The 57671-nt window shown below is 41.5% G+C and carries 58 protein-coding genes (1 of these 58 running past the window's edge); 43 read left to right on the top strand and 15 right to left on the bottom strand.

Translation table 11 applies throughout. The features are described from left to right. From HHO50_RS19965 to HHO50_RS19850, 24 genes are all read left to right on the top strand, one after another. Window positions 1-149, top strand: partial view of a hypothetical protein gene (locus HHO50_RS19965; RefSeq protein ID WP_181308845.1) — the 3' portion only. 37 nt of this gene lie to the left of the window's left edge; the window shows 149 of its 186 coding nt (coding positions 38-186); its start codon lies beyond the left edge, outside the window; it ends in the stop codon at window positions 147-149. Between the two features lie 12 nt (window positions 150-161). After that, window positions 162-707, top strand: a complete 546-nt coding sequence (locus HHO50_RS19960) for a hypothetical protein (protein ID WP_181308843.1) — start codon at window positions 162-164, stop codon at window positions 705-707. Between the two features lie 304 nt (window positions 708-1011). After that, the gene (locus HHO50_RS19955; RefSeq protein WP_255478836.1) at window positions 1012-1533 is read left to right on the top strand and encodes a JAB domain-containing protein; all 522 of its coding nucleotides are present in this window, start codon (window positions 1012-1014) and stop codon (window positions 1531-1533) included. A gap of 118 nt (window positions 1534-1651) precedes the next feature. Next, the gene (locus HHO50_RS19950; RefSeq protein ID WP_181308840.1) at window positions 1652-1852 is read left to right on the top strand and encodes a hypothetical protein; all 201 of its coding nucleotides are present in this window, start codon (window positions 1652-1654) and stop codon (window positions 1850-1852) included. After that, window positions 1849-2091 carry a hypothetical protein gene (locus tag HHO50_RS19945; protein ID WP_181308838.1) on the top strand — a complete coding sequence of 81 codons (243 nt, stop codon included), beginning with the start codon at window positions 1849-1851 and terminating at the stop codon, window positions 2089-2091. Before HHO50_RS19950 ends, HHO50_RS19945 begins: the two co-directional genes overlap by 4 nt. A gap of 198 nt (window positions 2092-2289) precedes the next feature. Next, the gene (locus HHO50_RS19940; protein ID WP_181308836.1) at window positions 2290-2577 is read left to right on the top strand and encodes a hypothetical protein; all 288 of its coding nucleotides are present in this window, start codon (window positions 2290-2292) and stop codon (window positions 2575-2577) included. 743 nt (window positions 2578-3320) lie between these two features. Next, window positions 3321-3794 carry a plasmid mobilization relaxosome protein MobC gene (locus HHO50_RS19935; protein WP_181308834.1) on the top strand — a complete coding sequence of 158 codons (474 nt, stop codon included), beginning with the start codon at window positions 3321-3323 and terminating at the stop codon, window positions 3792-3794. A 48-nt stretch (window positions 3795-3842) separates the two neighbouring features. After that, a complete protein-coding gene (locus tag HHO50_RS19930; RefSeq protein WP_181308832.1) occupies window positions 3843-5426 on the top strand; it encodes a relaxase/mobilization nuclease domain-containing protein in 1584 nt (527 codons plus the stop codon). 22 nt (window positions 5427-5448) lie between these two features. After that, window positions 5449-6084 (top strand): ParA family protein, encoded by a 636-nt coding sequence (locus HHO50_RS19925; protein WP_181308831.1) that lies wholly within the window; start codon window positions 5449-5451, stop codon window positions 6082-6084. 142 nt (window positions 6085-6226) lie between these two features. Next, on the top strand, window positions 6227-6715 hold the full coding sequence (locus HHO50_RS19920) for a hypothetical protein (RefSeq protein WP_181308830.1): 489 nt from the start codon (window positions 6227-6229) through the stop codon (window positions 6713-6715). Window positions 6716-6789: 74 nt separating this feature from the next. Next, window positions 6790-7293, top strand: coding sequence for a hypothetical protein (locus HHO50_RS19915; protein ID WP_181308828.1), 504 nt, complete (start codon window positions 6790-6792; stop codon window positions 7291-7293). Between the two features lie 54 nt (window positions 7294-7347). Next, entirely contained in the window at window positions 7348-7650 is a 303-nt protein-coding gene (locus tag HHO50_RS19910) for a DUF4134 domain-containing protein (RefSeq protein WP_181308827.1), read from the top strand. Further along, on the top strand, window positions 7650-7949 hold the full coding sequence (locus HHO50_RS19905) for a DUF4133 domain-containing protein (protein ID WP_181308826.1): 300 nt from the start codon (window positions 7650-7652) through the stop codon (window positions 7947-7949). Before HHO50_RS19910 ends, HHO50_RS19905 begins: the two co-directional genes overlap by 1 nt. Window positions 7950-7992: 43 nt before the next feature. Next, a complete protein-coding gene (locus HHO50_RS19900) occupies window positions 7993-10437 on the top strand; it encodes a TraG family conjugative transposon ATPase (RefSeq protein ID WP_181308824.1) in 2445 nt (814 codons plus the stop codon). Further along, entirely contained in the window at window positions 10412-11080 is a 669-nt protein-coding gene (locus HHO50_RS19895; protein ID WP_181308823.1) for a plasmid transfer protein, read from the top strand. Before HHO50_RS19900 ends, HHO50_RS19895 begins: the two co-directional genes overlap by 26 nt. Window positions 11081-11086: 6 nt before the next feature. Further along, window positions 11087-11716 carry a hypothetical protein gene (locus HHO50_RS19890; RefSeq protein WP_181308821.1) on the top strand — a complete coding sequence of 210 codons (630 nt, stop codon included), beginning with the start codon at window positions 11087-11089 and terminating at the stop codon, window positions 11714-11716. A gap of 3 nt (window positions 11717-11719) precedes the next feature. After that, on the top strand, window positions 11720-12715 hold the full coding sequence (locus HHO50_RS19885; RefSeq protein WP_181308819.1) for a plasmid transfer protein: 996 nt from the start codon (window positions 11720-11722) through the stop codon (window positions 12713-12715). A 27-nt stretch (window positions 12716-12742) separates the two neighbouring features. Further along, the gene (gene traK, locus HHO50_RS19880; RefSeq protein WP_181308818.1) at window positions 12743-13351 is read left to right on the top strand and encodes a conjugative transposon protein TraK; all 609 of its coding nucleotides are present in this window, start codon (window positions 12743-12745) and stop codon (window positions 13349-13351) included. Beyond that, on the top strand, window positions 13329-13715 hold the full coding sequence (locus HHO50_RS19875; RefSeq protein WP_181308816.1) for a hypothetical protein: 387 nt from the start codon (window positions 13329-13331) through the stop codon (window positions 13713-13715). Before traK ends, HHO50_RS19875 begins: the two co-directional genes overlap by 23 nt. Then, window positions 13702-14892 carry a conjugative transposon protein TraM gene (gene traM, locus HHO50_RS19870; RefSeq protein WP_181308813.1) on the top strand — a complete coding sequence of 397 codons (1191 nt, stop codon included), beginning with the start codon at window positions 13702-13704 and terminating at the stop codon, window positions 14890-14892. Before HHO50_RS19875 ends, traM begins: the two co-directional genes overlap by 14 nt. A 2-nt stretch (window positions 14893-14894) precedes the next feature. Continuing rightward, window positions 14895-15695, top strand: a complete 801-nt coding sequence (traN, locus tag HHO50_RS19865; RefSeq protein WP_181308812.1) for a conjugative transposon protein TraN — start codon at window positions 14895-14897, stop codon at window positions 15693-15695. After that, window positions 15692-16156 (top strand): hypothetical protein, encoded by a 465-nt coding sequence (locus HHO50_RS19860; protein ID WP_181308810.1) that lies wholly within the window; start codon window positions 15692-15694, stop codon window positions 16154-16156. The genes traN and HHO50_RS19860 overlap by 4 nt, the downstream gene beginning before the upstream one ends. 225 nt (window positions 16157-16381) lie before the next feature. Further along, complete coding sequence (locus HHO50_RS19855; protein WP_181308808.1) at window positions 16382-18349, top strand: type IV secretory system conjugative DNA transfer family protein; 1968 nt, start codon at window positions 16382-16384, stop codon at window positions 18347-18349. Further along, window positions 18346-18696, top strand: coding sequence for a helix-turn-helix domain-containing protein (locus HHO50_RS19850; protein ID WP_181308806.1), 351 nt, complete (start codon window positions 18346-18348; stop codon window positions 18694-18696). Before HHO50_RS19855 ends, HHO50_RS19850 begins: the two co-directional genes overlap by 4 nt. On the opposite strand, the gene HHO50_RS19845 is transcribed toward HHO50_RS19850, so the two are convergent. Then, window positions 18693-19334 (bottom strand): M23 family metallopeptidase, encoded by a 642-nt coding sequence (locus tag HHO50_RS19845; protein ID WP_181308803.1) that lies wholly within the window; start codon window positions 19332-19334, stop codon window positions 18693-18695. The two genes, HHO50_RS19850 and HHO50_RS19845, sit on opposite strands and share 4 nt — an antisense overlap. A 150-nt stretch (window positions 19335-19484) precedes the next feature. Between HHO50_RS19845 and HHO50_RS19840 the strand changes: the two genes are divergently transcribed. The 12 genes from HHO50_RS19840 to HHO50_RS19785 all read left to right on the top strand — a co-directional run bounded on the left by HHO50_RS19840 (window position 19485) and on the right by HHO50_RS19785 (window position 34288). After that, a complete protein-coding gene (locus HHO50_RS19840; protein WP_181308801.1) occupies window positions 19485-20561 on the top strand; it encodes a DUF4099 domain-containing protein in 1077 nt (358 codons plus the stop codon). Between the two features lie 17 nt (window positions 20562-20578). Next, window positions 20579-21679: a DUF3991 domain-containing protein gene (locus HHO50_RS19835; protein WP_181308799.1), complete on the top strand. Its 1101-nt coding sequence runs from the start codon at window positions 20579-20581 to the stop codon at window positions 21677-21679. After that, entirely contained in the window at window positions 21676-22140 is a 465-nt protein-coding gene (locus tag HHO50_RS19830; RefSeq protein WP_181308797.1) for a PH domain-containing protein, read from the top strand. Before HHO50_RS19835 ends, HHO50_RS19830 begins: the two co-directional genes overlap by 4 nt. A 50-nt stretch (window positions 22141-22190) precedes the next feature. After that, the gene (locus HHO50_RS19825) at window positions 22191-22643 is read left to right on the top strand and encodes a hypothetical protein (RefSeq protein WP_181308796.1); all 453 of its coding nucleotides are present in this window, start codon (window positions 22191-22193) and stop codon (window positions 22641-22643) included. Between the two features lie 1185 nt (window positions 22644-23828). Next, window positions 23829-24095: a hypothetical protein gene (locus HHO50_RS19820; RefSeq protein ID WP_181308793.1), complete on the top strand. Its 267-nt coding sequence runs from the start codon at window positions 23829-23831 to the stop codon at window positions 24093-24095. 11 nt (window positions 24096-24106) lie between these two features. After that, complete coding sequence (locus HHO50_RS19815) at window positions 24107-24553, top strand: hypothetical protein (protein WP_181308791.1); 447 nt, start codon at window positions 24107-24109, stop codon at window positions 24551-24553. Window positions 24554-24618: 65 nt separating this feature from the next. Next, the gene (locus tag HHO50_RS19810) at window positions 24619-24933 is read left to right on the top strand and encodes a helix-turn-helix domain-containing protein (RefSeq protein WP_181308789.1); all 315 of its coding nucleotides are present in this window, start codon (window positions 24619-24621) and stop codon (window positions 24931-24933) included. A gap of 488 nt (window positions 24934-25421) precedes the next feature. Then, the gene (locus HHO50_RS19805; RefSeq protein ID WP_181308787.1) at window positions 25422-26333 is read left to right on the top strand and encodes a DUF4007 family protein; all 912 of its coding nucleotides are present in this window, start codon (window positions 25422-25424) and stop codon (window positions 26331-26333) included. Beyond that, window positions 26323-29544: a hypothetical protein gene (locus tag HHO50_RS19800; protein ID WP_181308785.1), complete on the top strand. Its 3222-nt coding sequence runs from the start codon at window positions 26323-26325 to the stop codon at window positions 29542-29544. The genes HHO50_RS19805 and HHO50_RS19800 overlap by 11 nt, the downstream gene beginning before the upstream one ends. Then, complete coding sequence (locus HHO50_RS19795) at window positions 29541-30647, top strand: phosphoadenosine phosphosulfate reductase family protein (RefSeq protein ID WP_181308783.1); 1107 nt, start codon at window positions 29541-29543, stop codon at window positions 30645-30647. Before HHO50_RS19800 ends, HHO50_RS19795 begins: the two co-directional genes overlap by 4 nt. 150 nt (window positions 30648-30797) lie before the next feature. Next, window positions 30798-33140: a sensor histidine kinase gene (locus tag HHO50_RS19790; RefSeq protein ID WP_181308781.1), complete on the top strand. Its 2343-nt coding sequence runs from the start codon at window positions 30798-30800 to the stop codon at window positions 33138-33140. 5 nt (window positions 33141-33145) lie between these two features. Further along, the gene (locus tag HHO50_RS19785) at window positions 33146-34288 is read left to right on the top strand and encodes a hypothetical protein (protein ID WP_181308778.1); all 1143 of its coding nucleotides are present in this window, start codon (window positions 33146-33148) and stop codon (window positions 34286-34288) included. A gap of 398 nt (window positions 34289-34686) precedes the next feature. Here the strand turns inward: HHO50_RS19785 and HHO50_RS19780 are convergent, their stop codons facing one another. From HHO50_RS19780 to HHO50_RS19765, 4 genes are read right to left on the bottom strand one after another with little or no spacing between them, the layout of a single operon-like run. After that, window positions 34687-35172: a hypothetical protein gene (locus HHO50_RS19780; RefSeq protein ID WP_181308776.1), complete on the bottom strand. Its 486-nt coding sequence runs from the start codon at window positions 35170-35172 to the stop codon at window positions 34687-34689. Window positions 35173-35175: 3 nt separating this feature from the next. Next, entirely contained in the window at window positions 35176-37296 is a 2121-nt protein-coding gene (locus HHO50_RS19775; RefSeq protein ID WP_181308774.1) for an AAA family ATPase, read from the bottom strand. Window position 37297: 1 nt separating this feature from the next. Further along, window positions 37298-37531: a hypothetical protein gene (locus HHO50_RS19770; RefSeq protein WP_181308772.1), complete on the bottom strand. Its 234-nt coding sequence runs from the start codon at window positions 37529-37531 to the stop codon at window positions 37298-37300. A 3-nt stretch (window positions 37532-37534) separates the two neighbouring features. After that, a complete protein-coding gene (locus HHO50_RS19765; protein ID WP_181308771.1) occupies window positions 37535-39784 on the bottom strand; it encodes a DEAD/DEAH box helicase family protein in 2250 nt (749 codons plus the stop codon). 336 nt (window positions 39785-40120) lie between these two features. On the opposite strand from HHO50_RS19765, the gene HHO50_RS19760 reads away from it, so the two are divergent. Continuing rightward, window positions 40121-41689: an RNA-binding domain-containing protein gene (locus tag HHO50_RS19760; protein ID WP_181308769.1), complete on the top strand. Its 1569-nt coding sequence runs from the start codon at window positions 40121-40123 to the stop codon at window positions 41687-41689. Between the two features lie 876 nt (window positions 41690-42565). Here the strand turns inward: HHO50_RS19760 and HHO50_RS19755 are convergent. The 4 genes from HHO50_RS19755 to HHO50_RS19740 all read right to left on the bottom strand — a co-directional run bounded on the left by HHO50_RS19755 (window position 42566) and on the right by HHO50_RS19740 (window position 47279). Continuing rightward, window positions 42566-43462 (bottom strand): hypothetical protein, encoded by an 897-nt coding sequence (locus HHO50_RS19755; RefSeq protein ID WP_181308767.1) that lies wholly within the window; start codon window positions 43460-43462, stop codon window positions 42566-42568. Between the two features lie 125 nt (window positions 43463-43587). Beyond that, window positions 43588-45459: a PD-(D/E)XK nuclease family protein gene (locus tag HHO50_RS19750; protein ID WP_181308765.1), complete on the bottom strand. Its 1872-nt coding sequence runs from the start codon at window positions 45457-45459 to the stop codon at window positions 43588-43590. Between the two features lie 37 nt (window positions 45460-45496). Then, window positions 45497-46549, bottom strand: coding sequence for a hypothetical protein (locus tag HHO50_RS19745; protein WP_181308763.1), 1053 nt, complete (start codon window positions 46547-46549; stop codon window positions 45497-45499). Window positions 46550-46553: 4 nt separating this feature from the next. After that, a complete protein-coding gene (locus tag HHO50_RS19740; RefSeq protein WP_181308761.1) occupies window positions 46554-47279 on the bottom strand; it encodes a hypothetical protein in 726 nt (241 codons plus the stop codon). 523 nt (window positions 47280-47802) lie between these two features. Between HHO50_RS19740 and HHO50_RS19735 the strand changes: the two genes are divergently transcribed. Together HHO50_RS19735 and HHO50_RS19730 are read left to right on the top strand one after the other, a co-directional pair. Then, window positions 47803-48372, top strand: a complete 570-nt coding sequence (locus HHO50_RS19735) for a recombinase family protein (RefSeq protein ID WP_181308759.1) — start codon at window positions 47803-47805, stop codon at window positions 48370-48372. Continuing rightward, on the top strand, window positions 48359-48601 hold the full coding sequence (locus HHO50_RS19730; RefSeq protein ID WP_370457654.1) for a WGR domain-containing protein: 243 nt from the start codon (window positions 48359-48361) through the stop codon (window positions 48599-48601). Before HHO50_RS19735 ends, HHO50_RS19730 begins: the two co-directional genes overlap by 14 nt. 243 nt (window positions 48602-48844) lie before the next feature. Here HHO50_RS19730 and HHO50_RS19725 read toward each other — a convergent pair whose 3' ends face one another. From HHO50_RS19725 to HHO50_RS19700, 6 genes are all read right to left on the bottom strand, one after another. Next, the gene (locus tag HHO50_RS19725) at window positions 48845-49168 is read right to left on the bottom strand and encodes a hypothetical protein (protein WP_181308755.1); all 324 of its coding nucleotides are present in this window, start codon (window positions 49166-49168) and stop codon (window positions 48845-48847) included. Window positions 49169-49493: 325 nt separating this feature from the next. Next, entirely contained in the window at window positions 49494-50132 is a 639-nt protein-coding gene (locus HHO50_RS19720; protein ID WP_181308753.1) for a YceI family protein, read from the bottom strand. A 220-nt stretch (window positions 50133-50352) separates the two neighbouring features. After that, entirely contained in the window at window positions 50353-51087 is a 735-nt protein-coding gene (locus HHO50_RS19715; RefSeq protein WP_181308751.1) for a cupin domain-containing protein, read from the bottom strand. A gap of 79 nt (window positions 51088-51166) precedes the next feature. Further along, a complete protein-coding gene (locus HHO50_RS19710; protein ID WP_181308749.1) occupies window positions 51167-51778 on the bottom strand; it encodes a YceI family protein in 612 nt (203 codons plus the stop codon). Between the two features lie 76 nt (window positions 51779-51854). Continuing rightward, on the bottom strand, window positions 51855-53186 hold the full coding sequence (locus tag HHO50_RS19705) for a hypothetical protein (protein ID WP_181308748.1): 1332 nt from the start codon (window positions 53184-53186) through the stop codon (window positions 51855-51857). Window positions 53187-53222: 36 nt separating this feature from the next. Then, a complete protein-coding gene (locus tag HHO50_RS19700) occupies window positions 53223-53837 on the bottom strand; it encodes a YceI family protein (protein WP_181308745.1) in 615 nt (204 codons plus the stop codon). A 166-nt stretch (window positions 53838-54003) separates the two neighbouring features. Between HHO50_RS19700 and HHO50_RS19695 the strand changes: the two genes are divergently transcribed. From HHO50_RS19695 to HHO50_RS19680, 4 genes are all read left to right on the top strand, one after another. Next, the gene (locus HHO50_RS19695; protein WP_181308743.1) at window positions 54004-55206 is read left to right on the top strand and encodes a PAS domain-containing sensor histidine kinase; all 1203 of its coding nucleotides are present in this window, start codon (window positions 54004-54006) and stop codon (window positions 55204-55206) included. After that, window positions 55203-56261 carry a response regulator gene (locus HHO50_RS19690; RefSeq protein ID WP_181308741.1) on the top strand — a complete coding sequence of 353 codons (1059 nt, stop codon included), beginning with the start codon at window positions 55203-55205 and terminating at the stop codon, window positions 56259-56261. Before HHO50_RS19695 ends, HHO50_RS19690 begins: the two co-directional genes overlap by 4 nt. A gap of 82 nt (window positions 56262-56343) precedes the next feature. Next, window positions 56344-56739 carry a lactate dehydrogenase gene (locus tag HHO50_RS19685; protein ID WP_181308739.1) on the top strand — a complete coding sequence of 132 codons (396 nt, stop codon included), beginning with the start codon at window positions 56344-56346 and terminating at the stop codon, window positions 56737-56739. A gap of 441 nt (window positions 56740-57180) precedes the next feature. Continuing rightward, window positions 57181-57387: a hypothetical protein gene (locus HHO50_RS19680; RefSeq protein WP_181308737.1), complete on the top strand. Its 207-nt coding sequence runs from the start codon at window positions 57181-57183 to the stop codon at window positions 57385-57387. The last annotated feature ends 284 nt before the right edge of the window (window positions 57388-57671 follow it).

The raw sequence follows: 57671 nt of genomic DNA, 5'->3' as shown, positions 1-57671 counted from the left end.
AGAAAATAAAAACTTCCCTTGATTTAACGGCCAGCTATTGGAGAAAAGCAGCCGAGAATGAAAACGAAGAAAACCACAGAACCCGTTTTTTAGAGCTTCATTCTGAATACTCAGCTTTGCGGGATGAAATAAAAACTTTCCTTAAATAAATTCTTCAGCCGATGGAAACTCTTAATAGAAAATGGAGCGCAGCAGCCAAAGAAAGAAACCGCAGGAAAAGAGCAGCCAGAAGAATTTACTCTAAGTTTCCCCTTCTGGCTGTTCCCCTGATGCGGGATTTAGAAGAAGGAGGAAACGGTGGTTTTCGCTATCTTGATTATTCCTATACACAGTTAGAAATAGACCTGAAGAGAAAAACCGCCGCGAAGAAAAGGAAAGGCAAAAACCCCTCCCCTACTTTTAAACAGTACCTGCTTAAAAAATGGCAAGGTGAAATTTTCTGGCAGTTAAGACAGAATGAACTTGTCCAGAATTTAATAAGCAAATACTATCTTCTTTTAAACAGCCCAGGAAGATACGTAAAGTTTAAAGTTACTTTCAAATGCAATTCTTATACTTTCAATTTTCCTGACAATGCCAACGAGGAAACAGCCAAGGCAATGCTTGATTTTGTGAACCAGCAAATAAAAGTTTGCAGCGACTTTCCGGAACTGGAAAAGGAAATCAATAATTATAGGAAGCGCCATTTTTCTAGTTTCGGAAATTAGAAAACCAGATCTAGCGACCCGCCAAAAGGCGGGTTTTCTTTTTTGCCATCATTCTTCAGGCCAGGAACACAAAGGCCAGCGCAGAGCCAACGCCACTACTTAAATTTCTGATAGCAAAGTTTAACCAGGTTAAACAGAGGCCAGCTCAATTCTGATAGCAAAAGCAGTAAGACTTTTTACAAAAGGGGAAAAAAAGAGTCTGTTTTTGTGGATAATTAAATATATACAAAACGTAACTTTTTAACTATAAAACGTATATATTTATATAAGTAATCAGTTAATCATCCACACAAAAAACAAGGCCATGACAATTTACAACGTACAGTCCGAAACCTCAAACGTAAATGAAAATGCCAACCAGTTAAATAGCTTGCAGGAAATTCTAAAAGCAATTCCGCAAATAAAACTAAGCTATAAGCTGGACCAGCCAGCCAGCAGTTTAATGCGGGTTACCTGTTCGGCAGACGTAGAAAAGGCATTTAGGGCCAGTTGGGATGAAGATAATATAGAGTTTGTGGAAGAGTTCAAAGTAATGTTTCTGAACAGAGGAAACCGCATTTTAGGTATTTGCGAAATTTCAAAAGGCGGCTATTCTGGAACAGTGGCAGACCCTAAGCTGATTTTGTCAGCAGCACTTTTAACGGCTTGCAGCGGTATTATATTGGCTCATAACCACCCAAGTGGCCAGCTAAAGCCAAGTGCAGCAGATTTAACCCTAACCAACAAAATGAAGCAGGGAGCCGAATTGTTGGATATGGTTTTACTTGACCATTTAATTTTGACAAAGGAGGGGCATTATTCTTTTGCTGATGAAGGGGATGTTTAACCATCCCCCACAAACCCAATATAGCGACCGCCTACGGCGGGGGGTTAGTGGAATAAGTTAGTGGAATAAAAGTGTTTTCTATATGGTTTTTGTATATTTTTAAAGATATAACGTAGTTATGAAAGATAACCCAACTCAGCCTGAAATAGAATTTCATATTACTGCTAATGGCTATGATTTGAAAACAGGCAAATATTCAATTCCTGAGTGCTATGTAAAGGCAACAGGTTATATAGAGGCAGCACAGATTCTATCTGCTTTTTTAGATAGTGGTGCTCATGCAGACAGAGTTAATCTAGTAAAGGAGGAACAGCTATGAACATTTATGATTTTAGATTTTTGAACCAGGAGGAAAGGGCCGAATGTGTTTACACAGAAGGTACTTTTCTTGCAACGAATCCCGAAAGAGGAAATTTGTATTTTGTGGGCGATTTCTACGCAGAGGTTCTGTATGATGGTGACAGGAACGAGATAAAAGAAGTAACCTGCTTTAAGTCAACTAACAGGCTTGCCCCCTACCTTGAACACATTGCAATTTTAAAAAGCGTGAACCCGTAATGCTTGCACTTCTTATTTTTGTCTGGCTTATGATTCTCAGCCTTGGAGCTGTTCTGTTCTGGCTGAACGGCTTGAAAAAGGACTAGTTTTTTTTCCCTTTTGTTGGAAGGTAAAACTATTAGTACTTCTTTTTTATATACATTTTGTATATATTTACTAAGGACTAAATTTTTAACACGCTTTTCTATAATCTGATATATGGCTAACGGTGAATTAACAAACTTAAAATTTGAAAAGGCTAAACAAATGCTAGAAAGCGGCCTTATTCCTGATTTTCAGACAATTTTCAGTATAGCCCCCCCTACTAGTATTGCTACAGCTACTAAGATTCATAACCTCAGACTGAAGGCTAAAATTGAAGACCCTAGTTTATTTAAAATGCGAGAACTGATGGACATTGCAGCAGTTTTAAATATAGATGATACTTTGCTATTTAAATTGGCCCTTGATACTATAAAAAGTAACGATTCTGCTGAGCCAGCATAAAGGAGCAAGTACAAGTTTTCTTAATTACAGGAACCCGCTAAACAGTGGGTTTTTTTGTTTCTTTTCTCTAAGCTTGTTTAACTACTTATTCCCTATTACTTGTTGTGTAATATATAATATTAATTAAGTATTATATAATATGTATTACTTTTTACATATTAAGTAATAAGTATTACCTAATATGGATTACTTATTACTTATTACTTATTACTTATTACTTATTACTTATTACTTATTACTTATTACTTAATACATATTACTTAATACATATAATTTACTAAATATTACTTACTGCATATTATGTAATATATTTTAAATATTAAATATTATATAATACATAACATTTAATACCTATCACTTACTAGATTTTATGTAATACATATTATATAATACGTATTAGATACTATATAACATATATTGCTTATTATACAGAAACAGTTTATATAATACGTAATACGTATTATATAAACTGTTTCTGTATATTCGCTTATGACAAGTTTGGTCTTTTGGAAACTTGTCATAAGCCCAATCCTCACATGAGGTAGTAACTCTTATTTATGGCAGTAAATCGGTTTACCCCTGTTCCTGTAAAAGCTGCACAAAACCAAAAAGGGGGCAAAGTGTAGGTTCGGGATTTGGTTTGCAAGAAGTGTTTTTGTCTGACAAAAACCTCTTGCCCTTAGCTTCTCGCTCCGCTTTGAAGCCAAGGGGTAAATTATTCGCGACTCATAATTTTGGAATAAATGGAAAGTGAAAAGACGGAAGGGAAACCAAAAGGAGGCAGGCCAAAGAGTGAAAAAAAGGAATGGAACCCCAAAGGAGGTAGGCCCAAGAAGGAGGCCAAAGAGAAAAAAGATTTCCGAATAACCCTAAGATTCACAGATGATGAATTCAAAGAGTTGGAGAAAAGGCTAAAGGATTCTGGCTATGATGAAATGAGTACCTATGCCAGATTGAAACTTCTATCAACAGAAAGTAACGCGGTGCATAACCCCAGACCCTTACTTTTAGCTATCAGTAAGCTAAATAGTGAGATACATAAAGTAGGTGTTAATATCAATCAGATTGCTAAGTATGTGAATTACCTAGATAGAAATAAAATGATTGACCCTAAGCTTTTGGGTGATTACAACACTCATTTTAAAAGGATGATGGATTTACAAAGTGAATTTTTACTAGCAATAAGAACTTACTTGCGTTCCAACAAGAAGAAGTAAGTAAGGATTTTTAATATTTAAGATTCGTTTTCTGCTTAATCAAAGGTTATGGTTGTAAAGATTCTTTCTAATTCTGCCAGTTTTAACGGGGTTGGTTACAATGAAGAGAAGGTCGATAGAGGTTCTGCCGAGCTGGTATCAATTAAGAACTTCGGTATTTATGAGGGGCTTTCTGGTGTAACTGTTCAGGACTACAAAGAATACCTAACCCAATATTCCAACGGTTCCGATGAAAAGGCCAGTAGGGTAAAAAATCCGCAGTTTCATGCGGTGATTTCTTGCGAGGGGAGAGAGTACGATACCAAACAGCTTACAGAGATAGCAGAGCAGTACCTAGATGAAATGGGTTATGGGGGTAACCCATTCCTAATTTACTTTCATTCGGACACGGCCAATAACCATGTGCATATAGTTTCCAGCCGAGTTAACGACCAGGGAAAGAAGATTAACGATTCTTTTGAGGGCAGACGTTCCCAGGCAGTGATTCAGAAAATTCTAGGTGCTGATTTGGCCTATGAGGTAAAGAGCCATGTAGATAAGGCCATGCGCTATAATTTCTCTTCCGAAGCCCAATTCAAGATGCTACTGGAAGCGCAGGGAGTAACGGTAAAGATGAAGGATGATTCATACAAATTCATTAAAAATGATACGGTGCTTCACCAAGAGGCCAAAACAAAGGTGGGGGCGAAAATAGAGCAGTACAAGGAGCCAGAAAAAAGGGCGAAGCAGCTTGCTCATATTTTCCAGAAGTACAAGCCAGCATTAGGGTTAGAGGAATTCTCTGATTTAATGAAAAGCAATTTTGGGGTAGAGCTGGTATTTCACAAGGCCCAGGGCAAAGACACACCTTATGGCTATACCATAGTTGACCACGCAAAAAAACAGGTGTTCAAGGGTTCGCAGGTGATGAAGCTTGCGGCTTTGCTTTCAGCAATACCGAGAGCTGATAGACTAAAGGCAGGGGGGGAGCTGATTACTCTTCTGGCTCAGGATGAAAAGCTAGGCTACAGGAATTTTAAAGGCCAGCTTTCAAAATTGGGATTTGACCTTGATAGTAAAGGAGAAATCAAGCTGAAGGGGGAGGAACAGGTAAGCTTCAGTATTTCCAAAGACCGCATGAAGCAGGTCCATTATAGCGACAGGTTTTCAGAGGCGCAGAAATTCAGGTTTTCAAGCAAAACCGAATCAGAGATAATTGCCAAGATTTTCTCAGTCAATAAGCACGATTTAGAGCCGCTTGATTATGGCCACTACGATACAGAGCATTCCAGAGAGCAGGAGCGGCAAATTATTTCAGACAAGCTAAATAGCCTGCTTGATGCTGGAAAGGATTTAGGGGAAATCGCTAAAGACAATAACTACTCCTATGCCAAGAAGGAGGGGGAAGCCTACCTAGTGGACAAAGGCGGGTATGCCATTTACAATATGGCATACCTTACAGACAAAGAGCTGGATTACAGCAAAGCCAAAGTTCACGACCTGGACAGGGAGTATTCACCCCATGAACACCAAGAGTTGGAGCAGAGTAGCGGAGGCTTCAGCCAGATGCTTGATATAGTAGAGTATATGCTACAGGCCAATTCAAGGGGAACTGAAGCTGACAACAAGCGGAAGCGGAAAATTAACCAATAATAGAAAACCAAACTTTTAATTTATGAACATACTAATTGCAAACCAAAAAGGAGGGGTAGGGAAGTCTACCATTACAACACTACTGGCAAATTATCTTGTGCTGGAAAAGAAGGAACAAATCCTGGTGATAGACCTTGATTTCCAGGACACGGTTTACCAGCGTTGGACGCGCAATAAAGAGGAGTATAAAAATGAGCCTCTTTATGAAGTAATGAAAATGGATATTGATGAATATGCCACTTATGCAAAAGGCATTGAGGAAATGAAATCAGATGCTCATTTGATTATGGATATGCCAGGAAGGTTAGACGATGATAAAATACTAGAAATCATCAAAGGGGCAGACCTAATCATTTGCCCTATAAATTATGAGCAATCAATATTTGAATCTACTTTCTTCTTTGCTGAAGTAGTTAAGGCAGTGGCGGCAAAGGCCAAGCTTGTTTTCCTGCCTACAAGGGTAATGAGCAGCATTAAATACGAAACAGAGCAATCCGTGATTGAGGCTCTGAGGCCTTTCGGAGAAGTGGCCCCAAAGATACCAGAAAGGGTTGCCCTGATGCGGATTGACTCATTTAGTATAAGCAGTGAAGCTATGCAGCTTATCAAAGGGCCGTTCGACTTCATATACCAGTCTATAACCCAACAGCCTGTTTGATTTGTGTATATACATTAATTAAGTAATCTTTATAAACATACCATATTTTGGATAGTAATATTACCTAAAAATTATTTTTCAAAATTTTGGTATATTTATTTTGTATTGATTTGTTTTTAATCTTATTAAAAGTATTTTTGTAATGGATGAACATAAAGAACCTAAAAGCTCTAAGAGTCTTTTAGCACAATTAAAGAATAAGCAGCAGCCAGTAGATAAACCTGCAGAGACTCCTTCAGATTCAAAGCAAGTAATAGCAGAACCTGAAACGCCACATGACACTACCCCAGGGGAGCCTAACCAAGTTGCTGAGCCAGCTCAACCAGCTCAGGAGGTAACAAAGGCAAAACCTACCAGGAAAAAACAGGCAACCGAACATGGTACGGTTGATGAATTTCCTTCTTTCACAGAGTTACATAAAATATTAAAGTCCGAAAAGGAATTTTTCACATTTAATAAGAGAACAGTCTACATTGACGATGACATTGCTGATGTGCTAGATTTATTAAGAAAGAAAGAAAAAATTAACTCTAACCTCTTAACAAGCTTTTTGCTTCAGCAATTCTTCATAAAAAATAAAGGATTGATTCAAGAATTGAGAGATAGGAAAGAAAACAGGTTCCTAGATTGAAAGATGTTCTTAGAGTGAAAGAGGTTCCTAGAGTGAAACAGTAATAATTTTATAGCCTTTTAAATTATTTCTTTATGGAGTGGGGTACTTTTTTCACCGTTGTTGTAACACTTTATCTAGTGTATTATGGATTCGTTTTTCTGCTGGATTTACTGACCAAAGGGAGGCCAGTAAGACTTTCAGGGGAAGGAATAGAGTACAATATGAGTAATCTGCTGGATGAAGAGGAAGTTTCCCAAGTTTTGGGTTCAAAGGCTTTTGAAGAACCTACAGTTACCGCCTATAATACACAAGCGCAGGCAGAAGAGGAATACCCCGAAGATTCAGAAGAGGAATACCCCGAAGAGGAATACCTCGAAGATTCAGAAGGGGAATATGCTGAGGAAGAGGAATATACCGATGAAGAGCTAGAGCCTGAAGAAGTAGTAAAAATGACTGTGATAGAAGAGCCAAAACCTGAAGAAGTAGTAGAAATGGCCGTGATGGGAGAGCCAATGCAGCCGAACAACTATCTTAAAATGATACGTGAACAGGCAATGCAGAATGCCCTTTCAACATCAAAAACCATTTTCAGCTAATAATTTTAATTCACTTTTACCTCTAACATTTTTCAATTCAAATCTTTCATTATTATGAAAAAGAAACTTTTATTATTCGCCCTCGCAGTAGTTGCAACTGCTTCAAACACATTTGCCCAGGGAGGCGGCGCAGGTGGTATTGATGCGGGAGCATCGGAACTAACTACTTACATTGACCCAATCGGAAATCTGATTTTAGTAATCGGGGCCATTGTCGGTTTAGTTGGAGGTATAAGGGTTTACATCAAATGGAATTCAGGTGACCAGGACGTGCAGAAGGCCATTATGGGCTGGATGGGTTCTTGCGTGTTCCTGATGGTCGTAGGAGTAATCATCAAGGCATTCTTCGGGGTGTAATGAAAGATTCCACTGACGGATACAATGTATATAGGGGGCTTCAAAAGCCCCTTATATTCAAATCCTTTAAGGGAAAATTTATTTATTGGGCAATGGGTTCTGTACTGGCTGCTTTCGTCGTAGGAATTTTGGTTTCTACGCTCGTTAAGCCAATTGCTGGTGTGGCTGCAATGATAGTCATTAGCTTAGGGGGGTTGCTCTTTACCAACCAGAAGCAGAAAAAGGGCTTACACAAGAAAAAAATATCACTAGGGACGTTCGTTGTTTCTCCAAAATTCAAACGCTCTTCCAAAGGTTAAGCTCCTTTTTCCCGCTGCTTCACTTTTTTTAATTTTCCAAGGTATGAAAGCAAAAGAATTTCGCAAGCCATTTATTGGCATAAAAGCCTATGCCTATGATATTCTGTTCCATGAGAAAAGCGACCATTCGGTAATAATAAAAATCAAGAATCCTGTACTTCAGTATTCAGCGGACATAGACGCTTACAGCGATTTTCATTATGTGATGGGTAACATTATAAAAATTCTAGGTTCTGGCTATACTCTTCAGAAACTAGATATTCTTGCGCTAAAGAAATTCAAAGGCAAAGAATCAGCGGATTACCTGGACCAAAAATACAACGAGAATTTTGAGGGCAGGGAGTACAGGGATATTAACACCTTCCTGACAATAACCAGGAATGTTAAACGCTCCAAATTCTTCACCTACGATGAAAAAGATTTTAAATCATTTGAGCGAAATGTAACAAAAGTTATTTCCCTGCTGGAAAGTAAATCATTCACCCCGCAGCCACTAAAGGAAAAGGAAATTACCAACCTGCTAAACAGGTTTGTGGCTTTCAACTTCTCAGATGCAACTTATACGCTCAACAACTTCTCAGCATCCGAGGAAAGCCTTAAAATCGGGAAACGCACAGTGAAGAGTATTTCACTGATTGACATAGACGAAATTGATTTTCCAGCAACCTTAAAGCCGCACGTTGAGGTGAATCTAGGTTTCTCCCTTCCAGTAGACTTGATGCACTTTTTGCACCACGTACCAGGAACAGACTGTATTGCCTACAACCAGACAATACAGATACCAGACCAGCGCCTAGAAATGGCTAAGCTTGCTGCTAAAAGAAAGCGCCACGTTTCCATGCCCGACCCTGCCAACGATTTAGCGGTAGAGGACATTGACAAGGTGATGGCTGATATTGCCAAGGATAACCAGTTGCTGGTACTTACCCACTTCAACATTATCATAGGCGCAGACGAGCAGGTAATTGACAGGGCCACGAACTACATAGAGAGCAGTCTGTTTTCCTTTGGTATAATACCATCTAAAAACGCATTCAACCAGCTAGAGCTGTTCAGGGCGGCCATCCCAGGCAACCAGGAAGAGTTGCAGCACTATGATAAGTTCCAGACTACTTCCGATGCAGCTATTTGCATGATGTTCAAGGAAAGTCTGCTTCAGGACGAGGTTTCTAACTTCCAGGTTTTTTTTTGTGACAGGCAAGGCATACCAGTAGCCATTGACCCAAGCGATATGCCAATAGAAACCCAGCGGATAAACAACAGAAACAAGTTTATCCTTGGGCCTTCAGGCAGTGGGAAGTCTTTTTTCACCAACCACCTTTTCAGGCAGTATGCCACGCAGAACACAGATATTATTCTGGTAGACACAGGCCACAGCTATTACGGAATCTGCAAATATTACGGGGGCCGCTACATTACCTACAGCGAGGAAAGACCTATCACAATGAACCCTTTCAGAATCGGAAGGGAGGAATACAACGAAGAGAAAAGGGAGTTCCTTAAGTCGCTGCTTTTTGTCTGCTGGAAAGGTACAGATGGGCAGGTGACACAAATTGAGGATAGCGTACTTTCCTCAGTAATCACTTCTTACTATGACTACTTTTTTACCAAAGTAAACGATACCCATTACCTTTCTTTCAACACCTTCTACGAATATTCGATTGACAAAATAGTAGAGATAACCCAAGCGGAAGCCATAGATTTTGACATTAAGAGCTACCGCTACATACTTAAAAAATTCTACAGAGGGGGAGATTATGCGGCTATCCTAAATAACCAGATGGATTCTACCCTTTTCAATGAAAAGTTTATAGTGTTCGAGATTGATGCCATCAAAGAACACAAGATACTTTTCCCAATTACCACCATCATTATAATGGACGTGTTTTTACAGAAAATGCGCCATAAGAAGAACCGCAAGGCCCTCATTATTGAAGAGGCATGGAAAGCGATTGCCTCACCTTTGATGGCAGGCTATATCCTGTATGTGTACAAGACAGTGCGGAAGTTTTGGGGTGAAGCAGTGGTAGTAACCCAGGAGCTTGATGATATTATAGGCAATGCAGTTGTGAAGAATTCCATCATAAACAACTCAGACACTATCTGCCTACTTGACCAGACCAAGTTCAAAGACAATTTCGGGGAAATAGCCAATCTCCTTTCCCTAAATGAAGTGGAGCAGAAAAAGATTTTCACCATTAACAACCTAACCAACAAAGAGGGGAGGGGCAAATTCAAGGAGGTTTACATTAAAAGAGGCTCAAAAGGCGAGGTCTACGGGGTAGAGGTTTCGATGCACGAATACCTAACATTCACCACCGAGCGGAAAGAGAAAGATGCCCTACAGGTCTACATTGACAAGTACCAGGACTACAGGGTAGCCCTTGACACATTTGTAGAGGATTTGCAAAAATCTGGAATGAAGCTTTTAGAATTTTCAAACTTAATTAATAAAAGAAGCCATGAAAAAATTTCTATGCTTAGTTAACCTGTTTGCGCTCCTGGCAACAGGGGCAAATGCCCAGCAGTTGGTTTTTGACCCTGCCGTACTGTCTGCCCTAGTGATAAACCACGAAGCGCAGCAGACAGTCCTAAAGGATATAAAACAAAGCGAGGGGGAGATTTCAAGCCTTCAGACTACCATAGCCTTTAAGATGGCTCAGATTCAGGAACTGGAATCTAAAATGTACAACTCCCTGAAAACGGTGCAGTCCATAGTAGGCCAGGGAAAGAACATCATCTACGCCTCAACAATAGCAAACGACATAGGGAAATACCAATCCCAAATGATAGACATAGCCAGGGGTGACCCTGAGCTGATGTTGATTGCCGCTAAAACCGAGCTTGCCCTAATCAACCGAACCGCAGACCTTTTTACTTATATCTATCAGGTTGCAGTCATAGGAACAGATATGAACCTGATGAACAATGCAGACCGATTGGCCCTTATTCGGCACGTTGTGGACGAGTTGCGGATTATGAGGGGATTGGCCTACTCAATTACCAGAAGAATGAGAACAGCAAAATATGCTGGCTTATGGAAGTCAATGTACCCAGGGCGAAAATACCCCAACCATAGCGGAGCTATTATTAATTCACTTCTGGACGAGTACAAAACAATGAAAAAATAAGAAGCCATGAAAACTAGAGCCTGTTTTGCCTTTCTATCAATTGCGCTCCTTCTTCCATTGGCCGAATCAAAAGCCCAGGTAACGCCAGTGGAAAGCAGGAATACAAAAAAGCAGCTAGAAAGAGAGGTTTTTGTAAGATGGAATAGAAGAGATTTTGACCCACGCTGGTACTTTATTCTATTCCACAATAGCTACAGAAGAGGCGAGGACAGAAGAAATATGCTTCAGCTTGCCCCAACGCTGGCATTTATAAAAGTAAATGAGGCAAAGGCCGAGGAACAGAAAGATGACGTGGATATAGTCTACGAGCAGGAAATGTTCAAGATGGCAGACCGCAGCCTGAATAAAAGCTATTACCTGCTTTATGAGAAAAAAATAAAAACGCTCAATACGGAGATTGATTTGGCCAATGCCGAGGCCATAGATACAGGGGTAGCAGTAGAACACATTCTGGCTCTGATGCAGGAAAAAGAAAGAATCAACGCAGATATAGATATAGCCAAAGATTCTTACATGGACGATGCCCTAAAGACAAAAGTGTTCAGAGTTTGCCTAGAGGATTTATCAAAGCTAAGGGGCTATTACCGCAGATTAATAAGCATCTATAAAACGAGCAACAAACACATTAAATACTAAAAGATGCGTGAATTAATAGACAAAGCGATTTTTGACCTCTTCCAAGGGCTGTTCCTGAGCATAACGGATTTAACAGGTGAATTTCTTGCAGATGCCCAGGCAATAGCTGCAATAGCCATGCTCCTATATTTTGCAATGCAGGCTTACGGTATGATGGCAGGGGATGAAACGCTAAGGATAATGCCCCTTTTGCGGCCATTCGCCTTGACTCTTATAATCGTACTTTGGAGCCCTTTTATTGAGGTTATAAATTTTCCACTTCAGGTTGTGAACGATTCTTCCAGGGCAATGTACGAAGGCCAAATAGACCAAGTGGAAGATATGCACGTGGAGCGGATGGCTTTAATTGATAGCGTGGCTAGGAAAATGTCAGATACCGTCGCAGATGCAGAGCAGGTAAACGGGGAGGCAACAGACAAAGCATGGTATGAGCAGATAGGGATAGACTTAGACCCATTGATTAATAAAATGAAGGGCTATTACCTGATGATTACGGCCAGGATAAATTTTGCCATGATGCGGCTGTTAGAGTTTATTGTCATAACGATTTTCCAAGTCTGTACTTACATCATATTCTTTCTTCAGATAATCTTTGCGGCAATACTCGTCATTTTGGGGCCTTTCAGTTTTGCCCTCAGCATTCTCCCAGGCTTCAGGGAATCTTATTTGACGTGGATAGGAAGGTATATCTCAGTAGGGCTATACTCCACGATTGGCTTTATAATTATGTCAATTTCATTTGTGCTGGTGAAATATGGCCTGCAACGGGAAATAGATATTCTCAGGGCTGTACTGGCAGACGAAGACCTGTTCATAGTGTACGTTTCCTCTTCTTCAGGTAACATAAGCTTTTTCATAGTGGCGCTGATAATAGGGGCATTGGCCATGCTTACAATTCCAGTAATCTCAACTTGGATTATCAACACCTCTGGCATAGGTCAGGCAATCGGTTCGATGGTAGGCGGCGGCATGAAAGCAGGCAGGAGCTTAGGGAAATAAACAATCCATATTCTAACCTAAAGGACAATGATAAATAAAATTGAAGATAAGATAAAACTGGCATTCGCCATAAGTGTAGGCAGCTTCATTACCTCACTTGTGGTTGTAGTGATAGTTTGCGTTTTCGCCTACTCCCTGATTAATGAGCAGCGCAAAAACCTGTATGTGATAGACCACAACGTGCCCGTACTGGTGCAGCAGACACAGCTAGGAACCAACAGGGAGGTAGAAATGGAGGCCCACGTTAACCTATACCACATGCTGTTTTTCACGCTTCCACCAGATGATGCCTATATAAAGAACAACCTTACAAAAGCCATGTACTTGGTGGATGAAACAGGTTTGGCCCAATACAACAACCTGAAGGAAAAAGGCTACTACAACTCTATTCTAGCCAGTTCTGCCCTTCTGACCATTCAGACAGACAGCGTACAGGTTGATTCCGAAAAGCGGTTCAGGTACTACGCCAAACAGCGCATTGAGCGCGAAACCTCAATCCTTACAAGGCAGCTTGTTACGGAAGGGGTTTTGCAGGACGTGCCACGCACTCAGAATAACCCACACGGCCTAATTATAAAAGGCTGGAGAACGGTGCTAAATAAAGATATAGAGAATGTGGAAAAGAAGAGATTTTAAGGAAGTGGTAGGGCAGTACTCTTCCAAAAAGGAAAAGGTAAAGCTGTACGCCAAGGACAACCCCAGGAAGGTGATAGCGGCAATGTTCCTCATTCTTCTGATTTCGGTTACAGCACTGCTTATAAGCAGGCTCTTTAACAGGAAGGGTTACGGTGCATCCATAGACAGGATTTTTTCAGAAGTGGACAGCGGCAACCAGCAAGTGCAACTGAGAAAGAAATCTACTACCGCTGAACTAGTGGAGTTGTACCAATTGAAAGGTAAGCTGAACCATATAAATCCCGACAGCATAATGACGAAAGACAGCCTGCTACTTAGGGAAATTGAATCCGACCTAAATAACATCATAGATGAAAAAGATTAATTTCAAACAGCCTAAATATGTGATTCCTGCAATCGTTCTCCCTTTTGCCTTTCTGTTCAATTACCTGTATCTGGACATGACCAAACCAGCGAGGGCCCAGGGCAAACAAATAACTCTGAACCAAAGCGAGGGAATCTTAACTGAACTGCCTGATGCTAACCTGAAGAAGCGCAAAATAAATGACAAATTCGGGGCTTCGGTTGAACAAAACAAGTACCGCACCGATGCCTCAGCAATCAGGGAGCTAGACCAGAACAGGGGAAATACAGCAGATTACGGCAGTGTTTACACCCCTGAAGAAAGGCGTATGCTGGATAGCATGAATGCGGCCATCCTTACTGATAAACCGCAAGGTGATTTTATGGCGAGGGTGAACACAAGGCAGCAGCAAGACCGCAGCCGCTACGTAGCTTCTTCACCAGCGGCCACTTCCAGACCAGCCCGACCAATCAAAGAAGAATCTGCCTATGAAAAGGAAATGCGTTTGTTCAAAGCGCAGATGAAATACATAGACAGTTTGGACAGGGCAGGAAGGGAACCCTCACCACAGAGCAGGCAAATGCTGGAAAAGGCAAGCCAGGCCATGAGCCAGCAGCAGCAGCCAAAGGTAGAAGAGGTAGAGCCTGAGGCAGTAAGGAAAAGCGCCAACCCCAATATTTCCTATTTCAACACCGTTACAGATGCCAAAACAGAGCAATTTATCAAAGCCATTCTGGATGAAGGCTTAACTGTCAGGGATGGGGGCAGAATAAGAATTCGGTTACTGGATGACATTTTCGTAAGCGATTTTGAAATTAAAAAAGGCAGCTATCTTTTTGGCATAGTAACAGGATTCACAGGCCAGAGGGTAGAAATCAGCATTAGCTCCCTTCTGTACGGCAACCAGATTATACCAGTGAACCTGAGCATTTATGACAACGATGGTATGTCAGGGCTATACGTTCCAGCTTCACAGTTCAGGGATTTTACCAAAGAGCTTGCCGCCCGAACCACACAAGGCCAATCCATGAGTTTTGAGCAAGACCCTTCCAATCAAAACGAAATGATGTTCAAAATGATGGACAGGATGGTTCAGACAACCACTAGGGCAGCGGGTAAAGCTTTCAAGGAGAATAAGGCAAAGCTGAAGTATAACACCACAGTTTATTTGATTGATAATAAAGCCAAAAGGAAATAATTATGAAAAAGTTACTTACTCTGTTTGTGCTCATGGCTGCAAACCTTACAGCCTTCAGCCAAACCAGCGATACCAGGAATGTTAAGGTTATTTATGTAAATGAGTTAGTCACTACCCATATAGTAAGCCCTGAGCCAATAAAGTATGTGGATATTTCCACAGATGATATTGCAGGAGACATACCAGTGGACAATATTTTCAGAATCAAACCGAAAAAGGCCAACCCTAAAACTGGAATGGTTACCATAGTAGGGGAGCGGTTTATGGTTCAGTACAAGTTACTCTATACTGAGAGCGCAACGGCCAATTACGAGGTACGGATTGACCCGACACAGGTAGACGAGTTTCTGAATCCCAGTGTTTCGATGAGCCTGCTGGATATGGATAAATTCAGCATGATGGCAGTACAGAATAAGCCAAGGGTAAATGCAGTTTCCACCAGAAACCAGAAAATGAGCATTACCCTGAATAACATTTATACCATTGGCGATTATTTCTTTGTCGATGTTTCCATGAGAAACGAAACCAACATCAAATATGAAATTGACCAAATCAAGTTCAAAATAGAGGATAAGAAAGTAGTAAAGGCAACTAACTTTCAGCAGATAGAAATAGAGCCAGTGCGACAGCTCTACAATATAAAAAGCTTTCAGAAAAAGTACAGAAACGTTTTTGTGTTCAAACGATTTACTTTCCCTGATGAAAAGGTTTTCAATATAGAAATAGCGGAAAGCCAGATTTCGGGCCGCACTATTTCCCTGAAAATTGATTACTCAGACGTTCTAAATGCTGATACCCTATGAAAAGATTAGCTTTTTTCTCCCTTTTGTTACTCTCAATTTTCTACGAAGCAAAAGCCCAGGAAGGATATACCAGACTAAGTTTGTCAGCAGGAATAATGCACAAGGAAGCCTACACAGGAACAGTTGCCTTGGAGTTCGGCAAAAGCTACCTTAAATATTTAGAAGTGTTTGCTGATGCCTATAAATCCCAAGTTACCAACACTGAGAACTATTTAGGGGGGGTGGCCTTTAAGCCAAATATTACCAGGGCAACCAACAGATACCTAAATTTTCGGGTAGGGGCAGGCGTAGGCTCCAATACAAATAATGTTATAGCGGGCTTGCAAGCAGGATTTGAGGCAGGGTATATTTTTAAAAATAACATCGTCCTGATGCTTCACCAAAAGAACGAAGGCATTATAGGTGCTAAGGACCACCCACTAAGAACAGGACTGCTTTTTGGTTTTAAATTTCCTCTTTAAAAAATGATAGCATAAAGCCAGCACTGCCGGCACAACAGACCCGCCTTATGCTATCGAAACTAAAAGCCCCGGTGCTGTGCCAGGTTAAAGTCTGCTATCATTTTCAGTCCTAACAGACCCGTTCTGCTGCTGAATTTGATAGCAGTTATTTTTTTAAACCCGCCAGAGCAGGAGGGGCCATCGTCTGACGAGCCTGCAAACTGATGGCAAAACAGTTTAAGACTTATGGAAGAATCTACCGAACTCAAAAAGCTTTACGCCTTTTTACAAGGCTTCATTTACTTTACCCTAGTATTAGAATTTGCTGTTTTCATATTCGGGGGTAGCAGTTTGCTTGAACCAGTTAGGCCAGCTATTATTAAAATTCAGCGCATAGCTGTATATGATAATATCTACTTCTCAAAAGCATTCACTTTCCTGCTGATACTTATAGTTTCCATCGGAACCAAGGCAAAGAAGAACCTTAACCATAGCCCTGCAAAGCATATTATCTTCCCGCTTTTTATGGGATTCGTTCTTTTTTTCGGCTCAAGTTTTTTCTATTTCTATCAGAGCGAAACTTACCTACTGGAAGAGCTGAGCCTTTTTGATGCCTTCTACATGGCTTTCTCAATTATAGGCGCAGTCTTTATCAATGTTGCACTCGATAACATTTCGAAGCATATTCAGTCTGGATTGATGAAAGACAAATTCAATGTTGAGAATGAGTCATTTGAGCAGAGCAAAGAGCTTAGGAATACGCCCTACAGCGTAAATATCCCAATGTTATATTACTACAGGAAACGGGTTAACAAAGGCTACCTTAACATTGAAAACCCCTTCCGAGCAACACTACTAATCGGAACCCCAGGTTCAGGTAAATCATTCTCAGTTGTCAATCCCTTCATTAAGCAGATGCTGGCAAAAGGCTTTACTTTGGCCCTCTATGATTTCAAGTTTCCAGATTTAGGGAAAATCGCATACTACCATTATCTGATTAATAAGAAGAAAGGCATACTGAAAGGCTTTAAATTCCATGTAATTAACTTCAACAGCGTAGAACATAGCAGAAGGTTTAACCCACTAAAGCCAGAGTATTTACCGACATTGGCCGATGCCACCGAAACAGCCGAGGCGCTGTTGCAGTCCTTAACCAAAAGTGACAAGGAGAGCGGGGCAGCGCAGTTCTTCACGCAGTCAGCGGTCAACTTTCTGGCAAGCTGTATTTTCTTCCTAAGCAGGTTTGAGGGGGGGAAGTATTCCACGTTCCCGCATGTGCTGGCATTTATCAATTTGAGTTACGAGGAAATTTTTAACATGCTCTTTACCGAGACACAGCTAATGAGCTTGCTTTCGCCGTTCAAATCAGCTTTCAAGAACAAAGCCTTTGACCAGTTGGAGGGGCAGATAGGAACGCTAAAAATCAACGTTGGCCGACTTGCCACCAGGGAAACATTTTGGGTGTTGAGCGGTGATGATTTCAACCTGAAGATAACAGACCCCAAAGACCCATCCATTCTGGTAATAGCTAACGACCCATCCACGCAGAGCATAAACAGTGCCTGTAATGCCCTTATCCTGAACCGCATGACTAAGCTAATCAACTCAAAGGGCAATTTGCCATGCGGGATGATAATTGACGAATCTCCGACCTTGTACGTGCATAAGGTGGAGAACCTGATAGCAACCGCCAGAAGTAACAAAATTGCTGTTCTTTTGGGCCTTCAGGAACTGCCGCAATTAAAACAGCAGTACGGAAGGGAAACAGCAGATACCATTTGCTCAGTTGCAGCGAACGTAATTTCAGGTTCAGTAAGGAACAAGGAAACATTAGATTGGCTTGAAAAACTATTCGGTAAGGTGCGGCAACAAAAAGAAGGGGTAAGCATTGACAGGAACAGAACTTCAGTGACAATGAATGAGGAAATGGGTTCCCTCATCCCGGCATCAAAAATTGCCACCTTGTCAGCAGGAGAGGTAGTAGCGCAAGTTGCTTTTGATAATAGTACCTTTGACGGCCAGCACACGAACAGTACTTACAACTGCAAAATTGACCTTGACATAAAATTGATAGCAGAAGAAGAGAAACAATATGTAAGCATGCCAATTTTTTATAATTTTGGTGCAGCTTCCACCAAGAATTCAATACTTGATGAAAACTTCGCCAGAATAAATAAGGAAATTGAATCACTAACTCAATCATTTTACGCATGAATCTAGTTCTAGTAGATTTAGGGGAAAGACTTCAGTTACTAAGAAGAAGCCTAGAATTATCGCAGAAGGATTTGGCCCAAACCCTAAGCGTGGGGCAGAACCAGATTTCACGCCTTGAAAATGGCTTAGGAGGGAGTATAGACCTGCTGCTACTGCTGATTAATTTCTACGATGAGCATTTTCAAATATGCAATCTCTTCAAAGAGCATTTTGAGATAGTGAAGAAAGGCGAGGATGAGAAAGAAACAGACACTTACAATTATATTGCCCTTGAAAGGCTGAAGTTTCTGAAAGACGAGGTAAACGAAAAGTTAGAAGGTATTATAAAGGTGATGGAGCATATCTAGTTACTGCCCAAACCAGCAGTTTTGTTTCTTGCCCTAAGTTCTACTGAGCGATATATTAAATCTAAAACAGGAGTAGGGTCTATAGCCTTACCCTTGTGCTTAACTGAAAAATGCAGATGTTCCCCCGTGCTTCTGCCAGTAGTGCCAGTAATGCCTATCACAGCACCAGCCGCTACTTCTTGTTTCTCCCGCACCAGGACAAATGAAAGATGGCCATAGATAGTTCTGTAATCGCCATGCTCTACCTCTATATAGTTCCCCAGGCTACGTGAGTATGCTACTTTCCTGATTTTCCCAGGCATAACCGCCATTACTGAGTTTGAATTGGCCTTAAAGTCTATACCCTGATGGAATTTGAGTTTTCCAGATATAGGGTCTATTCTATTCCCATAGTAAGAATTGATTATAGGATTCGATAAAGGCATTGAAACTAAAGCGATTACCTTCTTTGCAGCCTCATTCAATTCAACGGTATTTTCTGGCTCATAGCCAGGGATGAAACTTGAAGGTAGTTTAGCAACAGTGGCCGTGTCCATCTGAATCTGAGGCAATACCTTAATTTTCTTGATTGTGTTGAACTGGCCGTGAGCTGAGGTGCAAATACAAAAAAGAACTGCTGTAAATAAAGGATTTCTCATATATTTATGCTTTTTTTGTATAACATATACACAATAAGTATATTTTAGTATCTTCTAAGTAAGAACTTACTACAATATTAGTTAAAAATTATCTTAATTTTGTATATTGTCTAAGTTTTAATCAATTTTTCACCTTTAACAAATTTAGCTATGAGTTTTGATATCAAGGACTTACCCTATTCTCAGTTTGAGCAGATAGGAATGAGTAAGAAAGACGTTATCAACATGAAGGATGAAGATTTATCCAAAATGCTGAATGGTGGCAGAACAAGCCTAGTTCCATTGAGTATTCCGCTAGGAGAAGGGATGCAGCCTTTGCAGCAGGAGGTAAAGCTGAGCCTGAGCAGAAACCCCGATAACACCCTCTCCCTCGGAATACACCCCGTCTTAGCCAAAGCTGCAAATACTATCGGGGCAACCCCTGAGCAATGGGATAAGCTACTGAAGGGTGAGCCTATTGTGAAAGATACAAGAGCATTCAACGGCCAGATGGAACCTCACATTCACCAACTGGATAAAGACACAAAGGAAATGCTTACCACTAGGGTAGCTAATATACAAATACCTAACATAATAGCAGACAATGCCTTGACTGTCAGCCAGAAAGAAACATTAAAAAACGGGCAGGCAATAGAGCTGGACGATAAAGCGAACCAACGAGCAGTAACAGTACGCCTTGACCTGAACGAGCCTAAAGGATATTCGGTGCAGCTCTCCGAGCAGAAAATAAACCTACAGGCAGACCAGCAGTTAAAGAATACTGTTGGCCCCCATAATAAAGAGCAGCGGGAGCAGGCCAAAACATTAGTTGAAACACCGAATATCCAAGAAGGCCAAAAACTGGACAACAAATTAACTACCGCCTTCATCGTCAATTTCCACCCCAAAAACGAGCCTTCCCTAAAGGATAGCTATTTAGCCCTTAACAATAACGATATTTATCTAAGGGTGAGCCACTTGATAGAAAAGAATACAGTTAATGTTGAACGGTTTGATAGTTTAAATCAAAAAGAATTTCAAGCTATTCAGCAGAAGCCTAGAGACCACTATGAGGGGAAAGGTACTTTGGTTTTAGCCAGCGCCGGGAATGGTAAGGGGATTGAGATAAAAGACTCAAGCTTGAAAACCTACTTTGAGAAAGAGAATTCATTACGACCTTCTGCTGCTATTGCGATAGCAGAAACTCCTGTAATAAGCAATGAGCCATCGAGAGGATTCAAACGCTAACTTAAACCACGTGAGCTATGACTTTTCAAGAATTCAGGGAGAAAGTACCTATTTCACAAGTTGCGGAATCTTTGGGTTATGAAGTTGACCTGAAGAAAGGTCGTAAGACCTTGGAATACAACCATAAAGACGGTGATACAGTACTGATTGACCCTGTTAAACAGCTCTACTATAATCGGGATGGTACAACCGACAGGGGCGATGTTATCGAGTTCGTGAAAAACAGGCTAGAAAGGTTCAACGTCAGCTACCAGCATACTATTCAGGGGGTAAACAATGTCCTAAAGATGTTTGCCAACGAACCGCAGAATATCTCCACCCATTCCAGCGCACCAGCAGCCGCTAAGGAGTTCAACAGCGGCCGCTATCAGGCACAGGAGCCTTCTATTTTCAAGCTACACTACCTTATAAAAGGAAGAGGTCTTGACGTTGAAACTGTTCAGGATTTCAAACCTTTCATCAAATTGATAAAAGATACGGAGAAAGAAAAAGCCTATGATAATATTGGTTTCCCTTTGACACGGCCAGGGAATGATGCAGTTGTAGGATGGGATATCAGGAACTACGGTTTCAAAGGAGTGGCAGCGGGGAGCGATAGGCAGAATGGTATGTGGATTGCAGATTTCGCAGGGAATCCCGAAAGAACAAGTAAGGTATTCTTCGGGGAGAACCCGATAGACCTAATGAGCTTCTACCAGTTAAATAAGCATAAGATTGATTTCGAGAATGCAGCCTTAGTTTCATTTGGGGGAGGGATAGCCAAGAGCCAGCTTCAGTCAGCCTTGAAATATTGGGAAAAGTCTGAAAAACACACTGTTTTCGACAATGACTACCAAGGCAAAATGTATGATATAGCAGTAGCAGCAAGGCTAACCACAAAACAGGTAGACAGGCCAGAGAAAAAGTCTGATAGCCTACTATTCACGGTAGACGATAAAAAATTTGAGATTCCTGCCTCAAAATTAAGCCTATCAGCTTTTGAAGTAGCTTCAGGCGTAAGGTCTAACATCAAAGTTCATAAAGCCACAGGGGAGGCTAACGGTATTCCTTTCAAGGACTTCAACGACATTATCCATCCCAAAAATGAAGTAGTGAAATCTTATAAGGTGAAGATATGACAGAAAAGAGTATTGTTGTTCACCCAACAAGTGGCTATGCGCTGCTTCTAAACATTCAATACCTGCTGATAATACCGTTTGTTATTTTCGGAAGTACGCTGTTTCCTGATTTCATTGAATACATTCTAGCAATTGGAGTATTCGGTTTAAGTATTGTATTGTATAATTATTATTACCTTAGACAAACGGTTTATGAATTGACTAAATCACGACTTAAATACAGCAGGGGGATATTTACCCTTACAACAGATTTTATTGAGCTTTACAGGGTGAAAGATATAGTTCAAATGCAGCCTTTCCTTTTGCGTTTAATAGGGACTATGAATCTAACTATTCTATCCTCCGACAGGAGCCACCCACACCTAGTTTTAAAGGGAATTCCCTTGAGCAACTTGGCCGACACGTTAAGGGAAGTCGTAGAAATGGCACGAAAAGACAACAGGGTATTTGAAGTAGACTGATTATAGCTAACAGAGAGCATATTGATTTTTCAACCAAAAATGATTTGACCATGAAAAAAATCCCCCTATTAACTAGCATTCTTTTTTTGTTCCTGATGGTAACTGGTTGCGGTTCCAAAAAGAACGACCCTACGCCAACAGGTGCAGATAAAGCCACCTTCAAAGTTGAATACTCACAGTCGGGGGACTTCGATAAGTTCATTAAGATTATTACTATCGGAGGGGGTGATTTCGTGGAAACAGGCACTACGAAGGCCATGCCAACGGTACTTTCAGATTCCCACCTTTCAACCACTTCCATCTACTCATACGAAGCCAAAGATGTTGTAGAGCTGAATATAAAGACAAAAACTGGCTTCAGGGCGGCACTCGATGGTCCAGCGAGCATGACCATGAAGTTCACTATCTATAAAAACAACATCAAGATTGACGAGAAATCTTTCACTTATGATGAAAAAACCACCAACGGCGTAGATGAACATTTAAACTATAAGGCAAGGTGAAAGACAAACCATCCTAGAAAACCAATCAGATTCTTTTGATTGGTTTTTTTTGCCACCATTCTTCGGGCCAGTGATAGCGAAGCCAGTGGAGACCCGCTGCCAGTTCCTGCTTTTCTGATAGCAAACTTCAACCAGGTACGCACGTGGCCAGCTCGTTTTTGATAGCAGAATATAACCTAGTACAAAGCTGGAGCGTTTAGTTTAGGTGGCAAATTTGTAAAAAGACACGTATAAAATCTTTTACAAATTTAAATAATCAGATTATGGGAGCCTTAGCCGATATAACTTTTGTATGCATAGCAATAGGAGTAATATGTACGTTTATATTGAGCCTGAACGACCGCAGGGCATTTATGGAGAGGGAAACATACAAAGCTCTGAGTGCTGTTTCATTTATTTTCAACATGTCAGGATTTGTCCTATGTATGTTTGCTTTAGCGAATTAGAAGTATAGATGACTTTTTCCCTTAGTAGTTGAAAGCCTTGGTTCTATAATCAAGGCTTTTTTTATGTTAACTTTTCTATATTAGAAAGGGCAACTATTGTATAATATATAGTAATTAATACGTATTACATAATACTTGTTACCTAAATACTTATTATGCATTACTTATTAAATATTACGTAATAAATAATACATAATATTTGTATAAAATATACAAGGTTTGTATATTGTGCTATAGTCACAATAAAATGAACGTGGTTTTATAGACGAAATAGCCAACTCTGAGCATATCTACCCCAAACTCTTTCAACTGCTAAAAAAGAAGCCTAATTATTTCTTTTTTCAGCGATGCCAGAGCAATTGTCAGATATAAGTATCTGCGAATTTTGCGCAGATACTTGCAATAAGCATAATGCAAAGCTGGTAGATTCATGTTACAGAAGCTTAATTAGCCAGTTGTCAAAGTACATTCGGTCTGTCAAAATGAATAACCAGCTAATTTTTTTGGAATCGCCAAAAAGGGCAGTGAGTCTAACTGAAGAGATACTTATTAAACTCAAAGAGGATTATCCGAGGGCATTTAAAAAAAACATAAAAGGACTAAAAAGGATACGAAGTAAAGCAAACTGAACTTGAATTTCCTGAGCATAAACCACCATACCTATTACAAAATGCAGATTTTATAAAGCAAATGAATGATGCCAGTGGAAAAGCTAACAATCCCCTAATCTAATATTGATATGCAACAGGCTACTACTTTCCGTGCGGACGAAACCGTTTTTGACAAGATAACTGCTATTGCAGAATCTGTTCCTGACCCTTCAGTGAATGGCTATAATAAAACGCTTGTCTATTTAGTGAATAACTACCAGCCCACTAAAAAAAGGATGGAGGAAATGGAAAAAACTATTGTGGAATTACAGAAATTCAAGGCTAATGCTTTACAAGTAATGAAGCTTGAAAAACAACTTAACGATAGTAAGAAGATTCTACGAGAATCAATGTAACCCATAAACTTATGATAAAAGTAAAGCACCCGCTAGCCGATTGCAACCAAATACAGGAGGCCACAATTAAGCAACTGCCCCAGGAGCAGCAGCACTTTAACGAACTTCAGTACAGCTACGGAAACGCAGCCTACCGCTACCACCAGCTTGCCGAGCAGCACGAGCCTACCGATCAAGATTTTAAGGAGTGGCTAGATGGCTTGCCTGAGAATATTAGAAAGGATATGGAAGCAAAGGGTTTTGAAAGTTACCGCAATGTTTTAGGCTTCAGTAGGTATGTGAACGAAAAGAACGATTTAGGCATGGAAGAGTATGTGCGGGAGCTGATGGGCCAAGAAGAATACACAGCGTATAAAAATATGTTAGAGCCTAAAGCAACAAATGCTTATCCGAAAGAAGAAGATTCAAATAGTGAGTTCGATTCTCCTAATTCGGACAATGCCGAGTACAAGACCTAGAAAGGCATTTATGAATAGAAGATGAAACCTATCTATACAAATGCACTGATTATTTATAGACATCAATGGATTCAATAGATTTTCAAGCAATAATAGGGCAAAGGCTAGTTGAAGTACGAAAATCAATCAAGCCTAAATTATCCCAAGTTAAATTAGCTGAAGAAACTAATTTAAACCAAGGAAATATACAGCGCTTTGAAGCAGCAGGGCGGGGAACAGTAGAAAATCTACTGGTAATACTTAACTATTACCTAAAAAAAGATATTAACCTGAACTATATTTTAGCCGAAGATAATTCAATGTTTACTCCAAAGCTACGGCCAGAGGATAGGATAGACGATATTGAAAAATACTTTGACCCGCTATTATCAAATGAATAAAACAACACAGCCATGCCAGAACAGACAAATTTCACCATCACCACAAGCAAGGCGCTGAGCCTAGATAAGCTCCAGCTTTAGCAGCAAAGCCGCGGATGGGCCGGTAGAAAGAAGCAAAAATGCACTTAGACCAGAATCAGCCTTGTTAATCATAAACAGGAATATAGACTGATTAGTTTGATTATGTTATGCTTAATTTAGAATTCGTATCACTTAAAGCTATAGCTTCCCTTGACACGGAAACATGCCTGTTTATCCATGTATTACAGAGTCCTAAGTGGGGTAAGTTTGATTATACTTTTTTTGACACACCTTCAGATTCGAATCTGTAAGTTCTCAAAATCTCGTCGCCTTAAAGTGAATAAAGTAAATAATTATAACATAGGTATTTCAGATCTACTTTTAGTCAACATTTTATTTGGCATGGTTAGAAGTGTGCTTGAATCCCTATCTTTGGTATAGAGCAAAAACACTTTTTAGGTATACAAATGATAAGTGAGCACGAGCCACGTATTAAATATTCTTTTTCAGGCCATGAGTCCTTTCAGTGTAGGCAACTTTGGTTGAAGAAAGGATTTGACTACATAAAAGCAGGAGGGTCATTCCATAGCGAAAGCGCGGTGGTTGATTTAGGGGTAGGTAAGAACATGGTAGCTTCCATCCGATACTGGCTGAAAGCCTTCAATATTGTAGATAGCCAAGATGCCATAACTGATTTTGGTTCATTCTTACTAGGTGATGATGGTAAGGATCCCTTTCTAGAGGACAGCGCAAGCCTTTGGCTTCTGCATTACCAGTTGGTGAGTAAGGGAATGGCCTCTATTTACTTTCTGATATTCAATGAATTCAGAAAAGAGAAGATCCAATTCACCAAAGACACTTTTGTCAATTATATAAAGAGGAAAGCTGAGACAGAAAAAGGGTTAGGCTCCAACCTCAAAACTGTTGGTGATGATTTCGATGTATTCCGTAAGCTTTACTTATCCTCTAATGATGACGCTAAGAGCAGCATAGAAGATAGCTTTTCTGGAATATTGACTGAACTAGGGTTGCTGAAGTCAATGATGCAGATCAGGGAAGAAAATGGCAAAAAACTAAAACAGGACTTCTTTTACATTGACAATACAGAAAGATTGTCTCTGCCAGCAGAGGTGCTTCTGTATGCTATTTGCTTTAATCCTACTTACGGAGCTTCTATAAGTTTGCAGAGCTTGGAAAACGACATAAACAGTCCAGGAAATATCTTTGCCCTAAATAGAGCAGGTTTGGTGAGCAAAATCGAAGAAGCGGTTGAGCTATACCCTTTCATTACTTATACAGACCAAGCGGGTATCAAAGAATTGCAGTTTAAGAAGGAGATAGAGCCTTTAGAAATTCTCAAATTGTACTATGAAAAATAATTTCACCCCCTCCATAAATATCATTAGAGATACTGAGAAGGATTTCTTCTATATACCTACTCCTAACGCAAAGCGGGTGGTAGGGCAAATGGTGGATGATTTCAGAAAAGGTACTCGGGCATTTAATCTAATTGGATCTTACGGAACAGGCAAGTCCTCTTTTCTGCTTGCCCTAGAGCAGAGCTTAAGAGGTGTAAAACCCTATTTCAACGCTAAATTTTTACAGGAGCCCGATTTTGAAGTCATTAAGGTTGTTGGCTCCTATAACAGCATCATCGAAACCTTAGCAGCAACCTTACAAGTTGAGGCAAAAGAGAACCTGCCTGAGAATGTTCTATCTGAGATCTACAACAGATACCATGACTTAGGACAAAACGGATTACTGTTCATTGAAATAGATGAATTTGGTAAGTTATTAGAATACGCCGCCCAGAATAACCCTGAACAAGAGCTGTACTTTGTTCAGCAGTTGGCCGAGTTTGCTAACAATCCTGAGTACAACATTGTATTAGTAACCACCATACACCAAGGGTTTGAAAGCTACGCTTATGGGCTAACACCTGCCCAGCGGCAGGAGTGGACAAAGGTAAAAGGGCGCTTTAGAGAAATTACCTTCAATGAGCCGGTAGAACAGCTACTCTTTCTAGCTGCAGAACATATTGATGCTGCCACAAATTTTGAAGCACCAAAGGTAAAGGTTAAAGCAGCATATAAAATATTTGCTGGTACTAAAGCATTCCAGAATACGGCTTACAGTAATGAGATTAGTGAGAAGATATACCCGCTAGATCTCTTTGCTGCCAATGTTTTGACCTTGTCCTTACAACGATACGGACAGAACGAACGGTCTCTGTTTTCCTTTTTAGAGGCAACAGATCATACGAGTATTGCCCGGTTCAGAAAGACGGAATCCCCGTTTTACAACTTGGCCAATGTCTATGATTATCTAAATTTTAACTTCTACTCATTCCTCACCTCGAAATACAATCCAGACCTTACGGCTTGGGGGGCTATTAGAACTGCGCTAGAGCAAGTAGAAAACAGCTTTGAGACCAATTTAGAGGCCTATTCTAGAATAGTAAAAGCAATTGGACTTCTAAGCATCTATGCATCTGCTGGTTCAAGTCTGAATAAGAGCTTTTGGGTTGCTTACGCCACGCTTTGTTTAGGAATTCCAGAGGCTGAGGTATTGATCAATGACTTAGAATCCAAGTCAAAGCAAATTATCCGGTACCGAAACCACAGCAAACGGTATATTCTTTTTGAAGGAACAGATGTAGACATCGAAGGGGAGTTGATGAAAGCAGCTGACTCTGTAAACGAGATTACAGATGTCAAAACTGTCTTGGAAAAGTATTTAGATCAAGACCCAGTTCTAGCTAGATCATATTTTTACTGGAAAGGCACTCCACGGTACTTTAGTTACCAGATTAGAGAGAACCTTGATACGGATGTTCCGCAAGGGGAAATAGATGGCTTCATTAACTTGATCTTCAATGAAAGATTAAGTATCGATGAAGTTCAAGAAGCGTCAAAGGAACAGAAAGAGGCTATATTGTATGGGTACTTCAAGAACTCCAGAGAGATAAAAAGTCTCTTGTATGAGATTGAGAAAACAGAAAAGGTCTTACAAGAAAACAGAGAAGATAAAACTGCTAAAAGGGAGCTAGAGAATATTGTACTTCACCAGAAGAAATTGCTCCAACATTACATTGACAGAAATTTGTTTGGGGAGAAAAGTGAAGTAGTTTGGTTTTGGAATGGTGAAAAGCGGACTATCGCGGATCGAAAGGGATTTGTTGTGCTTTTGTCTTTGATTTGCCTTCAAGTATATGCGGATACACCAACCTTCAATAATGAACTGGTAAACAAGCACCGTATTTCAGGAGCAATCCATAGTGCCAAAAGGAATTATTTTAAAGCCTTGGCTAATCACTGGATGCAAGAAGACCTAGGCTTTCCATCAGATAAATTCCCGGCAGAGAAAACCATTTACATTACCTTACTAAAACAGAATGGTCTTTCTCCCTACATAGATGTAGTAGGACAGGACATTTCTGTTTCAGAAGTATCATCTTTTAAAGCACTGTGGAATTGCTCACTTAACTTCCTAAATAAAGCAAAGCAGGAAAAAACGAATCTCATTGAATTTGTAGAAGAGCTAAATAAACGGCCTATAAAGCTAAAACAAGGTCTAATTGGCTTCTGGGTCCCAACTTTCCTGTTCTTGAAACGGAATGATTTGGCTCTCTTTGGCGAGAATGGCTACATTCCTATCCTGAATGATGAAATCCTAGAACTTATCTCTAAAGAGCCAAAAGCTTTTTGGGTAAAGGCCTTTGACATTGAAGGCGTAAAATTAGATATCTTCAATAGTTATCGCTTGTTCTTAAACCAGGAGGTGAAGGAGAAAGTAGATAACCAGACTTTTATCCAGACCATCAAGCCGTTCTTAACTTTTTATAGAGATCTACCTGCATACGCTAAAAATACAAAGCGCTTAAGCAGAGAGGCATTGGCTATACGCACAGCAATTTCTAAATCGGAAGACCCAGAGAAAACCTTCTTTGATGATTTCCCAAGTGCGTTAGGCATTTCTTTTGGTCAGTTAAAAACGGATGCTATTAGTTTGAACGACTACATCACTACGTTACAAGATGCAATCAAGGAGGTAAGAACTAGCTATGATGGACTAGTAGATAGAGTTGAAGACTTTATTCAAGATGAGTTGCTATATGAACGGTATTCTTTTGAGGAGTATAAGAGCAAACTACAGCTACGCTACAGAGAGCTGAAGAAACATATGCTATTGCCGTACCAGAAGACTTTTATCCAACGTCTAGACTCTGTATTGGATGACCGTAAGGCATGGTTGAATTCAATAGGTCAAGCAGTTGTAGGCAAATCCTTGGAGAATCTGAAGGATGAAGAAGAGATTCTGCTGTATGAAAAGTTCAAGACGTTAATTTTAGACTTAGATAGCTTAACGGAGCTTTCTCAAACAGAGATTGATGAAGAGAAAGAAGAAGTTTTAGGATTTCAAATCGACTCTTTTGCAGCAGGAGTTACCCGAAGTATCCTTAGATTGCCTAAGGCTAAGAATGATGAGGTAGAAGTCATCAAGAAATCTATAGCAGAAGTGCTCTCAAAAGATAATAGCTTAAATATTGCGGCATTAGCCAAACTTTTAAAAGAAATAGTATCAAAATGAGTAATGTAAGGCATGTATTGGGCATTTCAGGAGGGAAAGACAGTGCCGCTTTAGCTATTTACCTAAAACAGAACTACCCTACGTTAGACATTGATTACTATACCACGGATACGGGGAAGGAATTAGATGAAACCTACCAACTCATAGAGAACCTAGAGGTTTTTCTAGGAAAGAAGATCACATTGTTGAAGGCAGCCGAAGGAAGCCACGTGGATTCCTTTGATCACTTTCTGAAAATGTACGGTGGCTATTTGCCTTCCTCCAACTCGCGCTGGTGTACTAAGAAGTTGAAGCTTGAGCCTTTTGAGAAGTATGTCGGCAATGACTTAGTAGTCTCTTATGTAGGGATAAGGGGAGATGAAGACCGAGAAGGATACATCTCTAAGAAATCTAACATACAATCTATATTCCCCTTTAGAAAGAACATCTTCAGTGAAGATGTAATCACCAAATTTATCAATAACAACAATCAAGAAAAGCTTATTGCTCTAACAGGTATTGTAGACCTTGGTAGAAGGAGGGACAAAGTTGTTGATATATTAGCTAAACCCATTGCTTTGAACTTTAACCAGCAAAGCAAAATGGACCAGCTCTTCAACCAAGGAATTAAGGAGACCAACCGGCTCATCTTTGAATTTCTTAAATCTACAGACTATCCGTTGGCTAAAGAGGAGGATTTTCCGCTCCTGGATAATGAAGAAGTTCTGGTAAGAGATGATATTTTTAGAATACTTGAGGAAAGTGGAGTAGGGGTGCCTGCTTACTATAAAAAAGTGGATTTTGAAGTTGAGAATAAGAAAGGTCAATATGCTAGAAGCCGTTCAGGTTGTTATTTCTGCTTCTTCCAACAGAAAATAGAATGGGTCTGGCTTTATGAACAACATCCTGAGCTATTTCAGAAAGCATTAGATTACGAAAAAGCAGGCTATAATTGGAATCAAGAAGAAACTTTATTAGAACTTGTCCAGTCAGAAAGAATAAAGCAAATTAAAGAAGACTATATTAAACGTCAAGAACGCAATCAGTCAAATATAAAATCACCTTTTCTTCTCGATATATTAGATGATTCAGAGGCAGAAGGATGTGCTGCTTGCTTTATTTAAACTATTCCTATCAATTAATTGGATATAATTAAATATTTATAAAAATATAAAGATAAACATCAAGTTGATAATGCAACAACTAATTTAACGCTAAAACTTAATAAAATTAAATTATACTATCTTAATCATCTGATCTAAATCCTGTTAAAAATGCCTGATATAAAAAAACATAAATTTACTTCTGGTGCTATGTCCATTATACAAATGGGCGAGGAGCAGATTGGTCATCCATCAACAGCAATTAACGAATTAGTTAAGAATAGTTATGATGCAGATGCAGATAAGTGTTGGGTGTATACTCAGTATGATAAAGACCCTATAAAGAACTTTCTAATCATTAAAGATAATGGATTAGGAATGGATTATGATACTTTATTTGGCAATTGGTTAATTACTTCAAGAAGTACAAAACGAGATGAAGATAAAGATCTAAGGAAAAGTGAAATATATGAACGAAGATTTTTAGGCTCTAAAGGGATTGGAAGATTAGCGGCAATGGCTCTTGGTCGTTATTTAACAGTAGTGACTAAAAGAAAAAATGAAAAGGAATTCAATTGGTTAAGGATTGATCGAGAAATATTTAGAATTGAAGGATTACTTGAAAGTGTTTCCTTTCCAGGCGGAAAAATATCTGATTTTAATTTATTGTTTTCTAATGAACAAATTTTATTAGAAAATGAGCTACAAAGAAATGGAAATTTAATTCACCTCCTATCATGCACGCCTTTCAAGGACTTTTCTGAAGGCACAATGATAGTTCTTCAAGATGTTGACAATTCAGTAAAAACAATAATTGAAGAAGAAATAAATTTCAGAGGTTTAGATGCAACAACTTTCTATAAGAGCTTAGTTGATTTAGTTACACCATTAAAATTAAATGAACAAATTCAGAATGATTTAATAAATGAGAATATCATTGAGGAGAGATTAAGAATTAGTAATGGGGCAGGTACATTTCAGCTTTATTATGGGATAAACTTTATTGAAAATCAAAAAAAGAAAGAAGTAGAATTTATTAATGTTGAGCCATCCGAAATAATCAAATTTTATGATTATAGAGTTTTCGGTAAAGTTACTGAAAGCTGTGATGTTATTGGTAAGTATATTTGTAAAAGATTAGAAACAGACACAAGAGAGGAACCTATTAGTTTAGAAGCAAAGTATGTACTATCAGATGAAGATCAAAGAGTACGAAATACACTAGAAGAAGCTGATATTCCAAATAAATACCAAGATGCTGATGTAGGGGAATTTTATTTTGATATACGTATTTATGATTTAGATGATGATTCAAAAGATAAAATGACTAAGTTACTGAAAGCTTCTGGAAGAAGAGAGGCAATGCAAGTAATGAATCAATATCTTGGATTAAAAGTATCAAAGAACGGGTTTGGAGTGAAGCCATATGGTGAAGAAGATAAAGATTGGCTGGGATTAGGCGCTCAACGGGTAAAGAGGCACATTATTAGTTTAGGACCAAACCAAATTTTAGGGTATACCTTTTTATACTCTCCTCAAAATGATGGCCTTAGCGAAAAAACGAATAGAGAGGGTTTTTTTGAAAACAAAGCATTTATAATCTTTAGAAAAATCATAAATTATATTTTATTAGATGCTGGCAGACGCCGCGCTAAATATAGACTTTTCCATGGCATGGGAAGAGGAAGGGCTATTAGTAAACTTCAACGCCCAGATTCAGAAAAATTCATACAGTATCTTTCTTCAAGAAGTCAGGATGAAGCTTTAAAGAAATTTGCTGAACAGTTCATAACTGAAACTAATTCAGCTCTAGATAATATGCAAGAGTCATTAACTCTTTCACAACGACTCGCAACTCTAGGGACAGGATTAGAATTAGTATACCACGAGCTGTCACAACCATTAAGTGCAATTGGAGGTTCGTTAGATTCTCTTAACAATAATATTAAAAAAATTGAAGATACTAAACTAAGAGGCATTTTGGAAAGTAGATCTTTGAATATTGAGTCAGCATTGTTGACAATTGAAGATCTTAAAGACTCATTGCAACCTGCAATTGGTAAATCCAAAGCATCTACATTTAAACCGATAGACACTTTTAAAAAGGTTCTTCATTTATTCAGAGATAAAATTGAAAAAGATAAAATACTAATAAATATAAATACCTCTCTTGATAAATATTCAATCAAGGACGTAGAATATCCATTTTGGATAGCATTTTTAAATATTATAAATAATGCTATGTATTGGTTAGATCATACTGACAAAGAGAAAATTATCAATATGCAATTGATTGATGAAAACTATTTCTCAATAAGTAATACTAGCCCGTTAATTACTGAAGAAGATATTGAAATAATATTTGAATATGGTATTACTGGGAAAAGAGAAAATAATGCCACTGGTTTAGGTCTTTCTTTCACAAGGACTATGTTAGACACTATTGGATGGGAAATTTGGGCTGATAACTTAACTTTTGGTCCTGTATTCTATATTAAAAAATCAAATTCTTAATTTATATGAGTGACCAAAATAACGGAGATGCCATCCTGATCCTTGAAGATGATGAAAAAGTTATAACGTCCTTAAACCAATTATTTGAGGATGTTGAATTTCCTATGGAATTAATTTTTTGTAGGACTTACAGTGAATATGAAGCTGTCACATCTAATCAGGATACAAAACATCGTATTAAATGTTTTATCATGGATTTATCAAATGATAAATCTGAAGATGACTCAAATACCTTTAAATCTGTTCAATATATCCTAGAAGAATATGAGAATAATAGAGTTCCTATTTTTATTCATAGTGCATACCTAAGCAAATTTGAAGAACTTGGAGATAAAGGTACTGTTTTTAAGATATTAAAAACCACACGTTCTCCTAATGAGATTGTTGGGTTAATTCAAAAAATGAGTGTATGTGGTTTTTTAAATATCTTTTCAAGGGGCGGGACTCTTGAAAACAAAATCATGAAGGAAATTCATAATTCATTTGTATGTCAGTTCAAACCAAAAGAGGTGCATGAAATTATAAACTCGATTGAAAAGGCAAATCCAAATAATATTATTGAAAGAACAACTGAAGTCTTCGAAAGAATTGGAATAAGATCAGTGTATCAAAACACTATTGGAATTAGAGAAAATAATGAAAGTGTAAAGGTTAATGCAATTGAACATTATTACAGAAGGAGTGAAGGTTATAAATTCTGGACAGGAGATATCTTTAAAAACAAAGAAAATAATTCATTGGTTTTTATTGCTACCCCAAGATGTAATATAGCTAACAAAAATTTCAACAACATACTAATCTGCTCAATTATAGATGTAAACCAAGAAGATGTAAGTGCGTTTCTTAAGCCTAAAGACGGCAGTAAAAAAATCAGTAATAAGATAACTGACAATTTAGTAGGTGAAAGACTTAGATTTTTACCAAGAACTCCTCAATTTAAAGGAGGATTTGTTGATTTTGTTGAAGTTCATACAATAAGTGCTGCTATATTGTTAGAGGAATTTGAATATGTAATTTCGTTAGTAGATGATTTAACAAATGATATAATAAGAAAATTAGCTTCCTATTTGTTGCGAGGTGGGATATCTGATACTCATTATGATGAAGCAATTTACTATTTTCAAGAAAATAGTGATGATAAGCCTTGAAGAAAAATTCACTGGCTTTACCTTGTACGTATTATTACTTATGTATGATCAATATTGAACAAGCATTTAATACTGAGAACAGAAGTGTTTTTGAATATTATCAACGATCAGGAGTAGGTTTTTATATTCAGCTCTATTAAAGAGAATAAAGCTGGGATAATTCTAATATTGAGCAAATTTTGGAAGATATTTAAGAATGAATTGAAGACATAATAAAAGACGATGAATCGGGAATTCGTTTCTTTGGTACTATAATTACTGTTACTGAAACTTGTAAAAACAAGCTTAAGGGTACAAGGGCTTTTTCCAAGCTCAATATAGAAGGTTTCGAATAAAATAAAAGAGTCAGAATTTTAATCCTGACTCTTTTATTTTATCTCAATTAGGCACTCAATTATTTATGCAGGAACTTTAACCCTTTCAAAAATCTCTCTAAAGTAATCATCTGCATTATTAAACCGACTTTCTAAACCAGGGGTACCACGTAGCTCTAATACATGCTTGGCTCCGCCCTCGGCATATTCACTAATTATGGTTAAGATATTTCGTGCATTTAGGATTTCAGCAGAAGTTTCTTCCTCGATTTTGCCAACTGCCATTAAAATAAGCGCATATGCAATGCTTTCTGAAGCGTTATAAATAACCTGGTACTCAAAAGAAGTTCGATTATCTAAGTTTGCTCCTACTTCACGCTTATCGTTCATAAACCCAATGATGGCCGCCCAAGCATAAACTTGCCAATAATTGGAGAAAAACTTGTCATCTGACCTAGTAATATTATAACCTTTCTCTTCTTTTCTACTAAACAAGTCTCTCACCTTCAAGACTTCCGGACCATACCAAACCTTTTTTTTATTGACGTCGGTTATTAATCTATCTTTCATTCCTTATTTAACTTTAGTCGTCACTGATCTTTTATTGGTTCTTGAGTTCGGACCGTTCTGGTCTATCAAGATATTTTCAATGCTGTAGAAATTTTTAATATCTGCCTTTTCAATAAGATCATTCAATTGGCTGTCAGTAAATTGAGAATAATCTTTTGACATGATGATAATCTGATCAAAAGATTTGCCAATATTAATCGTTAAATTAAAGGTATTGTCACTATCTAGGTCAGAAGAGGGGGCATCGGCAATCAAAGGATAAGACCGGTTCATTTTCTTAGCACTTAAGGAAAGAAATGAATTAGCCACAGAGAGCTTTTCAGCTACAATTTCCCCCGTGTTTAGATCTACCAATGGTTGTTCTGTTGCTACATCCACAATTCGCACACCATCTTTAAAAATAATTTTACCCTGTTGTTTGCCACCCAAATAAAGTGAGTAAAGCCTATTGCTTTCTGCCTCCAACTCATTTATTAAGTTAGTATAAGCTATGGTTTTTAATTTGTTGATTCCTGCAACAAACATCTTGATATAATTAGCAGCTACACTTTCTATTAAACTTGTATCACTTTTCTTGACAAAAGTATCCCGTATAGCTTTTTTCTCATTCAGCAAGGTTCTTTGACTGCTTAAATCAGAATTTACCCCATTTAAGTATCTATGTTTAGTTGCTAAATCTGCACGATGCGATTTTAATTTCTGTGTATTATTTTGGGCAATATTAGCTCCTTGCTCTAAATCTGCTCGCTGGTCAGAGCCAAGTTCCGTGAAAATATTATTAATCTGTTTCTTTAAACTATTGCGTTTGCTAATTAAACTGTCTATCTTTTTATTATTTTCAACTATTTCAGAATTTATTGAGGGTAGGTCTTTTAATAGCTGCCTTTTATATCTATTAAGTTCTGTATAATTGTCTTGAAGCATTTTATTTTGAGCACTTTTCTCAAAATCGTTCATTCTACGCTTTAAGGCAAAATAAGGCTCAGAATCTTCCTCGACGGTGCGTTCGCAAATATAACATACCTTGTCTTCTAGCATTCTTTCTACATACTCTGGGCCAGGCAAAGTAGTAGGGACCGGATTTTGGGTCTTATTTATTTCTTGAATCTCACTATTTAGTACGTTTAATTTGGATTCTGAGGCTTTTATAAGCTTATCACAACCATTCAACATCCATTTGTTTATTAACCTTTCTTTAGTGTTATTGTCAATATTTTCTATTTCGCTCTTTACAACAGTTAGGTCTGCTTCAAGCTTAGTTAATTTCATTTTATATTCCATAAAATGATCTAAACCTTCTAGCTTTTGCTCTACTTTAGTTATTTCATCCTCATAGTATTGTATATCGTTGGTATATAGCAGCACTCTTGATTCAAGTCCCTCTATTGTCCTTTCTATTGCTGCAATGTCAGCATAGATAACGTTTTCTTCTTTAGTAAGCTTATTTTGCCTGTTTAACTCTTTCTCAATTTTTTTGTTAATGCTTACTTCAGAAGCCTTAACCACTTTATCCATGAAATCATACTTTGGGAAATAAGAGATTTCATTGATAGCATGCTTTAGTGTAGAGTCGTTGCTGAAATCATAAATTAAATCCATGGTTTCACCTTGGTACCACATAAACTTTCTTATGCTTCTGGGAAAAATAAAGTCCAGGAGCATTTCGTGCTGGGCCCTATTCACAATATGGGTCTCACCGTCCTTGGTGTATTCAATCCTTAAATCAGCAGGTAGGTTGTTTACAATTATTTGTCCCTTCTTTTTAAAAGTTATATCTTTTGTGAAGGTGTAGCGAACTTTATCGTCTGTTGAGCTTGAATGACTTTGGTAATCCAAAGCATCTAGGGTTATCTCAACCGAAGTTGTAAACTCATCTCCTATGGGCAAATCATGGGCAAATTTGTCAGGATATATTCTAACGTTTTGGGCTATTTGCCATTTCTTTTTATTTGAATTTTCGTCAGAATATATTCTATCAAAGAAAACCCAGTAGATAGCATTAAAGAATTGGGATTTCCCGCCTCCATTCTTAGCTGAAATAATGTTTAACCCTTCTGTGAAATCAAAGACATTTTTGTCTAAGTAGCAGAAAAAGTTGGCTATAATAACTTGGCGGAGTATCATGTTAATGTTGTTTTGTTTTCAGAGTGTTCAATATATAATTTTCAAACTCACTTCTTGTCTTTTCAATATCTTGTTCAGTGGCCTCTAAAAATCGTTCTCCCGCTAATAGTTTTTCAAAAGCCCCCTTGATAATGCTGGCCTCTAATTTCCTTTTTTCCACTAACTGCTTTACCTCTTCATCCTCGAGAATATTGCTAAATTCTTCCCGGAGGCTATCATTTAAACTCTTTTTCATTGGTTAATATTTTTCTAATTCGTTGTTCATCATTTCATAAATATCAATATCATAGCTTTGGGCTAGGTCTTCTATCTCTCTCAAAATGTACATTTTGTTTTCAGCCAAGGCGGCAAAGTTTATCAATCTATTCAATTCACTTTTCAAGAGGTTCTTCTCTAACTTGTATTCTTTGGATTCGCCTTGAGTAATGTCAATAGGGGGCTTTACGACCATGTCATAAATATAAGCCATCTTTTTATCCTTATGGGTGCGGAGTACCCGGCCCCTGCGTTGGATGTATTGGCGCGGGTTTCCAGTACTGGAGCAAAAAATAGCATATTGAGTTCTTGGTACATCCACTCCCTCATCTAAGCACTTCATAGCTAAGATGGCGTCAAGTTCACCACGAGAGAACTGCCCTAGTATTTCATCTCGGTCAGTTGTTTCGCCTAAGAATTTGCGCAAACGCAAGTTGTAATCCTTGTGTAAGATTTCGGTATAGTTATCTATAATTCTATTGTCTTCCTCATTGAATTCTACTGTATCAATTTTTGCATATTGCGGCTCATTTCCTTCGGGAACATAAATGAAAGCGTATTTAAACTTATCAACCCCTATTTCATCTATAATTTCTGTCAAACAGTTTTCTTTCTTGGCAGCTTTATGAACTACATTTTTTCTTTGAATAAGCAAGTTATTAACAATGGGATTGTCCCGATACTTTCCTGTAGCTGGATCAATGTATTTGGTCAGTTTTTTGGTGATCTCCCGATAGGTCGCTAGCTCTTCAGAGGTTAATTCTATAAACTTAGGGTAATAATTGTAACGACATAAGATTTCATCTTCAATTGCTTTCTGCATATTATATACATAAGTATACTCAGGTGGGTGAGAATTGAAAAATTCACAGAGTTGGTTTTGGCCTTCCTGATCATATACTCTTTCGGGAGTGGCAGACAGGCCAATCCTTTTGTTGATTTCATGCGGTAAAATAGCTAATAGTTGAGAGGAACCAAAAGTATGGGCTTCATCTGCAATAAGGGTAATTTTAGGAAGATGTTTTCCAAAATATTGATTAAATAAGGTTTGAAATTTTTTCCCTCTAAATGAGGCGTAAGTAGCAATAATACAAAAATTACAGTCTGTGCCGTAAGTCATGTTATTGCCGTATTGCTTGAGCGCACTTTCCCAGCCTGCATGTTTACTAGAACATAGGGTTACAGTTTGAAAGTTAAACTTCTCATATGCTTCTTGTTGCCATTGATTAGCTAAGGCAATGGTAGGTACTAATACAATAAACTTGTATTCTCTACTTCTTTTGTATTCCTCCAAAATGCAGTTTAAGGAAGTAATGGTTTTGCCAGTACCAGTAGCCATGGCAAATAAGCCTTGGTATCCGTTATTAACCCAATTCTGGTAAGCTTGTAATTGGTAAGGCCGAGGACCTTGGGGAAATGGAAACTTTGGTTCTTGCTGTAATTGCTGCAAGGAAACTTCTAATTCCTCTAATTTTTGTTTTAAAGCATTGTTTTTAGATATGCTTTTTTTCTTTTTGGCCAGAAGCTGTGATTCCTGAATCAAAAGAGCGTCTAAGTCTTTATCACCAAATTGGTTGAAGATTATTCCTTCTATTTCTTCTATATTAATATAATCAACATACTCCTCCTGACCAGAAAACATTTTCTCAAAGTCTTTTATACTTTCTGAAATGAACTCAGACTCTGAAGTTGACACCCAGGAACGCCTTAAGGTAATTTCCTCAAGGTTTTCTAATAAGGCATTGGCAGTGAAGTTACAGGAACCTGTAAAATGAACCTGATTATCCCCATCACTGAAAACACCAGACTTGTAGTGAGAAATACCATTTTTATCTTTGGGTCGAATGGCAACAATATCTATTCGCTTCGTGCTAATGAGCCAAGCCAAACAGTTAAAGAAATGGCGGCCATAATCATCAAGTCCTTCTTTGATGGATAAGAAGTCATTAGGGGAAAATAGGGAAGGCTTTATATCTTTTTCTTGGGCTTTTAGAATGATTTCCTTGTCCCGCGCTGATAACACGTCATTGATTACTACCCTCATCTTCCCGCCTTTAGCAATGAAGTGAGCAAATCCTAGTGCAAGGACGTTTATAGCGGAGGAACTGAAATATCCTAATAGTAAATCAAAGGTCTTACTTTGGGGTAGAGCCTCTAAAAAGAAATTTATAGGTTCATACTCTTTGCCATTTTTGTAGATACAACCCTTAGCGTATTGTATTTGTGAAAGCATATTTTTTTAAACTTATTTTATATTATTTTAAGATTCAAAAATTATTACTCAAATTACTATATTCTACTTGAAATACTAAGGTGTGCTGCTAATTATTATAGCAGATCGTACATGTAACATACTTGAGATCAATGTAATCATCAATATGCTAAGATGTTGAGCTCCTCCCAAATTTAAGGGTGGTCAGTCACACCACACCAGCAGAAAAGTCTATTCTTTAACCAAGCAGAGTTGTCTGAAGAAAGAATTTAGTGAGCTGATGTTGTCCTATAATAGCAACATCTTCACACTTAATGTTGTCATTGCCGATTCGCAGTACTATATTACTTTTACCCAATGCCGCTACACATCCATATTGAAGACCTGCTACACCACCGATCAGTGGAGTCAGACCGAATCGAGTTCAAGGAAGGCTGGAATCCAGACTCCATCTACCGATCCATTTGCGCCTTTGCTAATGACTTTGAAAACACGGGCGGGGGTTATATCATCGTTGGTATAGTCGAGGTAAACGGAGTGGCCAAACGGCCTTTAAAGGGGCTCTCTGCTGCGGAGATCGCTGAAATTCAAAAGAAGATGATCGGCTTCAACAACCTGATCAGGCCCATTTACAGCCCAAAGGTCTTCATTGAAGAGGTGGACGGGCAGCAGATTCTGGCTATTTGGGTGCCTGGCGGCTCCAATCGTCCTTATGAGGTTCCGGAACAGATCACAGCCAGCCAGAAAAGGTACTTTTACTACATTCGGCGCTACGCTAACTCTGTGAAGGCAGATCAAGAGACGCAGCAGGAACTGATCAGCCTGGCCAACCAGGTGCCTTTCGATGACCGACCTAACACGCAGGCGAGCCTAGAGGACGTATCCATGGTGTTGGTGCAGGACCACCTGCGAAAGATGGGGAGTAGGCTGCTGGAGTGGACAGAGCAGCGGAGCAAGGCAGATGTGCTGGAGCAGATGCTGCTGGTGGAAGGCCCTGTAGAGCACCGCTTCCCACGCAACGTGGCGCTGATGATGTTCAATGAGCATCCGGAAAAGTTCTTCCCCGCTACATGGGTGGACGTGGTGTACTTTCCTAAGGGTGAAGGAGACCCAGAGTTCACAGAGTTTCCCAAGATCACGGGGCCAGTGCCTTCTATGATCCGCAAGACGCTGGAAGTGCTACAGATTAATTTTCTAAGGGAGAAGGTTATCAAGCAACCTGGAAAGGCAGAAGCCGTGCGTGTGTGGAACTATCCCTACGCTGCCCTGGAAGAGGCTGTGGCCAACGCCTTGTACCACCGAGACTACATGGTAAGGGAACAAGTGGAGATTCGAATTAGCCCCAACTCCATTGTCATTCTTAATTATGGTGGTCCAGATCGCTCTATTCGCCAGGAAGACCTTGATAATGGCCGTATCAGACCCCGGCGCTACCGCAACCGCCGCTTGGGCGATTTCCTAAAGGAACTGGACCTAACAGAGGGCAGAGCTACTGGTATCCCTACCATCAAGAGGGTACTGGAAAACAACGGTTCTTATGCGCCCACTTTTCGAACTGATAATGACCGTACCTTCTTTGAAGTAGAGATTTTCTGCCAACCAGCCTTTTTAGAAGATAGCTTAGTCGGGAGCGACCAAGTTAGCGACCAAGTTAGCGACCAAGCTGAAGAAGAGCTGGCAAAGAGCCTACAACTAGAGCATCTGAAGGTTCTACATTATACGCTGAAACCGGCTAAACGAAAAGAGATTCTGGTGGACGGGCTGGGCCTAGCCAACCACACAGACAACGTGAGACGCTATATCGATCCCTTATTAGAGAAAGGCTTATTAGACCGGACTATTAAGGACCGACCCAATAGCCCCTTACAGCAGTACATTACAACAGATAGGGGACGAGAGTTGCTAAAGAATATTGGCTTTGAATAATCTCGCTTAACATAATGCAAATTATAAGACAATTATAAACTACTTAAATTCAGTAGGTTATAAATTAAATTATGTTAAGTACCGGTCACGCATAACCGTCAGTGCCGTAAAATTAAGATGAATATTCTTAGTGAAAGGAAATTTCCTTTACCTGAGTACTCTCTGACGAAGCTAAAAAGCAGGCATTGCGGTTATGCAATGTGTGCGCCCAGCATGGCGCGAGTGTTATTTCCTATGAAATATACTCAGATTATCCAGAGGGTGCAAATCCCTTATCGGCAAGTTGGTGAAGCCGATAAGCAAGCTGCAAGGGCGTAATTCGTGAGGATTAGTCTGAAGGAAGCAGGACTGCAAAAACCTGAACTGACGAACAGAAACTGCATAAGAGGCAGGGAGTCGTGGGTGAGCAAGCACATCTTTGTGAAGCCCTTGGCCAACAAACGGCTCCGTGTAGATGCAGCAGGATTAGGTGGAAGGATAAGCGTCTTACCTGGGGAGGCCTTGGAATAGATTCGGTTTCTATGGGCCAAGGAGTCAGCAGAGGTCATAGTAATCGCCTGGAAACGAGCCGTAAGCGCTGCGGAGGCCTCACAGGGCGATGAAGGACTGAACGTTAAGCTGCCCGAAATCCGACAAGGAGGTTCAAATGTTCGAGTTTGCTAGCCTTATCCCAAATTAGGGCAAGGGCACAGCTGGTGTAAAGAGCGGCTGTGCTATCCTTAACGAACCGCCCTGTACGCGAACCGTACGCAGGGTGGTGTGAGAGGCGCACTCCGTCAGTTAACGCTGGCGGGGCCGTCTACTCGATTGTACGCCATTTTAGCCATTTTCCTTGTGGAAACTCAATAATACTTGTAATCATAGAACTTGAAGGGATTACACTTGTTCTTGCAATAATCTAAACACTGTATAACGACCATAATCATGAACATAAACAAGTCCAATTCGAAATTTTGTACTTAGTTCTCTGCCATAAATGTTTTTGTAATCAAAAGTGACAAGTAAAGTAGGAAACACTAAATCGCCATCCTTTAATCTACGGATAAGGTTTTGCAACTGGAATGCAGCCATCATTTGTGAAGGCACTACTGCCGAAGTTTCTTTGTCTTTTTCAATTACTCCAAGACGAAGTTTTTCCTTAGCTAGTATTTTAGAATATAAACTTTTGTAATGAAAATGCTCTTCTGCATCAATTGTCAAAACAATGAAGTCACGCCCATCTTCATCTGTTCTAATTGCACTTACAGTCGTCTTAATTTTTGGGTCATCAATATTAAGAGACTTTGCTAATTCCTCTAAGTTAATTTCGAAGGTTACAATAACATCTGTTGCAACACCAATACCTTTGTTAGATACTTTCAGATAAAATTGCTTATTCTGATAGTCAAACTGCCCTGCTGGTTCTTGCGGTTCAGTATAACCATAACAGTCTTTTTCTACACTTGGTCCAATGGCAGAAATGTCTGAAGAATAAAAGTAACCGTCGCCAATAACAAAAAAAGGTTTGACTGGATTGTGAACAGTCTCTTCGTGGTTTCGACTTTCAATTCTTCTAATGTTGATAGCTATCACTATTGTCACTATCAACGTTAGAAATGAAACGATTGGATTGAGAATTCCACCTATATAGTCTCCGAATGTTCCCCAATCAGAAGGGTTAGTCGAACGTGGAAGAGCATAAAAATCCTTAATATATAAATAAATTGGTGTCGCAATAGCTAAAATTGCAGTTAGAATACCTATCCCAATTATCCAACGATTCTGGTTTGACATTTTTAGTTAATAACTTTTCTGGCGGGACTGTCTCTTAAATGCCGCACAACGGTTAGGCTATGAGCAGTACTAAGCGAAAGCGAAGTATTGCTTATAGCTCAGCTCATGTTGGCATTTCGTCGTTTTTATAATGTCCTTAGAATGTATTCAGCTTTTTCCTTTTGATATGGCACTTCAACTTTATAGTATCGGTCATAATCAGGGTAGAGGACTACAAGATTCATTCTTGAAACTTTCAGGCCGTAATTCTTTTCAAGAATAAATCTGTATAAACTCTGCTGCAAACAATAACGGTTAAAGCTTGTGTCTGCTATGTCACTTAATTGGCCAACTCCACATTGCCATTGATTGTGGCAAATTGGCTCACCTGTAATTTGATTAACTACTTTTTTACTTCTCTTCCAATCGTATATTTCGTAACTGCCCCCATTTTTGCAAATCAAGTCAATTGTACCTGCAATATGGTTGTGTTCGTCAAATATCCTCCATTCACTTCGATATGGTTTAATTTCTTTATGATCAGCAATAAACTGTTCAAACAAATGAAATTCTTCAGTTCTCTTGTAATCTTGGTCTAGGAAATAATTTTCTATTTGCTCATGAAGGTGTGTGCCGTCTTGCGCTGCTTTTTCTCCTTTATCTTTCCACATTTTAGCAACTTCATTTGGTGTCATTCTCAATTCTGGAGCTTTTCTGGTTGCCCAATATTCAGCATCAAATTCGGGGAAAAACTTTGAAATTATAGTGCTTGCTGACGGCGCTGGGGTTTTATCTATAGTGTAAATATGTGGTTCAGGATAAAATTCTATTCTTTTATCTCTTTGGTGTGTATTAATAAGATTAAAACCAATTGATTTTCTTTTATCAGCAACACCTATTAAAGTTGGCTTAACTAATTTTTCTTCGTTTGATTCTTGCTCACTAAAGTCTCTCTCGATAGTTTCTTGCTTTTCTTCGATATGTTGAAACGTGTGGTTTAAATATTTTTCGCGATATTTTGCTTTCTCCCATTTTTGTGCCTGAACAACATCCCACATTTTTTCAGTCTTAATACTTTCATAATTATTGAGTGAAAGTGGTATATCGTATAATGGATTTACAGACTGAATCATTTCTGCAATAAATTTAATACATTCTTTCTCAGAGGAATGTACTTGAAGTTCTGAAAACCGTATTACAATCCAACCTCTGTCTACAAAGTAAATATCTCTCATCAGGTCGTCACCTTTACAATGAGTAGGTTGCCTTGTTAGTCCTGCGTAAGGTTCATCTATCTCAATGTCTATTCTTATACTGTTGTTTGATTTACCAATTATTGCAATATCCGGCTCAAATGGGCGGGTATCCTTTCCGGTATTTAGTCTAATACTCCCCGAAACAAGGAAGTCTCGTCCAAATATATTTTCAATTAAATTTTGAAAGCTTTCTTCCTTGAAGCCTCTTCGTTTAGTGTTTCCAAATCTGTAAGAGCGTACAACGGTGCCTTTTTTAGGGCACCGAAATATTGGATAGCTTTCTGTTTGGTCACTTTTTGATGAGGCGTAGTTTACGTAGCAGGTAGAATCTTTACCGACTTGCGTCTCAATTTTGGCTTCAGATAACTTTTCTTTTGGCTTCGGCTTTGGAGGAGCTACTTGAACTTTTGGGATGGGTGGAGTTAATAATGGTTTTTCCGCTAACTTCGAAGTGTTAGTTGAAAAATGTGCTTCAACTTTAGGCTTTTCTGATTCGCTTTTGTTTGTTTGGTAAGTTGATGGCCTTATTCCCTCAGTAACTATCTCTCTCTCTTCACCCTTGGCTTTATTTAAGTTTTCGTTATTGCGGCTATTAGGAATAGCTAATGGGGGATGATGAACCTCCCTTGTTGTTGAATTATTTTTTTTGAGTATACTTTTGAACACCAATATAAGTATTGCTAATATTAATGCAGCTCCAGCCCAAAATCTAATAGGGTGTATACTTTCAAAGTCAACAATTGCTTGGTAAAAATTTTCCATTATTTTCTTTTTTTACAATGAATGCCAACAGTTTTTTTTAATCCAGATGTTTTCTTGTTGCAGCCGTTAACACCATAGCAAAAAGTTCTGCATTATCAAATTGCATGAGATAGTAGCCGTTATTTTTCTGAAACCCCATTCCATTAGAATATGGCTCAAATGAAACCAAGCTATTGAAAGGTGCAACAAATCCTTTTCTTGTTGCTGAAAATACTAACCTTTTATTAGTAATAACTAATTGTCCAGGATATTTAATGGTGACTTCCTGCTTGATAGGTTTTGACTTTGCTTGCCCTACTCTATATGATAAGCCTTTTGCAATTCTTATACTTACTCCATGAGAATTAGTAGTATATCCTGTAAGTGTTTCTTTTGTCTCTAATAGACTGGCACTTGTTACAAAATGAGCTAGTTCGTTTTTCTGAAGAACAATTGGTGAGATGATTTCTGGAAGGATTCCATTCTCAATCTCCCAAAGTAGTTTATAGTAGGCTAAATCTTGGGTGGTTCTTTTACTTAAGGTGATTTCTTGTTGATTCAGTCCAAGAGCTGTCATTAATTTTTGTAATTCCTTTTCTTCAGTTTGACTTACACGTTTATCCGTTAATACTTCATTAATAGATTGATTATAAATTTTTAATGCATTATTCTTATTGATTTTATTAACTTCATCTTTGTCTAACTCAAGAAATTCAGCAAGATGAAATATTTCCTCACTTTCCTGTTTAGTTATTATCTTGTCACCATACTTAAGCTTAGATAATTTATCAACCGCTTCTTTGTTATAATGGTTTTTTACCCTTTGTAAGTCTACAGAAGATAACTTAAAGTAATTTTCAATTTCTTTAAATCTTTTTAGTTCATCTGCATTGATGTTTAAATCCTCTAAAGAATTCTTCAAATAATAGCTGTAAATTTTTTTACCAAGTGTTTTAAGTTGATTTTGAGAAAGAACTATGTTTTGTTCTGATGAATAAGATGTAATGTGTTTCTTCCAATTTTTACTACCGTCAATTTTAATTTTATTAAAAATGGTATTTACAGCAAACAATTGCTTAATAAAGTTTGAAATCTTAGTAACAATACCCATAAGTTTATTTGCTTTTAAGGCTAATCCCTGTTTTTAAAAATTCTTTTATTGTATCTTCCTTGCAATAATTATTTAAGTAGTAGCCTTTCTTAAATTTTGGCTCGTATAAGATTTTAGCTGTTTTATTCCCAATGAGCATTAGACCAAATCCATTTTTATTGCATAGAGAGTCAAGGATTTGGAGATGATTTTTCTTGAAATTTGATGTCACACTAGATAAAAGATTGTCTGTATATGTTGAATAAGCAATCCATTGTTCATTTGCGGGATATTGTTTTAACTGCTCTATCACGCTAATAATCTTATGATTATCTAAGTCAAGTTTGTCTAATAGCCAGAAAGCAAGTATAAAGAAAGCAGCAAAAGTCCCAAGCCCTATTATTGATAAATAGTACCATTGTAAGTTTAGTAAAATTGCCAAAGTAGTTATTGCCGAGAATGTTATAATGGCAGAAACAACTAAACTTTGGATTATTATTTTGTCATCACTTATTAGAGAGGTTAAGTCACCTAAGGTCTTGTGTGATTTTGCTTCAAGAGATACTGTAAAAATTTCCTTATTCTTGGTTTCGAAGCAAATTATTCCGTCAGCTCTTTTATTTCCTTTTTCTTTTCGTGTCCTTACTTCAATAGCGCTATAAATATTTTCGTTGCCTTCTTTTCTAAAGTAAAATTTTCTTAACTCTTCAACCGCTTTTAGCTGAATTGTCCTTTCTCTTAGTCTTGACATTGTTCCTTAAAAGTGGTGCTAACTAGTGTATAAACGGAATAACTCCGGTTATTGGCCATATGGAGGTAGGTAAACATCCATATATCTACCCGAAAACAGCTGATAATCGGAGCCGGACTGCCGAATATACTATATAGTCTGAGCAATATAAAGCGGCCTGATGAAAGTTTCCCCTCCCTGTGAAAGTTCCATAAGTGCCGACCGCAGTTCTAGCGCAACTTCCCTCCTCTTTTCTCCCTTATGTAAACCGGCCTTACCCGCCGATACTGGTGAGGCCGGTTCTCCGGCCAGGCCGGATGCCCCTTTACCGGCCAAAGTGTCATAGGTTGGGCCCCACAAGAGGCGGGTCTAATAAACCCTCGTTTTCTGGACACCTCCCCCTCCCCTGCCGACCGCACCCGTTTTAGGTCTAAACCTGTCCAGAAACTCGGTCTATCAATCAATGCCTAAAAAGTACAAAGTCTTTATCTTTTTTGACTACCTTAGTGGAGAATTAGGCTCTTCACCTTTTACTCACCCGACCATGCTCATCGGCTACGCCCGCGTCTCGACCATCGACCAGAACCTGGCCCTCCAGCAGGACGCCCTGGAGCGGGCCGGGTGCGGGAAGATCATCAGCGACACCGCCGGCGGCACCCGCTCCGAGCGGCCCGGCCTGACCAGGCTCAAGGAGCAGCTGCGCGAGGGCGACACGCTGGTCATCTGGCGGCTCGACCGGCTGGGCCGCTCCCTGCAGGACCTTATAAATTGGGCTCAGTACCTGGAGGCGAACGGCATCGCCCTGAGGAGCCTGCAGGAGGCCATCGACACCTCCACCCCCGCCGGCAGACTGGTCTTCCACATGTTCGGAGCCCTGGCCGAGTTCGAGCGGAACCTGATAAGGGAGCGGACCGAGGCCGGGCTGGCCGCCGCCCGAGCGCGCGGGCGCAAGGGGGGCCGGCCGCGCAGCCTGGGAAAGGACAAGCGCAAGCTGGTGGTGCAGCTCTATAACAGCAAGGAGCATACGCTGAGGCAGATCATGGAGCTGATGGGCATCAGCAAGCAGACCATCTACAACATCGTGGAGGAGGAGACGGGCCGTGCTTCCGGGTAGCACCGCCGCCTACCTCGAGCGCCACCGGCCGGAGGAGAACATGCGCCGCTACTACCGGCTGCACGTTACCCCCACCCTCTTCGGCGGATTCGCGCTGGTGCGGGAGTGGGGCCGGATCGGCAAGGGCGGGCAGCGTATGGAGGAATGGCACGGCACGCTGGAGCAGGCCTGCGGAGAACTGGAGCGCCTGGCCGGCAGGAAGCGGCGGAAGGGGTACTGCGACGCGTGACGGTTATCAGCGTCTCACTTACCCGTCCCGCATGCAGAAAACGCCTTTTGATTCGCGAGACGGCAAAACAGGACGTGACGCGGGCTGCCGTGACGTGTGCTGCCTAGGGTACTTCGGGTCTCAACATTGGGCCGTTTTATGGGGCAGCATGAGAAGCCCATTGTCGTAGCAGGCACTGCGAGGCTATCTGCTGCCGCTATCCCAAAGGTTGCGCAGCAGGAGGATTCCCCTTCAGATTCAATATCAATAATCCAGGTTTAGGATGATCTCCAGGCTGGCGTGCGCAGGGCCGCAGATATCCATCAAATTCCCCTTGCCGTTGCTGACAGCGGTGCCTCGTGCCGTGTAAGCCTCGGCCTCATAGATGGCTCGGCGGATATATTGCAGGGCTTGCTTGGTGGCCAGTTGCACGTGGGCCGAGTTGTCGGAGAACTGTAGGTGCTGGATAAGATCCAGTGCTTTCTCACACTGGGTTTTTATACCGTACAGCGCCTGTGGGTTGTCATGGGCATCACATTCCAGGCTATCCATTAAATCCTTTAGGGAAGAGAAGGTGTCGGTGTTCATTGGTTCTTGGGTTTGCCTCCGTAAGGCGGTGAGCCGCTGATAGTAAGGGATATAAACTGTAAACAGACCATTATTGCTCTCAGGGTTGCATCAACGCCACAAGAATCGCCCGGTATTCACACCGTCTGAGCCGGCGTAAGATTCTGTCGGGTTCCCAGGCCCAGATGCCCCATTCTCTCAGGCTGTTTCCTGAGGATCGGCAGAACCGCCGCAACCTGAGCGGAAACATGCACCCGTACCCGGTCTTTCGATGACCGGAAAACTCAGCAGGGACCCGGGCCCTGACTAACCCTTGCCAGCCAGTGAAGGCGAACCTGACAGTTGTCTAGCGGGCCTCCAGCGTAATCTGCGCTTTAGGGCTGTAGGTGAGGGCTATCGCAACTTCGATGTCATTTCCGGCTTGCATGACGCCTCCCATAAAGCTGGGCTTTTTGATGTAGAAATCAGAGAAACTGAGGGCTTTGGTACCTTTCAGGGTAATGCTTCCGTCTGCGTTCACCCTCGCCGCCAGGTCCAGCGAAACTGGTTGGGTGACGCCTTTGATGGTGAGGCCTCCGGTGGCCCGGACCAGGTATGGGTTTGTCTGGCCAGGTTTAACCACGGCACTGTCCAGCGTAAAGCGGATGTCAGGGAATTTCCCGGACTTCAGCGCTTTGTACGCCTTCCTGTCCATGGCTCGCAAGCCGCTTTTCAGGGTTTCCGCCCCCAGCGTGAACTTCAACGAGGAGACGGAGCGCAACTGGTTCATATCGTCGAAGGCAAACAGCCCCTGGCTTTCCGCGGCGGTGGAGGTCATACTCCACTCCTGCAGGTCGGAGGTGCCGGTCACTTTCACGGTTCCTGCGTCTGTGGGGCTGGTGCTGTACAAGGACTGGGCGACCAGGCCCTGCGGCAGCGCCAACACCGCCAGTAAAGAGCAAAGGAAAAGGGCGGTACTACGGGAGAAGAGACGGTTGGCTTCCATAAGGCTGGGCTTGATGATGCACAAATGTAGCGTATCCTCCCGAGGCACTTCTTGACCTCCGTTATCCCGAAATCTGATCCTCGTCAGGAATGGGAAAGCCTACCCATCCACCCGTTTCACCCGGGATATGCCACATACCGCTCTAAAACCCATTTACCCAAGTATATTTTAGGCACATTCACCGGCAAATAGGCCAGAAACGACCTTCCAATCGGTGGATTTATTTCCTGAAAAGGGTAAGCAGGAAAACCGATTCCACCAGAGCCTCCACCCGGTGCGGTACCCCGGCGGGCAGTACCACCTGCTGGCCGGTGGTGAGTACAGTTGCATGCGGAAGAGCCTCAAACGTGAGCTGCCCTTCCAGCACCTGCACACTGATGGGACCGGGAGCGGTATGCGTTTTCATTTGGGCACCGGCGTGTAAGCCAATCAACACCACCCGCACCTCTTCTGATTTATACAAGGTAAGGGCATTCCGGTCAGAGGTGAGCCAGGCTTTTTCCTCTTTGATCTGGGCCAGAGAGCGGGTGAGATCCAGAGTTAGTAGAGGGGCATCCAGGTGGCGGGCACTATCTGGTCGCTGGGGCGTGGCTTCGGTTGGCTTGGTGGGTAGTTCAATAGGCGTTAGTTCTGGGTCTGAAAGGGCGGAAGGTCGCGGGTGCAGGGCCTGGAGCATGGTATCACTGGTGGCATCACTGTAAATACCGTAACCGTTGACCAGCGTGCCCTTAAGACCATGTTTTTCAGAAGAGATGGCGTACACCACGGCCTCGTCCCCCGGATCGGAAATCCCCTCGAACCTAAAATGGCGGTCCACCAGAAAATCCTCCGGATGAAGTTCCAGGCGGCTGCCCTGGCAAACCAGGCAATGGTCGGTGAGGTTGAAATCAGTGGTGTAGCCTTTATCCTTTAAATTCTGCAATACCTCTGAGACGGTGGTAAGGGTGTTTTCCATGTGGATTAAGTTTAAGGATGTAAAAAGAAAAGCCGTATCAGGCTTGTTTAATGAGAAAAGGACCTAACGCAGAACGGGGTTACCCTACCTCCTTCAGCTTGAGACGAAACGAGATCACCAGCTTCTGGTGCGTCTGTACCATGCCCTTGAATTTAGAAGGTGGCTTCAGGTTGAAATCAGAGAAGGTAACCTCCCGGCTACCAACCAAATGGATCACGTTCTGGGCGTCTACCCAGATCTGGTACTTCACCTCCACCCGTTTGCGGGCCCCGGCCAGCTCAATGTCCACCAGACCGGTGATATGGGCGGGGTTCTGACTAAGCGCGGGCAGTCTGTTCAACGAAAGGAAAGTAATGCCAAGCATGGGATACTGCCCGGCTTTCAGGGTTTTGCGCAGGTCACGGGTCATGACAGGGTTGTGGCAGTCAAAGTTCTGCAGGTTCAGCTGCAGACTGCCGGAGAGGGCCACGGCGCTGCCGTTCTCGGTCACGTGCAACGTATCCAAGCGGTCATAGGAGCTGATCTCACAGGCGAACTTATTCACGTTGGTGCTACCGTTCACCTGCAGGCTGCTGGTTCCGCTCACCGCCCACTGCGTGGTGCGGTTGGGTTTGCTGGCCGGTAGCCAGCCTATAAGAGCTAAAAGAGGCAGCAACAGCACACCTTGCAGAAAAAATGGGGAGATATGCATCTTACAAGGTTTTATAAGGAGAAAGGCCAGGCCGAAGAAATCCCCTAACCTGGCTTATTCTCAAGAATAGAAATGATTAGAAACCAACGGCGGCCTGTATGACATACCCGTTGAACTCGCCGCCGCTGCGGTAATCGGCGGCCGGGAAATTCATGTATTCCTGACGCACGTATTCGCCCTTGAGCAGGATGTTGCGGGTCAAAAACCAGCCGGCACCCAATGCCATGCGGTCAACCTTCACGTCATCGTTAAACACAATGGGGGCCGTGGTGACCGTGCCGGCTACGTTGGGCAGTTGGGCAGTCACTTTGTTGTAACGGGCACCCACAAAGAAGTTCTCCTGCGCCCCTATCCGGTAAACCACGTCCACGGCGTACTGGTGCACGTTCCGTTCCTGGGTTTCGTTTCGGGAGCGACCCTCGGCGGTTTCATAGGTGGCGAACACTTCCAGTTGCTTTGCTTTCACAAATCCGTTCACCTGCAGGGCGTCTACTTTCTTGCTGAAGCCGGGGTTCAGGCGACCAGAGAATGCGTTGGCCGCATAGGTGCCGCCTTCTTTTTCCATCACCATGAAATAGTTGGAACCGGTGCGGTCCCCGCCGTACAGCGTCTGCCCGCCCGAACTGTTGTTGGTGTAATAAGAGGCCGCCAGGCGCACGCGCAGTTCAGGCACCACTTCTTTGTCTATCCCGCCTTTGACGTAGAAAGACGGCGATTTGCGGATGTTGCCATCGGCAGCCGTGGGCACCAGTTCATCAATGTTGCCCTTGATCATGCCATTGGACACGCCCACCAACCCAAACAGTCCGTTTTTGCGCACCAGCACCTCGCCCCCAATCTCCGTGGAGAAAGCGTCCAGGATGTAGTTTTCGGCAAAAGGGTTGTAAAACGTGTGCCCTCCGTCTGAGCGCCGGAAATGCTGGTCTCCGTAGTTGATCTCCATGTGGCCTATCTTGACAGTAGTGATCTCCATGAGGTCGGCCCAGAACTGTCCTTTGAAGGGCAGTTTGTCGAACTGGATGTAGCCGCCTTTGACCCAGGTCTCATTGTGGTGCCTACTGGAAAGATAACTGGTCAGGTTCAGGCGGATGCCTTCGGCCAGCTGCACGTCCAGGAACAGGTTGGCGTTGGCGGTGTTGAAGCCCGGCGTAATTTTGTACAGCCCACCAGAGGCGTTGCGGTGCTTGAGCCCCTGGAACGACTGCGTGAAACCTGCCCCAATTTTCAGGCGGATGCCGTCAAAGGCCACGGTATCCGTCTTAGGGTCTTCAAACACATTGATGCCACTTTTGTCATAAGGCCGCAGGTTGGAAACCGGCCCGAATACCTGGCCCTGGGCGTTGGAGGAGGCGAGAAAGCAGCCAGCTGTGAGAAGGGAAGCGAAGGCGGTGGTAAAGATTGTTTTCATGATATGGGTATTAAAAAGAAGCTGCTGTAAGAGAGATTATTTCTGGTAAGTCTGGGCAAACCCGATGGTGAGGTCATTGCCCACTTTCATGGTGCCGGCCATATAACTGGGCGCCGCGATGCCATATTCAGAGAGTTTGATTTTCTCAGTGCCGGTGCAGGTGATGCTGTTGTCGGGGTTCACCACCACGTTCACATCCATAGAGATAATCTGGCGGGAACCGGCAATGGTCAGGTCGCCCAGGGCTTTCACCAGGTATCTGTTTTTGGAGAGCGTGGTCACATCTGTGGAGCGCAGGTTGTAGACAATCTTGGGGTGCTGGGTGGTTTTCATCACCTTGTAGGCCCGGTTATCCAAGGAAGAGTGCTTGCTTTTGAGGGTCTTGGAGTCAACCGTCAATTGGAAGGCATTGATGGAGGTAAGGACGTTTTTCGCATCGAATTTGAAAGTGCCTTTGCTTTGCATGGTAGAGGAAACCATTTCCCAGTCATGCACATTGGAACTGCCCATCACTTTCAGGAAAACCTTGGCTTTGGGTTGCAAGCTATAGGTGGCCTGGGCTTGAACCTGCTGCGGAACAATAAACAGGGCCAGGGCGATGAACAGAGCCGAGAAAAAGAATGGACGGGTGAGGGAATGCGTTGTTTTCATAACCGATTGGTTTTATTTGATACAAAGGTAGGGGCACGTAAGAACGCGGTACCTGATGCGGGTTAGCCTATAACTTGATGCTCGTCAAGCTTTGCGAAGCCGCCAGGAACTACCCGCGGGATAATAAATCGCACGATGTCAAGGGCTTTCGTGTTATTGGGCTACTATGGCTTCAACTGGCTCAGACAACACCGCATTAGTACAAGCCATCATCCAGAACGCGATTGACGGGATCATCACCATTGATGAGGGCGGCATCATCGAGAGCATCAATCCGGCGGCCTGCCATTTATTCGGGTTTTCCTCCGAGGAAGTGATTGGCAGGAACATCTGCATTCTGATGCCCTCCCCAGACAGGGACCGGCACGACCAGTACCTGGCGCGCTACCAGCAGACGCGGGTGCCCCACATGATCGGCATTGGGCGCGAGGTGCAGGGCTTGAAAAAAGACGGCACCGTTTTCCCGTTCCGGCTGGCTTTAAGCGAGGTACAGATGGCGGGCAGGGTCATTTACACCGGGTTCATCCATGACCTGAGCCGCGAGAAGGAAGCCGAGGAAAAGCTCCGGCAGCACTCCGAGCAACTGGAGGCGCAGGTAAAGGAGCGCACGCAGTCTTTGCAACTCTCTTTGCGTGAATTGCAGAACGCGAAAGACACCATGAGCACCTCCCTGGAGAAGGAGAAAGACCTGAGCCAGCTCAAAAGCCGGTTCGTGTCCATGGCTTCGCATGAGTTCAGGACGCCGCTGAGTTCGGTGCAGCTGTCGGCCTCGCTGATTGAGCGATACGCGTTGTCTGAAAACGCCAACATCACCAAGCACGTCAACAAGATCAAGAGCGCGGTCGCCAACCTGACCAATATCCTCAACGACTTCCTGCTGCACGAGCGCCTGGATGCCGGCAAGGTGGAGGCTACGTTCACGCTGTTCAACGTGGTGAAACTAGGCGAGGAAATCACCGAGGAGATGCAACTGGTTTCCAAAGAGGGCCAGAACATTATCTACCAGCATACTGGCGTGGAAAGCGAGTTCCGGCTGGACCAGTACCTGCTCAAGAACTGCATCATCAACCTTATCTCCAACGCCATCAAATACTCCGGCGAGAACACCTTTATTGAGTTCAACACCGAGATTGCCGGGGCCGTGCTCACCGTGGTGATCAAAGACTACGGCATCGGGATTCCGCAGAAAGACCACGCGCAGCTGTTCGAGCCTTTTTTCCGGGCGCACAACACGGGCACCATTCCGGGCACCGGGCTGGGGCTGCACATCGTGCGCCGCTACGTCATGCTCATGAACGGCTCCATTGAATTTGAGAGCGACCTGAACAAAGGCACCTCTTTTACCTTCACTTTTCCGGTACAACCATGAAAAAGCGCATCTTATTGATTGAAGACAATGTGGACATCCGGGAAAGCTCTACGGAGATTCTGGAGCTGAGCGGCTACGAGGTGTTGCAGGCCGCAGAAGGAAAAGCCGGGGTGGAACTGGCCCTTGCCCAGGTACCTGACCTTATTCTCTGCGACATCATGATGCCGGAGCTGGACGGATTTGGCGTGCTGTTTCTGCTGCGTAAAAACCCGGTCACGGCTAATATCCCCTTCGTTTTCCTGACAGCCAAGGCCGAGCGTGGCGACATGCGGAAAGGCATGGAAATGGGGGCCGATGATTACCTGACCAAGCCCTTCGATGACATGGAACTGCTGGTGGCCGTGGAAAGCCGCCTGGCCAAACAAGAGCAGCAGCAGACCTTCTACAGACAGCCGATAGAAAACCTGGGCAACCTGGCGGCTACGGCCGGAGGGATGGCCCAACTCCAGGACGTGATCACGGGCCTAAAGACCAGGCAGGTGAAAAAAGACCAGGATATCTACCGGGAGGAAGACCAGCCAAAAGGCATTTACCTGGTTATGAGCGGAAGGTTCAAGACCAACAGGCTGGCCGACGATGGACGCGAACTGATCACCGGTCTGTACACCCAGGGAGATTATCTGGGCATTGAGGCCCTGTTGCTGGGAGAAACCTACACCGACAATGCCACCGCCATGGAAAACAGCTCTTACTGTCTGTTGACCAAGGAAACCGTGGACTCGTTTCTGAGCCGTTTTACGGATATCGGGCAAAAATTCATCCAGATCCTGTCCCAGAACGTGCGCGAGAAAGAAACGCAGTTGCTCCAGATGGCCTACCACTCCGTGCGCAAACGCATGGCCGAGGTGCTGTTACATTTGGTTCGGCAACAATCCCAGCCCCTGTCACAGGAATGCCTGCAGATCTCCCGGGAAGACATGGCCTCCATGGCCGGCATGGCCACCGAGACCGTGAGCCGCATCCTGTCTGATTTTACCAACGAGAAACTGATCCTGAAGAAAGGCCGCCTGATCCAGGTTCTGGACCTTCCCCGCCTGGCCAGCATGAAAAACTGACCAGGATCAAACTTTGGCCTGACCAGCCGCAAGAAGTCTGGGCGTTGGAAGAGGTAGGTTTGTATCCCTTAGATGCAAACCTATGAAAGTAATCGCCTATGGCATCCGGCCTTCAGAGAAAGGTCTTCTGGCCCAGGCCAACCATAAAAAGCACGAAATCACCCTAATCTCCAATCCGCTGAGTGCGGAGACCGCTTTCTACGCCCAGGGCAAAGAGGCCGTTATCGTCTTTGCCCCCAGTGGTGTCTCGGGCCATGCCCTGAAGGTGTTGGCTGCACTAGGCATCAGATTCATCGCCACGCGTTTCGATGGCCCCGGCCCGGGTAGCCCAGGGAAGGGTACCGCTGCCCGGTTGGGCATCCTGTGGGCCAATGTCACTGTCCCCTCCACCCCTGGCCAGGCACCCTCCTTGGAGGACCTTCAGCGGGCCGCAGCCCAGACCATACGGCAGTTGGATGATTGGCAACTATTAGCTTAGAAGTTTAGTAGGTCTTTCCTTTCCTTGTATCCTCTACCTTCTTGGCCTGATTTCCTTGTTGGCGTGAAGTTGCCCACCACCCAAGACAAAGAGGAAAACCTAGGGTCTCGCGGGAGTCATCTGTAATGGAACAACTAGCTGGAAGTTACCATTACTTCTAAATACAAGATTAACTAACAGAACAAGCAAGCTAAAACTAACATCGGTAAAAGGTTCTTAGAGATTAGCTAATGGTTTTAATGCATCGAAGATTTAGAGAAAGTATGTACAATGGTAGGGGGCAACACCTCCCGGGATTGCTGAAAAATTACCAATCATGGCTTTTGAAATCAGGTAAATCCGGCCTGAACAATATTACTTGATGACCACAAGCCCATTACTTGAAACACATTTAAACTTAAAGAAATGACGAGCCTTAACCGTACCATCGTATTGAACACGTTGATCAAGCACGAGACACTCACCATTGATGACATTGGCAAAGAGAAGAACCTTGGCCTCGTGCCGGCGCCCAACCACCTGCAGTTCCTGCTTGATGAGTTAGTGGAAAGCGGACATATCCATACGCTCGACGGGGTGTTCCCCTGCACCTACACTATCACAACCAAGGGGATCATAGAGGGTAGGAGGCTGGGCCAGGAGAAGTAGGTCTCGAGGGAACGCATGCCCCGGTCGCGCGAGCTACCAAATGGCTGGAAGAGAGAAGGGAGTTTCATGATAACCCTATAGACGGGGTCCGGTCAGTTGATGGATAACTTCCCAGTGGTATGGACGAAACTGGTGTATAGGGTAGTTTCATATTTATAAAAATTTAGCATTCTCCATGTATCGGAAAAGACCGACGTGATTTGCCTCCCATTGAGTATAAGAGTGCTTTTATGCTATAAAATAGGAGGATTCCTTATATGGGGAGCCTTCCTTGTTCCATATCA

The organism is Rufibacter sp. XAAS-G3-1 (genome assembly GCF_013623775.1).
GTDB lineage: Bacteria > Bacteroidota > Bacteroidia > Cytophagales > Hymenobacteraceae > Nibribacter.
The sequence above is the reverse complement of the archived record's forward strand: the minus strand, read 5'-3'. Positions and strand labels throughout refer to the sequence as shown.

Coding starts and splice junctions, on each gene's coding strand:
- HHO50_RS19960 (WP_181308843.1), top strand. CDS start 162: ATGGAAACTCTTAATAGAAAATGGAGCGCAGCAGCCAAAGAAAGAAAC.
- HHO50_RS19955 (WP_255478836.1), top strand. CDS start 1,012: ATGACAATTTACAACGTACAGTCCGAAACCTCAAACGTAAATGAAAAT.
- HHO50_RS19950 (WP_181308840.1), top strand. CDS start 1,652: ATGAAAGATAACCCAACTCAGCCTGAAATAGAATTTCATATTACTGCT.
- HHO50_RS19945 (WP_181308838.1), top strand. CDS start 1,849: ATGAACATTTATGATTTTAGATTTTTGAACCAGGAGGAAAGGGCCGAA.
- HHO50_RS19940 (WP_181308836.1), top strand. CDS start 2,290: ATGGCTAACGGTGAATTAACAAACTTAAAATTTGAAAAGGCTAAACAA.
- HHO50_RS19935 (WP_181308834.1), top strand. CDS start 3,321: ATGGAAAGTGAAAAGACGGAAGGGAAACCAAAAGGAGGCAGGCCAAAG.
- HHO50_RS19930 (WP_181308832.1), top strand. CDS start 3,843: ATGGTTGTAAAGATTCTTTCTAATTCTGCCAGTTTTAACGGGGTTGGT.
- HHO50_RS19925 (WP_181308831.1), top strand. CDS start 5,449: ATGAACATACTAATTGCAAACCAAAAAGGAGGGGTAGGGAAGTCTACC.
- HHO50_RS19920 (WP_181308830.1), top strand. CDS start 6,227: ATGGATGAACATAAAGAACCTAAAAGCTCTAAGAGTCTTTTAGCACAA.
- HHO50_RS19915 (WP_181308828.1), top strand. CDS start 6,790: ATGGAGTGGGGTACTTTTTTCACCGTTGTTGTAACACTTTATCTAGTG.
- HHO50_RS19910 (WP_181308827.1), top strand. CDS start 7,348: ATGAAAAAGAAACTTTTATTATTCGCCCTCGCAGTAGTTGCAACTGCT.
- HHO50_RS19905 (WP_181308826.1), top strand. CDS start 7,650: ATGAAAGATTCCACTGACGGATACAATGTATATAGGGGGCTTCAAAAG.
- HHO50_RS19900 (WP_181308824.1), top strand. CDS start 7,993: ATGAAAGCAAAAGAATTTCGCAAGCCATTTATTGGCATAAAAGCCTAT.
- HHO50_RS19895 (WP_181308823.1), top strand. CDS start 10,412: ATGAAAAAATTTCTATGCTTAGTTAACCTGTTTGCGCTCCTGGCAACA.
- HHO50_RS19890 (WP_181308821.1), top strand. CDS start 11,087: ATGAAAACTAGAGCCTGTTTTGCCTTTCTATCAATTGCGCTCCTTCTT.
- HHO50_RS19885 (WP_181308819.1), top strand. CDS start 11,720: ATGCGTGAATTAATAGACAAAGCGATTTTTGACCTCTTCCAAGGGCTG.
- traK (WP_181308818.1), top strand. CDS start 12,743: ATGATAAATAAAATTGAAGATAAGATAAAACTGGCATTCGCCATAAGT.
- HHO50_RS19875 (WP_181308816.1), top strand. CDS start 13,329: ATGTGGAAAAGAAGAGATTTTAAGGAAGTGGTAGGGCAGTACTCTTCC.
- traM (WP_181308813.1), top strand. CDS start 13,702: ATGAAAAAGATTAATTTCAAACAGCCTAAATATGTGATTCCTGCAATC.
- traN (WP_181308812.1), top strand. CDS start 14,895: ATGAAAAAGTTACTTACTCTGTTTGTGCTCATGGCTGCAAACCTTACA.
- HHO50_RS19860 (WP_181308810.1), top strand. CDS start 15,692: ATGAAAAGATTAGCTTTTTTCTCCCTTTTGTTACTCTCAATTTTCTAC.
- HHO50_RS19855 (WP_181308808.1), top strand. CDS start 16,382: ATGGAAGAATCTACCGAACTCAAAAAGCTTTACGCCTTTTTACAAGGC.
- HHO50_RS19850 (WP_181308806.1), top strand. CDS start 18,346: ATGAATCTAGTTCTAGTAGATTTAGGGGAAAGACTTCAGTTACTAAGA.
- HHO50_RS19845 (WP_181308803.1), bottom strand. CDS start 19,334: ATGAGAAATCCTTTATTTACAGCAGTTCTTTTTTGTATTTGCACCTCA.
- HHO50_RS19840 (WP_181308801.1), top strand. CDS start 19,485: ATGAGTTTTGATATCAAGGACTTACCCTATTCTCAGTTTGAGCAGATA.
- HHO50_RS19835 (WP_181308799.1), top strand. CDS start 20,579: ATGACTTTTCAAGAATTCAGGGAGAAAGTACCTATTTCACAAGTTGCG.
- HHO50_RS19830 (WP_181308797.1), top strand. CDS start 21,676: ATGACAGAAAAGAGTATTGTTGTTCACCCAACAAGTGGCTATGCGCTG.
- HHO50_RS19825 (WP_181308796.1), top strand. CDS start 22,191: ATGAAAAAAATCCCCCTATTAACTAGCATTCTTTTTTTGTTCCTGATG.
- HHO50_RS19820 (WP_181308793.1), top strand. CDS start 23,829: ATGCAACAGGCTACTACTTTCCGTGCGGACGAAACCGTTTTTGACAAG.
- HHO50_RS19815 (WP_181308791.1), top strand. CDS start 24,107: ATGATAAAAGTAAAGCACCCGCTAGCCGATTGCAACCAAATACAGGAG.
- HHO50_RS19810 (WP_181308789.1), top strand. CDS start 24,619: ATGGATTCAATAGATTTTCAAGCAATAATAGGGCAAAGGCTAGTTGAA.
- HHO50_RS19805 (WP_181308787.1), top strand. CDS start 25,422: ATGATAAGTGAGCACGAGCCACGTATTAAATATTCTTTTTCAGGCCAT.
- HHO50_RS19800 (WP_181308785.1), top strand. CDS start 26,323: ATGAAAAATAATTTCACCCCCTCCATAAATATCATTAGAGATACTGAG.
- HHO50_RS19795 (WP_181308783.1), top strand. CDS start 29,541: ATGAGTAATGTAAGGCATGTATTGGGCATTTCAGGAGGGAAAGACAGT.
- HHO50_RS19790 (WP_181308781.1), top strand. CDS start 30,798: ATGCCTGATATAAAAAAACATAAATTTACTTCTGGTGCTATGTCCATT.
- HHO50_RS19785 (WP_181308778.1), top strand. CDS start 33,146: ATGAGTGACCAAAATAACGGAGATGCCATCCTGATCCTTGAAGATGAT.
- HHO50_RS19780 (WP_181308776.1), bottom strand. CDS start 35,172: ATGAAAGATAGATTAATAACCGACGTCAATAAAAAAAAGGTTTGGTAT.
- HHO50_RS19775 (WP_181308774.1), bottom strand. CDS start 37,296: ATGATACTCCGCCAAGTTATTATAGCCAACTTTTTCTGCTACTTAGAC.
- HHO50_RS19770 (WP_181308772.1), bottom strand. CDS start 37,531: ATGAAAAAGAGTTTAAATGATAGCCTCCGGGAAGAATTTAGCAATATT.
- HHO50_RS19765 (WP_181308771.1), bottom strand. CDS start 39,784: ATGCTTTCACAAATACAATACGCTAAGGGTTGTATCTACAAAAATGGC.
- HHO50_RS19760 (WP_181308769.1), top strand. CDS start 40,121: ATGCCGCTACACATCCATATTGAAGACCTGCTACACCACCGATCAGTG.
- HHO50_RS19755 (WP_181308767.1), bottom strand. CDS start 43,462: ATGTCAAACCAGAATCGTTGGATAATTGGGATAGGTATTCTAACTGCA.
- HHO50_RS19750 (WP_181308765.1), bottom strand. CDS start 45,459: ATGGAAAATTTTTACCAAGCAATTGTTGACTTTGAAAGTATACACCCT.
- HHO50_RS19745 (WP_181308763.1), bottom strand. CDS start 46,549: ATGGGTATTGTTACTAAGATTTCAAACTTTATTAAGCAATTGTTTGCT.
- HHO50_RS19740 (WP_181308761.1), bottom strand. CDS start 47,279: ATGTCAAGACTAAGAGAAAGGACAATTCAGCTAAAAGCGGTTGAAGAG.
- HHO50_RS19735 (WP_181308759.1), top strand. CDS start 47,803: ATGCTCATCGGCTACGCCCGCGTCTCGACCATCGACCAGAACCTGGCC.
- HHO50_RS19725 (WP_181308755.1), bottom strand. CDS start 49,168: ATGAACACCGACACCTTCTCTTCCCTAAAGGATTTAATGGATAGCCTG.
- HHO50_RS19720 (WP_181308753.1), bottom strand. CDS start 50,132: ATGGAAGCCAACCGTCTCTTCTCCCGTAGTACCGCCCTTTTCCTTTGC.
- HHO50_RS19715 (WP_181308751.1), bottom strand. CDS start 51,087: ATGGAAAACACCCTTACCACCGTCTCAGAGGTATTGCAGAATTTAAAG.
- HHO50_RS19710 (WP_181308749.1), bottom strand. CDS start 51,778: ATGCATATCTCCCCATTTTTTCTGCAAGGTGTGCTGTTGCTGCCTCTT.
- HHO50_RS19705 (WP_181308748.1), bottom strand. CDS start 53,186: ATGAAAACAATCTTTACCACCGCCTTCGCTTCCCTTCTCACAGCTGGC.
- HHO50_RS19700 (WP_181308745.1), bottom strand. CDS start 53,837: ATGAAAACAACGCATTCCCTCACCCGTCCATTCTTTTTCTCGGCTCTG.
- HHO50_RS19695 (WP_181308743.1), top strand. CDS start 54,004: ATGGCTTCAACTGGCTCAGACAACACCGCATTAGTACAAGCCATCATC.
- HHO50_RS19690 (WP_181308741.1), top strand. CDS start 55,203: ATGAAAAAGCGCATCTTATTGATTGAAGACAATGTGGACATCCGGGAA.
- HHO50_RS19685 (WP_181308739.1), top strand. CDS start 56,344: ATGAAAGTAATCGCCTATGGCATCCGGCCTTCAGAGAAAGGTCTTCTG.